Annotated in this window: 59 protein-coding genes (1 of these 59 cut by a window edge); 34 read left to right on the forward strand and 25 right to left on the reverse strand. The window is 62.8% G+C overall.

Going from position 1 to position 56,031, the window contains the following annotated elements; translation table 11 throughout:
- Positions 1-609: the 3' portion of an acyl-CoA dehydrogenase family protein gene (locus ACWW36_RS30025; RefSeq protein WP_456139528.1), read on the forward strand. The gene continues 471 nt to the left of window position 1, outside the view; only the last 609 of its 1,080 coding nucleotides appear in the window; its start codon lies beyond the left edge, outside the window; the stop codon is at positions 607-609.
- On the opposite strand, the gene ACWW36_RS30030 is transcribed toward ACWW36_RS30025, so the two are convergent.
- A complete protein-coding gene (locus tag ACWW36_RS30030) occupies positions 600-1,814 on the reverse strand; it encodes a cytochrome P450 (protein ID WP_456139529.1) in 1,215 nt (404 codons plus the stop codon). The genes ACWW36_RS30025 and ACWW36_RS30030 overlap by 10 nt on opposite strands.
- 132 nt (positions 1,815-1,946) lie before the next feature.
- Between ACWW36_RS30030 and ACWW36_RS30035 the strand changes: the two genes are divergently transcribed.
- From ACWW36_RS30035 to ACWW36_RS30045, 3 genes are read left to right on the forward strand one after another with little or no spacing between them, the layout of a single operon-like run.
- Positions 1,947-4,025 carry a CoA transferase gene (locus ACWW36_RS30035; protein ID WP_456139530.1) on the forward strand — a complete coding sequence of 693 codons (2,079 nt, stop codon included), beginning with the start codon at positions 1,947-1,949 and terminating at the stop codon, positions 4,023-4,025.
- A gap of 2 nt (positions 4,026-4,027) precedes the next feature.
- Positions 4,028-4,261 carry a hypothetical protein gene (locus ACWW36_RS30040; RefSeq protein ID WP_456139531.1) on the forward strand — a complete coding sequence of 78 codons (234 nt, stop codon included), beginning with the start codon at positions 4,028-4,030 and terminating at the stop codon, positions 4,259-4,261.
- Positions 4,258-5,376 carry a thiolase family protein gene (locus ACWW36_RS30045; RefSeq protein WP_456139532.1) on the forward strand — a complete coding sequence of 373 codons (1,119 nt, stop codon included), beginning with the start codon at positions 4,258-4,260 and terminating at the stop codon, positions 5,374-5,376. The genes ACWW36_RS30040 and ACWW36_RS30045 overlap by 4 nt, the downstream gene beginning before the upstream one ends.
- Positions 5,377-5,379: 3 nt before the next feature.
- On the opposite strand, the gene ACWW36_RS30050 is transcribed toward ACWW36_RS30045, so the two are convergent.
- Positions 5,380-6,588 (reverse strand): CaiB/BaiF CoA transferase family protein, encoded by a 1,209-nt coding sequence (locus tag ACWW36_RS30050; RefSeq protein WP_456142690.1) that lies wholly within the window; start codon positions 6,586-6,588, stop codon positions 5,380-5,382.
- A gap of 65 nt (positions 6,589-6,653) precedes the next feature.
- Between ACWW36_RS30050 and ACWW36_RS30055 the strand changes: the two genes are divergently transcribed.
- The 4 genes from ACWW36_RS30055 to ACWW36_RS30070 are packed head-to-tail and all read left to right on the forward strand — an operon-like array spanning position 6,654 to position 10,755.
- Positions 6,654-7,877 carry a CaiB/BaiF CoA transferase family protein gene (locus ACWW36_RS30055; protein WP_456139533.1) on the forward strand — a complete coding sequence of 408 codons (1,224 nt, stop codon included), beginning with the start codon at positions 6,654-6,656 and terminating at the stop codon, positions 7,875-7,877.
- A 5-nt stretch (positions 7,878-7,882) separates the two neighbouring features.
- Positions 7,883-9,103 carry a CoA transferase gene (locus tag ACWW36_RS30060; protein WP_456142691.1) on the forward strand — a complete coding sequence of 407 codons (1,221 nt, stop codon included), beginning with the start codon at positions 7,883-7,885 and terminating at the stop codon, positions 9,101-9,103.
- A complete protein-coding gene (locus tag ACWW36_RS30065; RefSeq protein WP_456139534.1) occupies positions 9,100-9,555 on the forward strand; it encodes a VOC family protein in 456 nt (151 codons plus the stop codon). The genes ACWW36_RS30060 and ACWW36_RS30065 overlap by 4 nt, the downstream gene beginning before the upstream one ends.
- A 3-nt stretch (positions 9,556-9,558) precedes the next feature.
- Positions 9,559-10,755, forward strand: a complete 1,197-nt coding sequence (locus ACWW36_RS30070) for a cytochrome P450 (protein WP_456139535.1) — start codon at positions 9,559-9,561, stop codon at positions 10,753-10,755.
- Here ACWW36_RS30070 and ACWW36_RS30075 read toward each other — a convergent pair.
- On the reverse strand, positions 10,748-11,548 hold the full coding sequence (locus tag ACWW36_RS30075; RefSeq protein WP_456139536.1) for an SDR family NAD(P)-dependent oxidoreductase: 801 nt from the start codon (positions 11,546-11,548) through the stop codon (positions 10,748-10,750). The two genes, ACWW36_RS30070 and ACWW36_RS30075, sit on opposite strands and share 8 nt — an antisense overlap.
- A gap of 80 nt (positions 11,549-11,628) precedes the next feature.
- Between ACWW36_RS30075 and ACWW36_RS30080 the strand changes: the two genes are divergently transcribed.
- From ACWW36_RS30080 to ACWW36_RS30090, 3 genes are read left to right on the forward strand one after another with little or no spacing between them, the layout of a single operon-like run.
- Entirely contained in the window at positions 11,629-11,823 is a 195-nt protein-coding gene (locus ACWW36_RS30080; RefSeq protein WP_456139537.1) for a ferredoxin, read from the forward strand.
- 9 nt (positions 11,824-11,832) lie between these two features.
- A complete protein-coding gene (locus ACWW36_RS30085) occupies positions 11,833-12,876 on the forward strand; it encodes an acyl-CoA dehydrogenase family protein (protein WP_456139538.1) in 1,044 nt (347 codons plus the stop codon).
- A gap of 3 nt (positions 12,877-12,879) precedes the next feature.
- Positions 12,880-14,022 carry an acyl-CoA dehydrogenase family protein gene (locus tag ACWW36_RS30090; protein ID WP_456139539.1) on the forward strand — a complete coding sequence of 381 codons (1,143 nt, stop codon included), beginning with the start codon at positions 12,880-12,882 and terminating at the stop codon, positions 14,020-14,022.
- Between the two features lies 1 nt (position 14,023).
- Here ACWW36_RS30090 and ACWW36_RS30095 read toward each other — a convergent pair whose 3' ends face one another.
- Positions 14,024-14,230, reverse strand: a complete 207-nt coding sequence (locus tag ACWW36_RS30095; RefSeq protein ID WP_456139540.1) for a hypothetical protein — start codon at positions 14,228-14,230, stop codon at positions 14,024-14,026.
- 120 nt (positions 14,231-14,350) lie between these two features.
- Between ACWW36_RS30095 and ACWW36_RS30100 the strand changes: the two genes are divergently transcribed.
- Positions 14,351-15,649: an amidohydrolase family protein gene (locus tag ACWW36_RS30100; protein WP_456139541.1), complete on the forward strand. Its 1,299-nt coding sequence runs from the start codon at positions 14,351-14,353 to the stop codon at positions 15,647-15,649.
- 8 nt (positions 15,650-15,657) lie between these two features.
- Here ACWW36_RS30100 and ACWW36_RS30105 read toward each other — a convergent pair whose 3' ends face one another.
- From ACWW36_RS30105 to ACWW36_RS30130, 6 genes are read right to left on the reverse strand one after another with little or no spacing between them, the layout of a single operon-like run.
- A complete protein-coding gene (locus tag ACWW36_RS30105; protein WP_456139542.1) occupies positions 15,658-17,145 on the reverse strand; it encodes an adenylate/guanylate cyclase domain-containing protein in 1,488 nt (495 codons plus the stop codon).
- The gene (locus tag ACWW36_RS30110) at positions 17,142-18,080 is read right to left on the reverse strand and encodes an SMP-30/gluconolactonase/LRE family protein (RefSeq protein WP_456139543.1); all 939 of its coding nucleotides are present in this window, start codon (positions 18,078-18,080) and stop codon (positions 17,142-17,144) included. The genes ACWW36_RS30105 and ACWW36_RS30110 overlap by 4 nt, the downstream gene beginning before the upstream one ends.
- A complete protein-coding gene (locus tag ACWW36_RS30115; RefSeq protein WP_456139544.1) occupies positions 18,077-18,598 on the reverse strand; it encodes a nuclear transport factor 2 family protein in 522 nt (173 codons plus the stop codon). Before ACWW36_RS30115 ends, ACWW36_RS30110 begins: the two co-directional genes overlap by 4 nt.
- A gap of 4 nt (positions 18,599-18,602) precedes the next feature.
- Positions 18,603-19,376: an SDR family NAD(P)-dependent oxidoreductase gene (locus ACWW36_RS30120; protein ID WP_456139545.1), complete on the reverse strand. Its 774-nt coding sequence runs from the start codon at positions 19,374-19,376 to the stop codon at positions 18,603-18,605.
- Positions 19,377-19,387: 11 nt separating this feature from the next.
- Positions 19,388-20,188, reverse strand: coding sequence for an enoyl-CoA hydratase/isomerase family protein (locus tag ACWW36_RS30125; protein WP_456139546.1), 801 nt, complete (start codon positions 20,186-20,188; stop codon positions 19,388-19,390).
- Entirely contained in the window at positions 20,185-21,381 is a 1,197-nt protein-coding gene (locus tag ACWW36_RS30130) for a cytochrome P450 (protein ID WP_456139547.1), read from the reverse strand. Before ACWW36_RS30130 ends, ACWW36_RS30125 begins: the two co-directional genes overlap by 4 nt.
- Positions 21,382-21,449: 68 nt before the next feature.
- Here ACWW36_RS30130 and ACWW36_RS30135 point away from each other — a divergent pair, with 68 nt between their 5' ends.
- Together ACWW36_RS30135 and ACWW36_RS30140 are read left to right on the forward strand one after the other, a co-directional pair.
- Positions 21,450-22,295, forward strand: a complete 846-nt coding sequence (locus ACWW36_RS30135) for an enoyl-CoA hydratase/isomerase family protein (protein ID WP_456139548.1) — start codon at positions 21,450-21,452, stop codon at positions 22,293-22,295.
- A 3-nt stretch (positions 22,296-22,298) separates the two neighbouring features.
- On the forward strand, positions 22,299-23,501 hold the full coding sequence (locus tag ACWW36_RS30140) for an acyl-CoA dehydrogenase family protein (protein ID WP_456139549.1): 1,203 nt from the start codon (positions 22,299-22,301) through the stop codon (positions 23,499-23,501).
- Here the strand turns inward: ACWW36_RS30140 and ACWW36_RS30145 are convergent.
- Together ACWW36_RS30145 and ACWW36_RS30150 are read right to left on the reverse strand one after the other, a co-directional pair.
- Positions 23,473-24,234, reverse strand: coding sequence for an enoyl-CoA hydratase/isomerase family protein (locus ACWW36_RS30145; RefSeq protein ID WP_456139550.1), 762 nt, complete (start codon positions 24,232-24,234; stop codon positions 23,473-23,475). The two genes, ACWW36_RS30140 and ACWW36_RS30145, sit on opposite strands and share 29 nt — an antisense overlap.
- 4 nt (positions 24,235-24,238) lie before the next feature.
- Positions 24,239-25,036, reverse strand: coding sequence for an enoyl-CoA hydratase/isomerase family protein (locus ACWW36_RS30150; RefSeq protein ID WP_456139551.1), 798 nt, complete (start codon positions 25,034-25,036; stop codon positions 24,239-24,241).
- Between the two features lie 534 nt (positions 25,037-25,570).
- Here ACWW36_RS30150 and ACWW36_RS30155 point away from each other — a divergent pair.
- The 9 genes from ACWW36_RS30155 to ACWW36_RS30195 all read left to right on the forward strand — a co-directional run bounded on the left by ACWW36_RS30155 (position 25,571) and on the right by ACWW36_RS30195 (position 33,134).
- Positions 25,571-26,179: a TetR/AcrR family transcriptional regulator gene (locus tag ACWW36_RS30155; protein WP_456139552.1), complete on the forward strand. Its 609-nt coding sequence runs from the start codon at positions 25,571-25,573 to the stop codon at positions 26,177-26,179.
- A gap of 165 nt (positions 26,180-26,344) precedes the next feature.
- Positions 26,345-27,874, forward strand: coding sequence for a VWA domain-containing protein (locus ACWW36_RS30160; protein ID WP_456139553.1), 1,530 nt, complete (start codon positions 26,345-26,347; stop codon positions 27,872-27,874).
- A 25-nt stretch (positions 27,875-27,899) separates the two neighbouring features.
- A complete protein-coding gene (locus ACWW36_RS30165) occupies positions 27,900-28,700 on the forward strand; it encodes an AAA family ATPase (protein WP_456139554.1) in 801 nt (266 codons plus the stop codon).
- A 19-nt stretch (positions 28,701-28,719) separates the two neighbouring features.
- Entirely contained in the window at positions 28,720-28,845 is a 126-nt protein-coding gene (locus tag ACWW36_RS30170; protein WP_456139555.1) for a hypothetical protein, read from the forward strand.
- 8 nt (positions 28,846-28,853) lie between these two features.
- Positions 28,854-29,594 carry a hypothetical protein gene (locus ACWW36_RS30175; RefSeq protein WP_456139556.1) on the forward strand — a complete coding sequence of 247 codons (741 nt, stop codon included), beginning with the start codon at positions 28,854-28,856 and terminating at the stop codon, positions 29,592-29,594.
- Positions 29,595-29,623: 29 nt separating this feature from the next.
- On the forward strand, positions 29,624-30,040 hold the full coding sequence (locus ACWW36_RS30180; protein WP_456139557.1) for a hypothetical protein: 417 nt from the start codon (positions 29,624-29,626) through the stop codon (positions 30,038-30,040).
- 89 nt (positions 30,041-30,129) lie between these two features.
- Positions 30,130-31,197 carry an LLM class flavin-dependent oxidoreductase gene (locus tag ACWW36_RS30185; RefSeq protein WP_456139558.1) on the forward strand — a complete coding sequence of 356 codons (1,068 nt, stop codon included), beginning with the start codon at positions 30,130-30,132 and terminating at the stop codon, positions 31,195-31,197.
- A gap of 9 nt (positions 31,198-31,206) precedes the next feature.
- On the forward strand, positions 31,207-32,025 hold the full coding sequence (locus tag ACWW36_RS30190; protein ID WP_456142692.1) for an emopamil-binding protein: 819 nt from the start codon (positions 31,207-31,209) through the stop codon (positions 32,023-32,025).
- Positions 32,022-33,134, forward strand: coding sequence for an NAD(P)H-dependent amine dehydrogenase family protein (locus ACWW36_RS30195; protein ID WP_456139559.1), 1,113 nt, complete (start codon positions 32,022-32,024; stop codon positions 33,132-33,134). Before ACWW36_RS30190 ends, ACWW36_RS30195 begins: the two co-directional genes overlap by 4 nt.
- Here the strand turns inward: ACWW36_RS30195 and ACWW36_RS30200 are convergent.
- The 9 genes from ACWW36_RS30200 to ACWW36_RS30240 form a co-directional block, all read right to left on the reverse strand.
- On the reverse strand, positions 33,131-34,105 hold the full coding sequence (locus ACWW36_RS30200; RefSeq protein ID WP_456142693.1) for an NAD(P)H-dependent flavin oxidoreductase: 975 nt from the start codon (positions 34,103-34,105) through the stop codon (positions 33,131-33,133). The two genes, ACWW36_RS30195 and ACWW36_RS30200, sit on opposite strands and share 4 nt — an antisense overlap.
- Before the next feature lie 15 nt (positions 34,106-34,120).
- On the reverse strand, positions 34,121-34,966 hold the full coding sequence (locus tag ACWW36_RS30205) for an enoyl-CoA hydratase/isomerase family protein (protein ID WP_456139560.1): 846 nt from the start codon (positions 34,964-34,966) through the stop codon (positions 34,121-34,123).
- The gene (locus ACWW36_RS30210) at positions 34,963-35,190 is read right to left on the reverse strand and encodes a biotin/lipoyl-containing protein (protein ID WP_456139561.1); all 228 of its coding nucleotides are present in this window, start codon (positions 35,188-35,190) and stop codon (positions 34,963-34,965) included. The genes ACWW36_RS30205 and ACWW36_RS30210 overlap by 4 nt, the downstream gene beginning before the upstream one ends.
- Positions 35,187-37,208: an alpha-ketoacid dehydrogenase subunit alpha/beta gene (locus ACWW36_RS30215; protein ID WP_456139562.1), complete on the reverse strand. Its 2,022-nt coding sequence runs from the start codon at positions 37,206-37,208 to the stop codon at positions 35,187-35,189. The genes ACWW36_RS30210 and ACWW36_RS30215 overlap by 4 nt, the downstream gene beginning before the upstream one ends.
- Before the next feature lie 67 nt (positions 37,209-37,275).
- On the reverse strand, positions 37,276-37,668 hold the full coding sequence (locus ACWW36_RS30220) for a nuclear transport factor 2 family protein (RefSeq protein ID WP_456139563.1): 393 nt from the start codon (positions 37,666-37,668) through the stop codon (positions 37,276-37,278).
- Entirely contained in the window at positions 37,665-38,060 is a 396-nt protein-coding gene (locus tag ACWW36_RS30225; protein WP_456139564.1) for a Zn-ribbon domain-containing OB-fold protein, read from the reverse strand. Before ACWW36_RS30225 ends, ACWW36_RS30220 begins: the two co-directional genes overlap by 4 nt.
- On the reverse strand, positions 38,057-39,229 hold the full coding sequence (locus ACWW36_RS30230; RefSeq protein WP_456139565.1) for an acetyl-CoA acetyltransferase: 1,173 nt from the start codon (positions 39,227-39,229) through the stop codon (positions 38,057-38,059). Before ACWW36_RS30230 ends, ACWW36_RS30225 begins: the two co-directional genes overlap by 4 nt.
- On the reverse strand, positions 39,226-40,719 hold the full coding sequence (locus ACWW36_RS30235; protein WP_456139566.1) for a class I adenylate-forming enzyme family protein: 1,494 nt from the start codon (positions 40,717-40,719) through the stop codon (positions 39,226-39,228). Before ACWW36_RS30235 ends, ACWW36_RS30230 begins: the two co-directional genes overlap by 4 nt.
- The gene (locus ACWW36_RS30240; protein WP_456139567.1) at positions 40,716-41,789 is read right to left on the reverse strand and encodes an LLM class flavin-dependent oxidoreductase; all 1,074 of its coding nucleotides are present in this window, start codon (positions 41,787-41,789) and stop codon (positions 40,716-40,718) included. The genes ACWW36_RS30235 and ACWW36_RS30240 overlap by 4 nt, the downstream gene beginning before the upstream one ends.
- Positions 41,790-41,886: 97 nt before the next feature.
- On the opposite strand from ACWW36_RS30240, the gene ACWW36_RS30245 reads away from it, so the two are divergent.
- From ACWW36_RS30245 to ACWW36_RS30275, 7 genes are all read left to right on the forward strand, one after another.
- Complete coding sequence (locus ACWW36_RS30245; RefSeq protein WP_456139568.1) at positions 41,887-42,726, forward strand: MaoC/PaaZ C-terminal domain-containing protein; 840 nt, start codon at positions 41,887-41,889, stop codon at positions 42,724-42,726.
- 2 nt (positions 42,727-42,728) lie between these two features.
- Complete coding sequence (locus ACWW36_RS30250) at positions 42,729-43,352, forward strand: TetR/AcrR family transcriptional regulator (RefSeq protein ID WP_456139569.1); 624 nt, start codon at positions 42,729-42,731, stop codon at positions 43,350-43,352.
- Positions 43,342-44,091: an SDR family NAD(P)-dependent oxidoreductase gene (locus ACWW36_RS30255; protein WP_456139570.1), complete on the forward strand. Its 750-nt coding sequence runs from the start codon at positions 43,342-43,344 to the stop codon at positions 44,089-44,091. The genes ACWW36_RS30250 and ACWW36_RS30255 overlap by 11 nt, the downstream gene beginning before the upstream one ends.
- A gap of 76 nt (positions 44,092-44,167) precedes the next feature.
- Positions 44,168-44,935, forward strand: coding sequence for an enoyl-CoA hydratase-related protein (locus tag ACWW36_RS30260; protein ID WP_456139571.1), 768 nt, complete (start codon positions 44,168-44,170; stop codon positions 44,933-44,935).
- Positions 44,932-46,572 carry a class I adenylate-forming enzyme family protein gene (locus ACWW36_RS30265; protein WP_456139572.1) on the forward strand — a complete coding sequence of 547 codons (1,641 nt, stop codon included), beginning with the start codon at positions 44,932-44,934 and terminating at the stop codon, positions 46,570-46,572. The genes ACWW36_RS30260 and ACWW36_RS30265 overlap by 4 nt, the downstream gene beginning before the upstream one ends.
- Positions 46,569-47,228: a nuclear transport factor 2 family protein gene (locus tag ACWW36_RS30270; protein ID WP_456139573.1), complete on the forward strand. Its 660-nt coding sequence runs from the start codon at positions 46,569-46,571 to the stop codon at positions 47,226-47,228. The genes ACWW36_RS30265 and ACWW36_RS30270 overlap by 4 nt, the downstream gene beginning before the upstream one ends.
- Position 47,229: 1 nt before the next feature.
- Positions 47,230-48,357 (forward strand): acyl-CoA dehydrogenase family protein, encoded by a 1,128-nt coding sequence (locus ACWW36_RS30275; RefSeq protein ID WP_456139574.1) that lies wholly within the window; start codon positions 47,230-47,232, stop codon positions 48,355-48,357.
- On the opposite strand, the gene ACWW36_RS30280 is transcribed toward ACWW36_RS30275, so the two are convergent.
- Entirely contained in the window at positions 48,354-49,163 is an 810-nt protein-coding gene (locus ACWW36_RS30280; RefSeq protein ID WP_456139575.1) for an SDR family NAD(P)-dependent oxidoreductase, read from the reverse strand. The genes ACWW36_RS30275 and ACWW36_RS30280 overlap by 4 nt on opposite strands.
- 204 nt (positions 49,164-49,367) lie before the next feature.
- On the opposite strand from ACWW36_RS30280, the gene ACWW36_RS30285 reads away from it, so the two are divergent.
- From ACWW36_RS30285 to ACWW36_RS30295, 3 genes are all read left to right on the forward strand, one after another.
- On the forward strand, positions 49,368-49,979 hold the full coding sequence (locus ACWW36_RS30285; RefSeq protein WP_353380346.1) for a TetR/AcrR family transcriptional regulator: 612 nt from the start codon (positions 49,368-49,370) through the stop codon (positions 49,977-49,979).
- A gap of 82 nt (positions 49,980-50,061) precedes the next feature.
- Positions 50,062-50,820, forward strand: coding sequence for an SDR family oxidoreductase (locus ACWW36_RS30290; RefSeq protein ID WP_456139576.1), 759 nt, complete (start codon positions 50,062-50,064; stop codon positions 50,818-50,820).
- Entirely contained in the window at positions 50,817-52,097 is a 1,281-nt protein-coding gene (locus ACWW36_RS30295; RefSeq protein ID WP_456139577.1) for a DUF427 domain-containing protein, read from the forward strand. The genes ACWW36_RS30290 and ACWW36_RS30295 overlap by 4 nt, the downstream gene beginning before the upstream one ends.
- A gap of 98 nt (positions 52,098-52,195) precedes the next feature.
- Here ACWW36_RS30295 and ACWW36_RS30300 read toward each other — a convergent pair whose 3' ends face one another.
- The 3 genes from ACWW36_RS30300 to ACWW36_RS30310 are packed head-to-tail and all read right to left on the reverse strand — an operon-like array spanning position 52,196 to position 54,691.
- The gene (locus ACWW36_RS30300; protein WP_456139578.1) at positions 52,196-53,014 is read right to left on the reverse strand and encodes an SDR family NAD(P)-dependent oxidoreductase; all 819 of its coding nucleotides are present in this window, start codon (positions 53,012-53,014) and stop codon (positions 52,196-52,198) included.
- Between the two features lie 43 nt (positions 53,015-53,057).
- The gene (locus ACWW36_RS30305; RefSeq protein ID WP_456139579.1) at positions 53,058-53,474 is read right to left on the reverse strand and encodes a nuclear transport factor 2 family protein; all 417 of its coding nucleotides are present in this window, start codon (positions 53,472-53,474) and stop codon (positions 53,058-53,060) included.
- The gene (locus ACWW36_RS30310; RefSeq protein WP_456139580.1) at positions 53,471-54,691 is read right to left on the reverse strand and encodes a cytochrome P450; all 1,221 of its coding nucleotides are present in this window, start codon (positions 54,689-54,691) and stop codon (positions 53,471-53,473) included. Before ACWW36_RS30310 ends, ACWW36_RS30305 begins: the two co-directional genes overlap by 4 nt.
- 112 nt (positions 54,692-54,803) lie before the next feature.
- Between ACWW36_RS30310 and ACWW36_RS30315 the strand changes: the two genes are divergently transcribed.
- The gene (locus ACWW36_RS30315) at positions 54,804-55,661 is read left to right on the forward strand and encodes a mycofactocin-coupled SDR family oxidoreductase (protein ID WP_456139581.1); all 858 of its coding nucleotides are present in this window, start codon (positions 54,804-54,806) and stop codon (positions 55,659-55,661) included.
- Positions 55,662-56,031 lie beyond the last annotated feature (370 nt).

The raw sequence follows: 56,031 nt of genomic DNA on the forward strand, positions 1-56,031 counted from the left end.
CGACAGTCACTTCTGGGTGTGGTGGATCCGAACGGAACGGGCGTCAAACGGGAGCCGCTGAAGCCTCTCGATCACGGCCCTGCGGCGCTGATCACCCTTGACGGGGCACCGATCCAAGTGATCACCGACGGCGCCGAAGCTGTGCGCCACCATCGCGATGCCCTACTGCGGTTGCGCGTCGGACTCGTCGCCGAACTGGTCGGCGTCGCGGCAGCCGCCAATGACGCAGCGACCGAGTATGCAAAGGTTCGCGTCGCGTTCGGCCGACCGATCGGCTCGTTCCAGGCGATCAAGCACAGGCTGGTCGATCAGCGTTCGGTGATCGAAGTCGGTCGCGCGCTCGTCAATCGGGCCGCCGATGCGTGCGATCAGCACCAACCCGACGCAACGGCGTTGGTGTCGCTCGCCGCTTTCTGGGCCATCGACTCGCTGCGCGCCGTTCCAGAGGGGGCGACACAGGTGTTCGGCGGCATCGCCTACACCTGGGAGCATGAGGCTCATGTGCATCTACGCCGCGCCGCAACCCTCTCCGCGTCGCTGGGGTCACGTACAGAACACCGCACGGCGATCACCGACTGGCTGGCTGCCAGGAGCGGCGTTCAGCGATAGTCCAGTGTGACGTCGAGTCGATCGAAGGTGTTCACCAGCGACGATTCCCGCTTGATCCGCTGACCGGTGACATGAACTCCCTTGGCCCGTCGAAGCACCTCGGCAAGCACGAACCGGGCCTCGCGTCGCGCGAGGGCCGCCCCCATGCAGAAATGTTCTCCCACGCCGAAACCCACGTGTCCAGCCGCGTCGGAGCGGGTGATATCGAAGTCCTCGGCCGTGGGTCCCCAATGATCGACGTCACGGTTGGCCGACGCATACGCCATCAGAAGGCCCTGACCTTCAAGGACTTTCTTTCCCCGCACCTCGACATCCTGGGCGGCCTGCCGGGCCATGCTCATCACCGGTGTCCACCAACGCAATGTCTCCTCGACGGTGTTGTCGGACAGCGAAGAGTCGGCGAACAACGCGTCGGCCTGAGCGGGATGCAGATCCAAACACTCGATGAGACCTGCCAGCAGGCTCTGAGTGGTCTCGCTTCCGGCGGCGAGCAGCGTCATCGCGTAGACCATGATCTGCACCTCGTTGAACGGTTCATCGTCGATGCGAACCTGCGTCAGCATCGTCAGGAGGTCGTCCCGGGGACTCTCGGCCCGTTCGGCAGTAAGACCCAATAGGTAGGGCGCGATCTGGTCGAAGATCACCTGGTAGTCGTCGTCGGTCGCGAGCCCGCTACCCGCCTTGGCGATGGTAGTGGCCCACGACGCGACCTTGGACCAATCCGCCTCCGCCACACCCAGGAAGTACGAAAAGATGTACACCGGAATCGGTTCGGCGATGTGCTCGATCCAGTCGAACTCACCGTCGGGAAGGTCGTCGAATGCCTGGGCGACGACCTGCTTGACGCGGTCTTCCATCTTTGCGACCGCCGCCGGTGTGAACCGAACGCCTATCGCTTTGCGGTGTGCGCGGTGTTCAGGCGGATCCATGAACATGATTCCGCGACTTCCGAATCCCTGGGGGTCGACACCCTGTCGGTGCGCAATCAGATCCATCATGATCGCGATTCGCTCCGACGTGAACTTCTCCGGCCGCGCCGAGATCGTCTTGATGTCGTCGTACTTGGTGACGACCCAGAACTTGCCTTCCTCGTACCAGTGCAGCGGATCTGTCTCCCGCAACTCACGAAATGTCGCGTTGGGATCGCCGAGATAAAACCCTGGGTCGTCGAATCGGGCTCCGGAAATGCCGGTGATCGTCGCCATAGCATGAACAATAGAACAAAACCTGTGAAGCTGTGAACCGGGTTCCCGAATGCGACGTCGATGACCCAGTGTGGACTCAATGAGACGAATACTGTTCAATTGTTCAACACACTGTGAACAGGAGCGCATGCAGTGAGCCAGAATCCTTCCACGACGGATTTCCTCGCTGACGTGCGCGTGCTGCAACTCGGCGACGGAATCGCCGGCTCGGCCGCCGCTGCACTGCTGGCGAGCCTGGGCGCAGACGTTGCCAAGATCTCAGACGAGAAGGTGCGCCGGGCGGGTCCGGTTCTGACGGGGCCGCACGGCATAACGCCTGCCGTCGACTTCGTCCTTGACCATCGCAAGCGCATGCTCGATCCGGGTGCCGATCCTGTGCAGCACGCGCGCGCAGCCGACATCGTCATCGTCGACGGCGCTGCGGTTCCATCGGTGGATGGCCCCACTGTGGTTGTCACTGTGTCCCCTTTCGGCTCTGACGAGCCGGGTACCGGACACCCGGGCGGTGAGCTGGTCGCCCAGGCCAGCGGTGGACTCCTGGCCACAATCGAGGACGGCGACGGTCGGCCGGTTCCTGCGCCCGGCTACGTGGCCCTCAAGTCCGCCGGTGCTGTCGCCGCGCTGGCAGCGCTCCACGGACTGGACCGGCGAAACGACACACTCTTACCGGTTCACGTCGACGTGTCCGTGCAGGAAGCAGTGATCTACACCGCCGCACTCCCAGAATGCGCGCACATCATGTACCGCTGCCCAGGCCGCGCAGGCAGCGGTCGATACCTAGCGCCCTCGGGAGTGTTCGCATGCCGAGACGGGCTGGTGCGTATCACGGCCGTGGAGAACCACCAGTGGAAAGGCCTATTGGTCGCACTCGGGAACCCGGCATGGGCGGTGGGCCTTGATCATCGCCCCGCCCGCATCGAGCACGCCGAACTGATCAACGCCAAAGTCACCGAGTGGACCACCGGTCGCGCAAAAGGTGATTGCGCTGCCCTGCTGCAAGCCAACGGTGTTCCGTCGACGCCAGTCAATCTCCCCGGTGAACTCTTGCGCTCGCCGCAACTGGCTCATCGAAGCGCATTGACCAAGACACCGATGGGTGATCGCGACGTCGCGGTCCTCGGAACACCGTGGCGGACAGAGCTAGGCAAAGCCGGTCAACGCCGACGCGGCGGCCTGCAGGGGCTGCGCATCGCTGAGCTCACTCACGTACTTGCGGGTCCGATCATCGGTTCCCTGTTGGGTGCGATGGGCGCGACGGTGGTGCGGCTAGAGGATCCCGAACGGCTCGACATCTACCGGCGCAGTGGCCCGTTCGCCGACGGAGTATCAGGTGTCGAACGCGGCGCGTACTACGCGGTGGCCAACCACTCCAAACGAAGTGTTCTGATCGATCCCGGCGGCGCAGTCGAAGACGTGGCCGCGGCCTTGTCGCAAGCCGATGTGTTGATCGAGAACGTCGGGTCGTCCCGGTTGGACCGGCTACACGTGTCACCCGCGGAACTCGCCGAATCGGGGCGACTTGCGGTGCGGGTGTCGGGCTTCGGGTCGGACGGTCCGCTGGCTGGATATCGCGTGTACGCCAACAACGTTCAGGCGTACGGCGGCCTGGCCGGCTTGACCACCGGAACCGACGGCGAGCCGGCTCGCCTGGGTACCGTGCTCGCAGATCCGCTGTCGTCTGTGGTGGCCGCGGTCGTCATCGCGGCGTGGGCGCTTGGCCCGCACAGCGACACAGGTGCTGTCGTGGACGTCTCTATGTCCGAGGTTGTTGCATCGACGATTTCGGAGTATGTCGCCGCGGCTTCGGTCGAGCACGCTGCTCCCGACCCGACGGTGCGTCGCCTGGTGTACCGCAGCGCCGACTCGCGCTGGGTCGCGGTCGAGTTGTTCGGCGACGAATCGCGACCGTACAGCGATGGTGAGCTCGCGGCTCGGATCGCAGCGGCCGACGCCGAGGACGTCGCGGCAGAACTCGCGGGTGCCGGCGTACGGGCCGCTGTCGTACGAAGCGCCGGGGAACTGGTAACCGACGACCGTCTGGCAGCGCGTGGATTCTTTCCCGAGATAACCCACCCCGACCCGGATCTCGGCACGGCTCGACTGGTGGGCCTACCGTGGCGGTTTGCCGGTGAGGGGCCGGTGTCGCTCGCACCACCGCCCGCGCTGGGCAGCACGAGCACCAGCGCCCTGTACGAGAGGACGGCTGTCTGACAATGTCAAGATCTGAAACCCCGGCGACCGTATGGTCGTCGACCTTCGTACCGTCGAAGTCACCCTTCCCTGAGTTCGGCCAGGATGGCTATGCCGTGGCGTGGGTGGACACCGAGGACGGACGGTTCCAGGTTCTTGTCGACGGTGCCCGGCCTGTGCCGGGAACCGTTGGTCGACTCGTCTCAGCGACATTGGGTGAAGACACCATCGAGATGTTCGTCGCGGATCCGGCATGACGGGCGTACACATCACCGGAGTAGGCCTCACCGAGTTCGGCAAGCACAGCGATACGCCCCTGGCCGACCTCGGCGTCGCCGCGGCCGAGAAGGCGCTGGCTGACGCGGGCATCGGCTACGACGCCGTCGGCGAAGTGTTCACCTCGTCCGCACTGGCGGGGCCGCAGACCGGCCTCGCGGTCGCACACCGGCTGGGCCGCACAGGAATTCCGGTAACCGCGACGGAGAGCGCGTCGGCTGGCGGAATGGTCGCACTGCGACATGCTGTGTGGGCGGTCGCGTCCGGCCGCTGCAGCACGGCGCTGGCGATCGGTTACGAGAAGACCACCGCGTTGGAGCCGGGCGGAGTGGTCCCTGCGGCCATCGGTTTTTGGGACCGCTTCCCGCCACAGTTGCATTACGCCATCGAGGCAGCGCACTGGCTGTATGAAACCCAGTGCGGGCCGGAGGTCATCGCCGCGGTTGCGGCCAAGTCATACAACCAGGCCCGGCTCAATCCGCTTGCCGCGCGGCGCAACCCAGAACAGGTCACGGTTGACGACGTCCTCGGCGCCAGGGTCGTCGCCGAGCCACTGACCAAGATGATGTGCCACGCATCGGTCGACGGCGGGGCGGCGGTCGTGGTCTCCGCCGACACGGCACCGCGTTCGGTGTCAGTGCTATCCATCGAGCAGACCAGCTGGCCGAACGATCCAGGGTGGCCGTTGGTGGGACCCGTTGTGGGCCCGCCCTCTCAGATAACGCTAACCGCCCAGCGCGCGTATGCCGACGCGGGAGTGGGGCCGCAAGACGTCGGTGTGGTTTCGTTGCACGATATGTGTGCCAGCGAAGAGATCACCGCGTTGATCGCGATGGGCCTTACGGACGCGGACGGAGTCGTGAAACTTGCCGAGTCTGGTGGACTGGCATCGGACGGTTCGCTGCCCACCAACACCGACGGCGGATGCATTGCGCGTGGCCACCCCATTGGTGCAACGGGTTTGGCGCAGACCGCCGAGGTCGTCACCCAACTTCGTGGAGAAGCTGTTTCGCGTCAGGTCGCCGATCCGAGGACCGGTGTCGTCCAGGCAGTGGGTGGCGGCGGCTCCTGCGTCGTGGCGCTCCTGCGCGGGTGACGATCAGGCGATCGCACCGCTTTCCTTCAGCGCCATGATCCGGTCCCAGTCGCCGCCCAGTTCGAGAATCAGTTCCTCGGTGTTGGCCGCGAATTCAGGCATCGGGCTCAGGTGCAGTGGCGTCTCGTCGAACAGCACCGGACTCGCGACGAGTTCGAAGCTCTCGCTTTCCGTTTCGATGCCGACGATGCCGCCGTTGGCGCGGACCTGTGGGTCAGCGGCCACCTCGACCGTGTTCTGCACGACCGACCATTGACCATCGAAGCCGTCCAACGCTTTTCGCCAATGCTCCAAGGGGTGAGCTGCGATCGCCTGGCGCAAGACCTCGGTAGCCGCAGGTGCATTGCGAGCGAGCAACTCGTGGCTTGCGAAACGTTCGTCGGCAGCGAGGTCACCCACACCGATGCGCCGGCAGAACTCACCGAAGAAGCGAAAGCCCTGCAGCATCGACACGCCCAGAAATCGTCGGTCACTCGTGCCGTAGAAACCGACCAACGGATTGTTGGGGGCAACGTTCGCTCCTGCAGGGTTCGCCACCCAGGGTTGTCCGCTGACCAGCGCCGCGTTGATCGCCACTCCCGACGCCCACACGCCGACGCCTAGCAGTGAGATGTCGACGATCCGGGCGTGCCCAGTGCGTTCTCGCTCGAACAGCGCCGCCGATATGCCGCCGGCAATCGTCATCCCCCCGATCGAATCGCCGTATGCCGGACCAGGTTGCGGTACAACGCCTTCGAGGTCGCTCGGTGTTGACCCCAAGGCGCCTGCTGCGCGACTCCAAAAACCGGTCATGTCGTAGCCACCCGTACCGGCCTCGGCCCCGAGGGGGCCGTAGGCGCTGCCGCGGGCATAGATGATGTTTGGATTGACCGCTCGCACATCGTCGACGTCGATCCGGAGCTTCTCACGGGCGTCAGGCAGAAAGTTGGTCAGGAACACATCGCTGGTGCGAACGATATCCATCAACAGTTCGTGGCCATCCGGGGTCGACATGTCCAGCGCCACCGACCGTTTACCGCGGTTGGCGTGTTCCATCACCGGATTGCGGTTGCCCTCGATCGTGATGTGACCGAGATTGCGCAGGCCGCGCTGGGAGTCGCCCGTCCGCGGGTGTTCGACCTTGATGACGTCGGCACCCCAGTCGGCCAGCACGGCGCCCGCAGCCGGGACGAATGTCCACTGCGCCACTTCCAGCACGCGGACGCCCTTCATCGGTTCGGGTTGCGTCACGAACTGAACAATAGAACACTTTCTGTCTAGCTGCTATTGTCGGATCCGTGACCGGCGCGTTGTCTCACCTTCGGGTGTGCGATCTGAGTGGTCAGCTCGCAGGCGCGGGGGCCACCAAGATCCTGGCTGCATTCGGCGCCGAGGTGATCAGGGTCGAAGATCCCACGACCCAGGGGCTGTGGGACGCGTTGCGCGGGGTCGGCCCCTACGTCGACGATCGTCGCGGGGTCAACTTCGGCGCCGGATTCAACAACCACAACGTCGGCAAGTACGGCGTGACAATCAATCTGCGCACCCCGGAAGGCAGAGACCTGCTGCGCGAGCTGATCTCCATCTCCGACGTCGTCTGCGAGAATTTCGCGGCCGGGGTCATGGAGAACCGAGGCTTCGGTTATGCCGAGCTGCAACGGATCAAGCGCGACATCATCTACGTCTCCAACTGCGGGTTCGGCCATACCGGTCCCTATCGAGACTTCAAGACCTGGGGCCCCATTGTCCAGGCCGTGAGCGGGCTCACGTTTACAGCTGGACTCCCGGACACCGAGCCGTCCGGTTGGGGCTTTTCCTATATGGACCACGGCTCGGCGTTCTACATGACGACTGCGATCTTGGCCGCGCTACACCACCGAGACAAGACGGGTGAAGGCCAACACGTCGATCTGGCGACGGTATCGGCCGGCATCGCGATGCTGCCGGCGGAAATACTCGATTGGACTGTCAATGGTCGCTCTACGGCAGCCGGCGGCAACCGAGCCGACTTCGGTGAGATGGCGCCCCACGGTATATACCCCTGTCTTGGCGACGACCGCTGGATCGCGATCGCATGCCGGGACGAGCGAGAGCTCACCCTGCTCGCGAAGGTGCTCAACGAACCCGAACTGGCGTCGGATCGGTTCTCCACCCTCGGGCAGCGCTTGCAGGCCGTCGACGAGCTCGACCAGATGATCAGCGATCTTGCGGTGACGCGGGACGCTGCGGCCCTCGCCGAGGACCTGAATGCCGCAGGCGTTCCCGCAAGCGTGGTCAAGAGCCCCGCTGAACGCATCGACGGCGATCCGGACCTCGCCGCCATGGACCTGTTCCCTACGGTGACGCATCCCGACATCGGCGATGTCCGCGTCGAGGGAATCCCGATGCGGTTCTCCGCGACCCCATGGCAGATCACTTCGGCTGCGCCGCGCGTAGGGCAACACAACCGTGAAGTCCTCAAGGACTTACTCGGCCACTCCGACGCCGAACTCGACGACTGGACACGGCGAGGTGTCATCTGAGCGCACTGCAAGATCTACGCGTCATCGAGATCGCCGACCAGTTCACCCCGGTCGGTGGCCGAGTGTTGGCCGAGCTGGGCGCCGACGTCATCGTGGTCGAGCCGCCGTCTGGCTCACCACATCGGTCCAGGCCGCCGTTCGTCGATGACGAGCCCGGTATCAACCGCAGCCTGCGCTGGTGGGCGGGCAACGTCGGGAAACGCTCGGTCACAATCGATCTGACGACTGAAGCAGGTGCGCGCACCCTAGAAGACCTAATTGCGACGGCCGATATCGTCATTGCAGGCAGCGACCAGTGCGAGGGCACACACATCGACTATCAGAGTTGCGCGGCCCGTGATAGACGTCTGATCTGGGTATCAGTGAGCCCGTTCGGTTTGCGCAGCGCCCGCGCCGATCAACCGGTAACGGACCTCACAATGCTGGCTGGCGGAGGCCCGGTGTGGAACTGTGGATACGACGATCGCACGCTTCCGCCGATCCGCGGCGCCGGCGATCAGTCGGCCAATATCGCCGGAATGTACTGCGCCATCGGGACGCTCGTGGCGCTCGCACATCGTGACCACACCGAGCAGGGCCAACTGGTAGATGTCAATGTCACCGCCGCCTGCAACGTGACATGCGAACAGACGACATATCACTGGCTGGTGAACCGGGACGTCTGTCTGCGTCAGACCGGCCGGCACGCGTATCCGACCCGCAGCTCGAAAGTTCAGGTACTCTGCGCCGACGGTCATTACGCAACGACCGGTGTGCTTCCCCGCAAGCCGGAGGAGTTCGCGCGCCTATCAGCCTGGCTTGGCGAACTCGGCCTCACTGAAGAGCTGCCGGAGGCGGTGTTCCTTGATCTCGCTGCCGAGCGCGACGAACCGGTCGATCTCGCGTTGATTGGAACAGATGACGAGACCACGGCGATGCTGAGCGCGGCCCGCGAGGCAATTCGGCTCATCGGTTCACGGCTTCCCGCCAAGGACTTCTTCCTGATCAGTCAGCGCCGCGGGTTTCCCTGTGGCGCTGTGCTTTCGCCTGACGAGGCCTTCGAGGACGAGCACACCGTCGCGAGGGGCTTCCAGGTGCCAGTGGCGCATCCCGAATTAGGCAGGACGGTGACCTACCCGGGCACGCCGTATGTGTTCAGCGCGACCCCGACTGTGACGCCGGCCCGGCCGCCGCTGCTCGGCGAACACAACGGCCTGATTGCCGAGCTCGTTCAGCAGCGGCCATGAACGACGGGCATCGCCTCACCCACGTCGGCTTGTGCGTTCGAGACATCGGCCGTTCAACGGAGTTCTACTGTGCTGCACTCGGTTTCACCGAAGTTGGGCGCATGAAGGTGGACGACGATGCCAGCGCGCGGCTGCTGGATGTTCCTGACCTTGTGCTGGACCTCGTCTACCTGCAGCGCGATGGATTCCGCCTCGAGCTGCTCGGATACGCCAGACCTGGAACCATCGGAGAACCGGCGCCAGAGCCGATGAACCGACTCGGCTTCACCCATTTGTCTTTTCGCGTCGATGACGTCGACAGCATGATTGCGATGATCGTCGAACGCGGTGGCCGATTGCTCGCAGACCGCACCGTCAGGTTCGACGGCGGGAACCGCGGCCTGATGGCAACGGATCCAGACGGCAATCTGCTCGAGTTCATCGAACGCATTCCACGGCTGACAGGCAGTTGAGAAATGGTCCCAGCGACAAACGAGTTGATGTATTCGCCGTTCTCAAAGGCGATCTTCGACGATCCGTACCCGGTGTACCGCAGGCTACGTGACGAAGCGCCGGTCTATCGCGATCCAGAAGACCGGTGGTGGGTGCTGTCCCGGTTCGACGATGTCGCCGGAGCCTTGCGGGATTGGCCGACGTACTCGTCCAAACTGGGTCCCGCTCCGGAAAACCCGGACGACGACGGGCGCAAGTATTCCGTCATCTCGATGGACCCACCACGCCACGACCGAATCCGCGGCGTGCTCAAGGGGTTCTTCACACCCAAGGCGGTCGCCGCCATGGAGGACGCCCTGCAAGCCGTCGTCAACCATCACTTGGACCGTTTGCGGCCAGGAACCACGGTTGATGCGATGGAGGCGTTTGCGTTCTCGGTACCCACCGACGTCATCGGAGACCTGCTCGGCGTTCCGCAGGCCGACCGCGAGCAGCTAAGGGTCTGGTGGGAGGCGTTTCTCACTCGCCACGAGGGCGAGGTCGCGATGCCGCCAAGCGCCATTCAGGCCAACCGCAAGATCAGTGCTTACATCGGCGATCTCATTGAAGAACGGCGCTCGAACCCCGGCGAAGATCTCATCAGCATCGTTCTGAGCGCAACGTTCGACGACCCCGAGGCCGGCGGTGAGCGGTCACTGACGCCCCATGAGGTTTTGATGTTCGCCAACTTGCTGTCGGCTGCGGGGTCGGAAACCACGCAGAAGTTGATTTCCAATGGCCTGGTCGCGCTGCACGACCATCCTGACCAGTGGCAGCGAATCGTCAACGACCACAGCCTGATTCCTGCGGCTGTCAACGAAGCACTGCGATACGACACACCCAGCCACTGGGTTGCACGCACGCTGACTCGGCCCGTCGAGAAACATGGAGTGACGATGAACGTCGGCGACTGGGTGCTGCTGCTGCTCGGCAGCGCCAATCGCGACGAGCGTCGCTACGACGACCCCGACCGGTTCATTATCAACCGTCCGCGAGGGACGGACGTTTACTTCGGCTGGGGCATTCACATTTGCCTCGGTCAATGGTTAGCCCGCCGGGAAGCGCAACTCGTATTCGAGTACGTCGCGAAGAAGTTCCCGAACTACACCGTCGGTACGCATGAACGCGTGCTGACAGCCACCGTTCGCGGCTACACCAGTGTGGAGATGACGCTCAAGTAGCGTTGAAGACGCCCGGCGACTGCGAGTAGTCCACCGTGGACAGCTCGGTCATCCCGCCGTCGATGTGGAGCACCGTGCCGGTGACGAAAGACGCATCGTCGCTCGCCAAGAAGGCAACTGCAGGCGCGATTTCGGAATCCGGATCGGCTCCGCGTTTCATCGGCGACGCCGCGGCAGTGCGAGTGTAGTTGTCCCACTCGGTGCCGATCATGTCGCGCTGGACATCGGTTAGCGCGAATGGGCACACCGCGTTCACCCGGATGCCATGGCGCGCCCACTCATTCGCGGCGACCTTGGTCAAGGCATGAACCGCCCCCTTGGCCGCGGAATAGGGCCCGGTGTAGGCCATACCGCCGAGCGCGGAACCCGATACGAAGTTGATCACCGACGCCTTACCGGTTTCCTTCAAATATCCGAACGCGCTCTGCATGAACCGAAACGTCGCCTTTGGACCCGTCGCCTCTGATAGCTCCCAGTCCTTATCCGTCACCAGTTCTAGAGCTTTCGGCATGGCGAAGTACTGCGCCGCATTGACCAGGACGTCCAGCCGCCCATCGATCGCGGCCGCCGCGGTGGCCGCCTCGATGTCGTCGCGCTTGGCCACGTTGGCCCTCACGAACTCGGCGGTACCGCCCGCGGATTCGATCAGCCCGACGCACTCGCGACCCTTGTCCTCGTTGAGGTCGACGATCGTCACCCGGGCACCCTCGGCAGCGAGCCGGCGGGCAATCGCGCGCCCCAACCCCTGTGCGCCGCCGGTGACCAGGGCGTTTCGATTATCCAACCGGGACAAGTCGAGCCTCCTAGATTGAACAGTTGAACATTATTCGTTCTATCATCCAAGATGGTATCGGAACGTAAAGGAGAGGGCCGATGCGCGTCGAAGTGGATCGCGATCTATGCGAGTCCAACGCGGTATGTGTGGGTATCGCACCTGACATCTTCGATCTCGGAGACGACGATCTGGCTCGCGTCTTGGTCGACGAGGTACCGCAGGGCCGCGTGGACGAGGTCCGCGAGGCGGTCGGACTGTGTCCGAAGATCGCACTGAAGCTGCACGAAGACTGACCGCTTCCGATGAACATTGGCCTAACCGATGAGCAGAAGTTGCTGCAGGACACCGCATCCGGACTCGCGGAACATCTGGCGACCACGGATCCGAGCGACATTCCGAGCGACGACACAATGGCGGACCACTGGCGCCAGCTCGTCGAGCTCGGTGTCCCCACGTTGCGCTCCCCCAGCCTCTGCGGCCTGGATGCGAGTGGCGTAGAGACGGTCGTCGTCATCGAACAGCTGGCCCGGACACTTTGCGCGGTCCCGGTTGTCGGCCAGGCAGTCTTCGCCACCGAGTTGATGGAAGCTGCGGGAGCGCACAAGGAGCTGGAACTCATTGCCGAGGGCAGCTTGCGCATCGCCCCGATCCTTACTGTTGACTTGCAGCGATTTGGGGCGACGGAAGCCGGCGGAGTCGCCTTTGATGCCGCAGGCGCTACCCACGCCCTCCTCGCGATCGAGTCGGGCGGCGTCCATCGGCTGGCCTGCGCACCGCTCGAAGACACCACCGAGGAGGGATTGGACCTCACTCGTATCCTGCGGCGGACGCCGGCCGATGTTGCGGCGTCGGCGACGACCACAGGAGAACCGATCGATGCGGAACGCTGGCATCGAGTAGAGGCTCTCGCGTTGACTGCCACAGCGGCGGACCTGGTGGGTGTCATGCAGGGCGCATTGGATGAGGCCGTGCAGTACGCAGGGGATCGCGTCCAATTCGGCGTCAAAATCGGTTCGTTTCAAGCGGTTCAGCACATGCTTGCCGATGCCCTCGTACGCGTCGAAGGCGCCCGGAGTTGCTTGTGGCACGCCGCCTGGGCGATCGACCATCTGCCGGTCGATGAGGCCCGACTGGCGGCGATGACTGCGAAAGCCTACGCCGCCGCCGCGGGCCGAGATGTCGTCGAGACGGCGGTCCAGGTGTTCGGCGGAATCGCGATCACGTGGGAACACGTATCCCACCTACGGGTCCGCCGAACCCTGTTGAATCGACGCCTGTTCGGTGACGAGGCCACGCAGTACGAAGCAATCGCGCAAATGCGGTTGGAGAACGAGGAGTTGGCCTAGCCGATGGACTTCAACGACACCGGCGAGGAAGCCGCATTCCGCGCGCGCTTACGTCAATGGCTGCACGACCACAGCGCCGATGCCGCCATACCTGATGATCCCGCCGCCCGAGCCGACGCCCAGAATGCCTGGCACCAAACGCTGCACGAAGCCGGGTACATCGGGTTGTCGTTCCCTGTCGAGTACGGCGGCCATGGCCTGCCGCCGACATATGAAGCGATCCTCAACGATGAACTCGGGCGCGCAGGTGCCCCGCCGATCGAAGGGGTCGGCCACCTTAGTAACGCGTTGCGGCTCTTTGGGTCCGATCTACAGCGCGCCGAACTGCTGCCCGGACTGATGTCAGGCGCGGTCCGGTGGTGCCAGGGGTTCAGCGAGCCGGAAGCGGGCTCGGACCTGGCTAGCCTGAAAACGCGAGCCGACTTGATCGACCTCGACGGTCGGCAAGTCTTCCGCGTCAATGGGCGCAAGATCTGGACTAGCTTCGCGGCAGTCGCGGATTGGTGTTTCCTGCTGTGCCGTACCGAACCCGACGCGCCGAAGCACGAAGGAATCTCCGTTCTGCTTGTGCCGATGTCGACGCCAGGTATCGACGTTCGACCAATCGTCAACGCCGCGCGCAACCGCGAATTCACCGAGGTGACCTTCGACGACGTCGACGTACCCGCTGAAAACCTGCTTGGTGAGCGAGGTCAGGGCTGGTCGATCGCCACCCAGTTGCTCGCATACGAACGCGGGCCGAGCGACATCAACTGGATCAGCCGACTGTCGAGGCAACTGCGAAGCCTCGAGAGAGATGTCCGACTCGGCCGGCTCGAAAACTCTCCGGTGACCCGGGTTCGTCTCGGACAGGCCTATGCCGAACTCCGCGCATTGCAGGTGAAAGTGCAGCGTTCACTGAGCGATCGACAGCGCGGCGCCCTTCCCGGCCCGGAGGGATCGGTCGACAAGCTGCTGATGGCGCGCACCGACCAGGTCTTCGGCCACACCATGATGGACCTCTCCGACAGCGAGCCGCTGCTCACGGAGGGGCTGGAGTGGGATATCTATGTCTGGTCCCGGGCCGCTGGGATTTACGGCGGCACCGCGCAGATTCAGCGCAACATCGTTGCCCAGCGAGTGCTCGGGCTGCCGCGAACCAAGTAGGTCAGCCCGGGCCACCGCTCCCGCTCATCTGCGCATGGGCCTCTTCGAGGGCTGCGAGTCGTCGCAGCATGACCTCGTCGGCGTCGCCGGCAACCAGCTTTGCCTGGATCTCCTTGATCTCGACGGCGAGGCGTTCGGCGGCTTCCGCGCGGGTCAACAAGTCCTGATCGGCCCAGTCATCGTGCGGAATGCGGTCCTTCGGGTCCATCGGCGACTCCTCGCGCTCAACCGTCAGTTGAGATCAGGCTAGCTCCGACGGTATAGTCAACTGATCAGATAGTGTCTAATTGTTCCATAGATTTTCAGCCGGAAGGACCGGGTACGAGCGATGCCGCTACAACCGTCGATGAAGCTGCTCTCGGTCGATGACCACCTCATCGAGCCTCCGCACGTCTGGTCGGACCGACTTCCCAAGAAGTATCTGCACGACGGCCCGCGCATCGTCGAGTTCCCGCGCGAGGGCAAGCCCCCGATGCACCAGTGGGTCTACGAGGGTCGCAGCTATCCCAACATCGGACTCAACGCCGTCGCAGGCAAATCCCCCGAGGAGTTCGGCGTCGACCCCGTCCGCTACGACGACATGATTCCCGGGTGCTACGACCCGAAGGCCCGTCTGATCGACATGGACATCGACGGCGTCCATGCGATGTTGTGCTTTCCGTCATTCCCCCGGTTCTGCGGCACGGTTTTCCTCGAGGGCACCGACAAGGATCTCGCGTTGCTCTGCGTCCAGGCATGGAACGACTTCTCGCTCGACGAATGGTGCGCCGCCGATCCAGCCCGGTTCATCCCGATGATGATCAGCCCGCTATGGGACACGGACTTGATGGTCGCTGAGATCGAACGCAATGCCGCAAAGGGGTGTCGCGCCGTCGGTCTGCCCGACAACCCCATGAACCTCGGGCTGCCCAGCTTCCACACTTCCCATTGGGACCCGGTTTGGTCCGCCCTCGAGGAAACCAACATGACGGCGGTCATGCACTTCGGTTCCGGCGGCATGCCGCCATCCACCGCAGCCGAGGCGCCGTTCGCGGTGATGGTCACGCTGATGGGCACGACTTCGATGGCGGCCGCTGTCGAGTTGGTGTTCTCGCCGGTGTTCCACAAGCACCCGAACCTCAAGGTCGCGTTCTCCGAAGGCGGGATCGGATGGATGCCGTACCTTGTCGAGCGCGCGGACTATGTGTGGCGCAAGCACAAGTACTACCAGAACATCCATCCGACCGTCGCGCCATCAGAACTGTTCCGCCGCAACATCACCGGCTGCTTCATCGAGGACGAAGTCGGGGTTGCGATGCGCCATCAGATCGGCATCGACAACATCACCTGGGAGTGCGATTACCCGCATTCCGACTCCTTCTGGCCGAAGAGTCGCGCCCGCGCCGAGGAGATGCTGTCGAAAGTGCCCGACGAGGACGCGCACAAGATCGTGGAACTCAACACGCGGCGTTGGTACGCGTTTCCCGAGGAAGGCTTCAAAGCGTCAACCGCCGATAGCGGATGGCGGCCCAATGACGGGAACCCGCCCGAGTACGACTATGACGCCGTGATGTCCGATCACGGTGGAGTCGGGTACGGAGCCTTCATCCAGAACCTCGCCGATCAGATGGCCAACAAAGAGAACTGAGCGCCAGGCTAACTCGGCGTGGCGATCTCGGTCGCCGTCTCACGACCACGCAAGACTTGGGTGTCGACGACGTGCCATCGCCGGGCCTCTGACTGCGACGCGCGCTGCAACGCAGTGGCGGAGGCCACCACGCCGCCCGATTGCTTGGCGACATCGGTAAGCCGCGCTGCCTCGTTGACCGGATCGCCGATCACCGTGTACTCGTAGCGACTGTGGCCGCCGACGTTGCCCGCCGCGGCGATGCCTGCCGACACGCCGATGCCGAACTTGATTTCGGCGCCAGACGGGTTCAGCCGACAGTTGAGCTCCCTCGCGGCGGCCAACGCGTGGTCGGCGTCATCGCCAGTGGATACCGGGGCGCCGAAGATAGCCAGCGCGGCATCACCCTCGAACTTGTTGATCAGACCGCCGTGACTCTCAATCACTTCCACGACAACGGCAAAGAAGTCATTGAGGATCAAGACAACGTCTTCGGGCGGAAGCGCGGCGGCCAGCTGTGTTGAGCCGACCATATCGATGAACAGCACTGCTATTTCGCACTTCTCGCCACCCATCGCAATGTGCGCGTTCTCCTCGGCGAGTCGGGCGACGTCACGGCCAACATGACGCCCGAATAGGTCGCGGAGTCGCTCGCGTTCACGTAAGCCGCCCGCCATGGTGTTGAATCCGGCCTGCAATAGCCCGAGCTCCGATGCATCGAACACGGGAACAGATACGTCGTACTCACCGCGCTCGACACGGCGCATACCGCTCCTGACCTCGTCGATGGGATCCGCTGTGGTCGCCCCGATTAAAGCTGCCACAGCAAGACCGCTGGCAACTGTAAGCGCTCCAAGCGCCAATACCACCCAAGCCAATCGGTCTCGGGGATAGTCGACCGCCAGTGCGCTGGCGGCAACCAGCATCAGCCCCATCATCGGAATGCCGGTACCCACGACCCACGCACCGACCGCGCGTGCGCGAAGGCCGGGTCCACGCGGCCTCGTCGGTGGGTTACTGGTCAGCAATTCCGCGACAGCCTCTCGCAGGGCGCGCGCACACAACCAGTACGACAACGGTGCGGTCACCGCTGCCCCGAGGAGCACGGAGACGCCCAACGTTGCGGCTAACCAGGGTGTGCCGAGATTGATCACCACCAACAGGAGAGCCGCCGCGGTCCACACCGTCGCGTGGATCACCGCCATCCGTACCGGAACGACGAGGAGCGTGCGCCGACCTTTCGCCTCATCGGCGTCCGCAGGAAGGGTCAACCAGAAGTAGCCCCAGACGACGCCCAGCGGAATGGCGACTCCCGTGTAGATGACACAAACGATCACGTTCAGCATCAGCACGTGCCGCTCGCCTAGAGCAGCACCGGTGGGCAGTGCCCAGAATGTCAACACCGCAATCGTCGTGGCTCCCAGGACCGTCGGGATGATCGCGCCCGAAACCAGCAGTGCCCGGGCCGCCCATCCGACGGGAAACTGCCTGCGGCGCAGCACCGACCAGCGGCTCACGGTGACGCGATCCCGGCGACGTCCAGCCAGTTCTCGACCTTGATCAAGCGGCCCGAGGATGCCAGCGTCATGTAAAGAGTGGCGCTGTCTGCGCTCAGCGTCATGTTCGTCGTCATGGGGTCATCGGCGGATATCGCACCAAGTAGGTCGCCGCCCGGTGAGAAGACGGTGACACCGCCGATGCCGAGTGTCGCCACCAGGATCCGCCCTTCGGAGTCCACGCAGAGCCCGTCCGCGCCACCAATATTCAATGGTCCACCACTTGGCACTGTGGCCAATCCCCGTGCGCGATTCACGATTCCGGGACCACCCAATTCGAATTCCCAGATTCTCCGCGTTCGCGTTTCGGCCACGTAGAGAATGTCGCCACCCGGCGCAAGTGCCACCCCGTTGGGCATTTCCAGCGGATAGACGATCTCGCGCAGTTCCCCGTCCGGGGTGCCGTACAACAGACCTGTGACGCTGCGAGTGCGCCCGTGCGCTGTTCCACCGTCAGTGACATAGAAGCCACCGTGACCATCGACACAGATGTCGCTCGGGCGGACGAGCGGACGGGTGGCGCCATCACGGGCAACGAATTCCGTTGTGAGGGTTGAGACTGCGCCCTTCACGTCGACAATCTGTAGTTGGGGCGTTATCGGATGCTCTGGCGGACCGACCGGGCGGAAGAGCCTTGCGCATCCGTCGAACTCATAAGGCCACGGTCCAATGCCAAATGTGGAGCCGCCGTTTTGGCAGACGACGAGATCTCCGCTCGAAAGGCGCCCGATTCCGTTGGGGCCTCCGCCGGTGTCGGCGTAGGTGTGTGTCGAACCGTCCGGGCCAACGCGGGTGATGCGGCCGGCGGCAATCTCGGACACAAGAACCAAGCCGTCCTCGCAGACAATGGGGCTCTCCGGGAATTGGAGGCCGTCGGCGAGGCAACGCAAGGTCATGACCTTGTCTCCCACCAGTCACGGAACATGGGATCGGCCAAGGGGATATCCCCTACGCCGACCTGGCTTTCCGGCCAGTTCGCCGCGGGCTGGCGAAGTGGCGACTCGCGGTGGCCGACGCCGTACCACAGCCGATGTCTTCGGTGGAGAAACAGCCACCGTCCGTCGTGACGTTCGTAGCGATCGTCGTACTTGATGAGCTGCTCGATGAAACCGTCGGCCTGTGTCTGGGCGTAGCAATGTGCCCACACCTGACCGCTGGCCCGTTCTGAACCCTCGAGCTCGATGATGTGGTTAGCGACGAGGATGACCGCGAACACGCTGCCGTCGAGGCTGTGAGTCATCATCTGTCGCAGTCCGTTCGGTCCGTCGCCGTATTCCCCGAACCTGGCGTACGGCGAGAACAGGTCAGCCATCGCATCGATGTCACGCGACTCGATCGCGGCGGCGTAATGGTAAGGAAGCTGACGGATCTCGTCGCGCGCGAGCAACACCGCGACCTGGTCTCGTTGACTCATCGGTTCAGCCTCCCGTCACGTTGATGTCCTGCCCGGTGATCGCCGAAGCTGCGTCGGACGCCAACCAGACCGAAACCTCGGCGACTTCGTCGGGCTGGACCAATCTGCCCAACTTGTTCATTCCGACAAGGGAACGCCGTATGTCGGCTGGGCTGACGTCGTCTGCAGTCGCACGCCTCGCCACGTAGTTGTCAAACAGCTCGCCCGCCACACTGCCGATCACAAGTGTGTTGACTCGAATCCCATCGGATCCGACCTCCAGCGCTAGCGTCTGCCCAAGAGCCGTCAAACCGAGTTTGGCCGCGGCATAATGGGCTTTGAGCGGTTGCACGGTGCGGGCCGCTGCTGAAGACAAGAACTGGATGTTGCCCGCTTTGGCCGGAATCATTGCCTGGCGCAGCGCCTCTCGCGACAGCACCATCGGCGCGACGAGGTTAGTCGCGAGCACATCGTTCCAATTCTCGGTGCTTGCCTCCGAGACGAGCTGATCCGCGCCTGGAACCGCGGCATTGTTGACCAAAACGTCGAGGCGTCCCCACCGCGACACCGTCGCCGCGACGGCATCCGCGCATTGGACTTCGTCCCGGATATCGGCGACGAGAACCAGCGACTCTCCACCCTCTTGTGCGATAGCGTCGGCGGTCACGTTGAGCTCGTCCGGACGACGGGCGACAAGCGCCACCTTCGCGCCGCAACTCGAGTACCGCCGGGCCAAGACCCGGCCGACGCCGCCGCTGGCCCCGGTAATCAGCGCGACGCGGCCGGCCAGATTGCTCATTGCTCGGTGTCCTAGCGACCGCGAAACTGTGGGTCGCGCTTCTCCAGGAACGCCGCAACACCTTCCGCGACGTCGTCGGTTCCCGCGACCTGATCCACCAGAAGTGCCTCAGCGTTGAACGCGGACGCACGATCAACATCGAGAGCTTGGTTGAGCATTACCTTGGCGGCTGAGATCCCCCGCGTCGCGCCCTGTGCGAGGCGATTGGCCCACTCGGTTACCTCTGCCGTGAGCTGACTCCCGTCAACGACCTTGTTCACCAGGCCGATTCGATGTGCTTCTTCGGCGCTTAGCTCCTCACCGAACAACAAGAGTTGCTTGGCGATGTTGAACGGCACCTTTCGCGCCAACAGATACGCCGCACCTCCATCGGGCGCCAAGCCGCGACGAACGAAAAGCTCTATTAGTCGGGCACTTTCGGCAGCCACAATGAGGTCGCATGCCAAGACCATGCTTGCGCCTACTCCAGCCGCGACACCATTGAGGCCGCAGATCACAGGTTTCTCGCAATCCAGCAGTGCCGTCACCACGGCCTGCGAGCCGTTGCGAAGAATCCGCGCCGCGTCACCGGCGATCCGTTCCTGACTCGGCCGCATCTCGGGGTCGCGCAGGTTCGGTCCGGTGCAGAAGTGCTTGTTGCCTGCCGCGGTGAACACAACCGCACGGATCTCGGAATCCGCAGAAGCCCGGGCAAGATTGTCGATGATGTCTCGCTGCATCGCCCGGGTGACGGAATTGCCGACATCGGGGCGGTCCAGCACCAACCAACGCACCCCGTCTTCGGTGCGCGCGGTCAATCCGGTGGTGCTCACCAGCTGATCGGAACGCTCGACGGCCCACGCACCGAATTCGTGTGGACGAACTCCACGGCGCTCTCGTCGACATCCCATGTCGGGAATCGAGCGAGCGTCTCTTCGATCGCGACCCGGGCCTCGAGCCGAGCCAAGGCGGCACCGAGGCAGAAATGCGAGCCATGGCCGAAGCTGACGTGACGTATGCCGGTTCGATTGACGTCGAAGACGTCTGCGTTCGGATACTGACGCTCGTCACGACCGGCGGAGCCGGTCAGTAGCGCAACCTTCGATCCGGCGGGAATGACCGTGTCGTGGTACTTCGCATCCTGCAACGCGAACCGGCCCTGTACCGGAGACGGCGCGTCATAACGAAGCAACTCCTCGATCGCTCCACCGATGACGCTCGGATCGGCGACCAGCTTGGCTCGCTCTTGCGGGTTTCTGGCCAGCGTCAAACCTGCCCAGCCGAGCAATCGCGCCACCGTCTCGTTACCCGCGACGTTGATCATCGCGATGAACACCAACAGCTCGCCGTCATCGAGGCGGCGGGTTTCCCGCCCTGGCTGCACCAGGTCTGAATCCATCAGGTCGCTGACGATGTCGTCGGTTCGTTCCGATCGGCGACCGGCGATCTGATCCCGGTAGTAGGCGAAAAGCTTTTCGGCGGACTCTGCTCCGAGCTGGTTTCGCTCGGGATTGCCCTCGTCTCTGTGCAATTGAGCGTCCGACCAGATCCGTAAGCTGTCATGATCCTTTTCGGGGAAACCAAGTAGCGAACTGATCACCATCACGGGCAGCTTCATCGAGAAGTCTCGCACGTAGTCGAACCCGCCGGCACCGACGAACTCGTCGAGATATCCGCGGCACAGCTGTCGCACACGGTCTTCCAGCTTCGCGACAGTACTTCGGAAGAAGGTGCGGTTCACCATCTTTCGCATCGCTGTGTGATCGGGCGGATCCATCATGATCATTGCCTTCGGCGGATCCCACGGATCGTCTGTGATCGCATCCAATGTGATGCCATGCTCCGAAGAGAACGTCTCGGTGTCGAGTGAAGCGTCCAGGACGTCGTCGAACCGGCTCAACGCATAGAAGTCGTATTGCTGATTGTGGTAGACCGGCGCTTCGTCGCGCAGCCGTCGCCACACCCCGTAGGGATCCGCGTGAAGGGCGCGGTCGAAGGGATCCCAGCGCAGTTCCGTTGTCGCCATTCGCAGAGTCCTTTCCTCGGATGAGCGACCGTTGAACAATGGTACACTCTGCGTAATTCTGTTTAGTAATGGCTCGACCCTTCCTGAGGAGGACACCCCCGTTGGAAACGCGAACTCTGGATCACGTCATCTACGAGAAGGATGGCCCGATCGCACGGATCATTCTGAATAATCCGGAGCGCGCGAACGCCCAGACCTCGCAAATGGTCCACAGTGTGAACGAGGCTCTCGACGATGCGCAGTACGACTACGACATCAAGGTCGTGATCATCAAGGCCAACGGGAAGGGGTTCTGCTCCGGCCATGTGCCGGACGGTAGCTACCCGGAGTTCAAGGCCGAGCTCGAGGCCTCGGGCAAGGTATGGCGTTCGGCTGCACAACTGTTCCTGTGGCCGGTGTTGAAGCTGTGGGAATTCCCGAAACCCGTCATCGCACAGGTGCACGGCTATGCCATCGGCGGTGGCACCACGTGGGCACTGATCCCAGAAATCACCGTCTGCTCTGACGATGCGTGGTTCCAGATGCCGCTGGTCCCGGGGTTCGGTCTGCCCGGGGCGGAAACGATGTTCGAGCCGTGGGTGTTCATGAACTACAAACGGGCCGCCGAGTACCTCTATACGGCCCAGAAGATCTCTGCCGAACAGGCACTCGAGTTCGGTCTGGTCAACCGCGTAGTGCCGGCCGACGAACTCGAGTCCACTGTCGAGGAGCTGGCCACAAAGATTGCCAAGGCGCCGCTGATCACCTTGCAGGCCACTAAAGCAGGCATTCTGCGGGCCTGGGAGAACATGGGATTCCGCACTCATCAGCAGGCCAGCAATGACCTGCAGGCCGTGGTAACTGGGTCCAGGGAGTTTCAGGACTATATGAAGGAACTCATGAAGAAGGCTGCCAAACCCGCCGATCGGGTTTGAGTCGTGCCGCTCAGGCCGATAGTTCGGTTCGGCGGCGGCGAGCACGTCGAGGAGTTGCGCGGGCGAGTCCGCAACTGGCTGTCCGACAATCTGCTCGCTGAGTTTCGTCGCACGGCAGCCAACCCTGACTATCTGCCGCGCGACGCTCACGAGCGCGCAGTCGAGTTCTGTCGGAAGCTGCACGCGCAGGGTTGGTTCGTGCCCCACTGGCCGGCAAGGTACGAAGGCGGCGGGCTCGGCGTCGTAGAACAGGTGGTCATCAGGGAAGAGCTCGCCTACGCGGGTGCGCCGCTGGTGAACACCAACGGCGTAAACATGTTGGCGCCGGTTCTCTTCCGGTTCGGCACGCCCGAGCAGCAAGACGAGCATCTGCCCGCCATCGCACGCTCGGAGCGGATGTGGGCGCAGGGTTACTCCGAACCCGAGGCGGGCTCGGACCTCGCCGCACTGAGGATGACCGCGCGCCGCGATGGCGATCAATACGTCCTGGACGGCCAGAAAACCTGGACGAGCAACGGCGTGCTCGCCGACTGGATCTTTGTGCTCGCCAGAACGTCACCAGTCGCCGAAAAGCGTCAGGCCGGCATCTCGTTCTTCCTCGTGGATCTGTCCACCCCGGGCATCACCCGTCGCCCTATCAGGTCGATGACTGGTTATCCGACGTTCGCCGAGGAGTTCTTCGATGGGGTGCGAGTGCCCGCGGCGAACATGGTCGGCGCGGAAGGTGAAGGCTGGAAGGTGGCCAAGGCCCTGTTGGACGCCGAACGGTCCAACGTCACCCGCGCCGCACAGGCACAGCGATATCTCGACGAACTCGTTGACTGGTGCCATGCGCAGCGTGGTTCTGACCATGACCCTCTGACGGATCCGACGAACCGGATTGCGTTGGCACGCGCGGTTGAGCGTGTCGAAGTGGGGCGGGCACTGTCGTATCGGGTCGCGCACCTGCAGGCCGCTGGCTCGCTGGACCCGGCGCTGCCCTCACTGTCCAAGCTGTACCACTCCGAGCTGACTGCAGAGCTTCGTCAGATGGGCGCCCAAATCCTAGGGCCCGCAGGAGAATTAATGCCTGACGACCCCGAAGCACTTCTGGACGGTCACTTCTCAGAAGGCCTGCTGCTGTCGCTCCTACATACGATCGGCGGGGGGACAAGCGAGATTCAGCGCGACCTGATTTCTACCATCGGTCTCGGGCTTCCGCGCTAACGGAGCGCTGCTGGGCCACGGTGGCCATCGCCAGCTCGAGCGGGTGGAAGGCTGCCAGCTGTGCCGCCTCTGCAGAGTTGATGAGCCGCTTGGTCATTTCGATCGCTCCGGCGTCGGCTTCAGCCAGCTCGCCCGCAACAGCGACTGCGCGGTCGATGGCCGACCCGGGCTCAGTGATATCGGTGACCAACCCTACTTGCTGGGCGTCGGGTGCCGTGAGCCGGTGCCCTCGTAGGAGCAGCGATGCGGCGCGATGCTTGCCCAGCTGCTGAGTCAGCCGCCACGCCAAACCTCCGTCAGGAACCACCGCTCGAGCGACGAATGGAGCGCTGAAGAATGCGTTTGAAGCGGCGATGACGAGATCGCACGACAGGGCAAGGCTCCACCCGAGACCGACGGCGGCGCCTTCGACAGCGGCGACCGTCGGCACGGGTATGGCTTTGAGCTGCTCCATCACTTGCTGCGCGAGCTCGACGCGACCTGCCGGTCCCATTGGTCCGTCACCGTGAGCCGGACCTGTCTTCAAATCACCGCCGGCACTGAAGAATCCGCTTGCTCCGGCGAGAACAATGCCACGAACGCCGGCGTCGGCCGCCACGTCAGCCAACAGGCCGGACAATTCAGTCCACGATTCGTATCGCAGTGCGTTGCGTTGTGCCGGACGATTCAGTAGCAGTAGCGCGATGGCGCCCTTGTCGTCACGTAAGACCAGAGGCGGGCCGGTGTCGTCCATCGAGTTACCGGTTGAGGAACTTATCGATCGCGGCTCGGTGCTCCGGAGTTGTGAAACATTCCGTCTCCGCCGAGATCCCATAGTCGAGGATCGCAGTTACCGCACGCTCGGCATGCAGATTCAGGGTCCGCTTGGTGTCTTGTACTGCGCGGGCGGGAAGATCCGCGAGCCGGTGCGCTAGTGCAAGCCCTTCCTGCTTGATCGATTCGTGGGGTACCACTCGATTGGCGAGGCCGAGCTCGACTGCCTTGTCTGCGGGGATGCGCTCGCCGAGAAGGAGGTACTCCTTGGCCTTCATCAGACTCATCATCAGCGGCCACAGGACTGATCCCCCGTCACCGGCGACGAGTCCGCTCGCGACATGCGTATCAGCGAAGAACGCGCGGTCCGACATCAGCGTGATGTCGCACAGAACCGCAATGCTGCAACCGAATCCGACCGCAGGTCCGTTCACTGCGGCGACGATCGGCAGCGGAAAGTCGATCATGTCGCGCACGATGCGTCGAGCGTCGCGCATGCCTTCCCGTCGCGTGACCGGATTGTTGACATGCGTCTCCAGCCACTCCACCAGGTTTCCACCAGCCGAGAAATAGTCCCCGCTGCCCGTGATGAGCACAGCGCGGGCGTCGGGATCCTCTCCGAGTACCGTCCACAGCCGCGCGAACGCGCCGTGCATCGCGTTGTTGACCGCGTTGGCATCGCCGGGGTTGTTCAGCGTCACGATCCGTACCGGACCGTCGTTCGCGACGAGGATTTCGTCACAACCGGTCAGTTCGGCTGTGCCCTCCTGCAAGATGCTCATTGGGATGGATGATAGAACAGATTGTGTTCATCTGTCACGCCGTGGTATGACGCTCCGTGGCGGTTGGGTGTCGTTAATGGCATGGGTACGGTGTCGCGGAGCTTGCGTTGTTGTCACACATGCCGTTGGTGATGTGAGCCGGGTACGGCGCCCATGGACCCTTGTCGGCACCCGTTCCGGCTGGCACAGTCGACCGTCGCCGAAACCGGTCCCCTAGCCATGTGCCAGCGCAATCACATAGCTTGCCGCGATCGCGCCGATGAAGAACAGCCAGCAGAACACGGTAAGCGCGATCACGGCCTGCCGTCTTTGCCGGACGGCGACAGGGCCTCGCGCGGGCAGGCCCAGCTTCGTCGACCATCCGCATCCTCCTCGCATTCGGCCGTGACGACACCGCGCGGGTGACGCGAAGGAGCGGTTTGACAAATGTCAATAGTTGACACAAATCGAAGGCAATCGTCGCTGTAACATACTTGTACACAATAAGAACAGAATATTGACATTTGTCAGTACTCGCGGTTACGGTTGCCAGCGATGGTGCACACTATCGAGCGGGCGAAGGGTCGCCGGTCGGATCGACCGACGACCCGTGAACGCGTATTTGAGGCCGCTGTACGGGAATTCAGCCGAACCGGGATGGCCGATGCAGACATCGGCGCGATTGCGTCAGCCGCCGGTGTCTCTCGCGGCACCTTCTACTTCCATTTCCCCACCAAAGAGCACGCCCTGGCCGAGTTGACCCGCCGCGAAGAGGCGTTGATGGCGGATGAACTAAACGATGCCCTGGCATCGACCGTCGAGTTGAAAGCCGCTCTGGCCGAGGTGATCCGACGTGTCGTAGCCGAAGAAGCACGACTTGGCCAGGTACTCTTTCACGACGTTCTGAGCCTGTACTTCTCGGTGACACAGCCCGAGCTCCGCGAATCCGCCACCCACCCCGTCGCGCTCATCGTGATCGAGCAAATCGAGAAGGCGCGCGATCGCGGTGAAATCTACTCCGACGTCGAACCAGGATACAGCGGAGTGTTCTTCCTCATCGGCCTCTATGGGTTGCTGCTGACCAATCAAGACCCCGCACCCGCACGCACCGTGGCGCTGGAGAAGTACCTCGCCAGCTTCCACCGGGGATTGGAGGTGCGGTGATGTTGCAGCCGTCGTCACTACGCACAAGGAGGTCTCGACGTGATCGAGGACATCATCCGCTTCGTCGTCGCATGGGGCGGCTGCGCGCTGATCATCTGGTTTTGGTACTGGGTGATGGGCAAGATCGGCACGTTCTGACGGCACCGGCGATGCCGGAGTCATGCCATGGCTGACACCACGATGCCTGCGCTCAAGGCAGAGCAGAGTTGTTCGCTTGTAGCCGTGGCGCTTTCGAACAAGAGGCGTACCGGTGCGCGACTGGTGTCCGGCGAGCGACGCGCATTTGGAATGAATGCCAGCCGCACGATCGTCAATGTTCCGTTTCCGCCGCCAGAACCTGGTTGGACGTTGCGTACCTTGTCTTGTGGCGTAGGTCTGCAGTGCGCTCCGTCGAAAGACCTCATCGCGAACCGGTCACTTCACCAGCTGACTGGACGAGAACAGCGCGCGCTGACGATTGTCGAGGGCCGCGCAGCATTGGGGTGGCTGGCCACACACTGGCCGGGCACGCTTCCCGAGCTTCGGCGGCACCTTCCGGGTCTGGAACCCATCGTGAACGAACTCGATGCGGACGCGCTGTTAGACCAGGCACTCGCGCTCGCCGACACCGGTGAGCCGCTGCCGTCGTGGCCGCTGCTTGGGCGGCTCCCGAGCCCAGTGGTGAACCGCCGCGGGATGGCTGACACTGCGCGAAGGATGTGGGGCCGGATGCCGTGGACGTCGCTCCGCCAGGATGCCTACCGGATCTACTCGGTGCCCGTCGGCGGTGAGGGCGGAGTCAAGAACCCAAATCTGCCGCCTCCAAGTCGACCCGAAGACGAAGAAATCGAGATCTCGCCCAATCAGCGAGCCGGTGTGCCCTACCCGGAGTGGAACTTCTGGTCTGGGAAATTCCTACCCGATCACGTGGCGGTGCTCGAACGCAAACACACTCCGTCGCTAGCCCGACCCAACCGGCCGCCAGCAGACCTAAGACGGTATTTCGAAATTCGCACGCAACGGGTGATGAGAAACGGTCTAGACGACGGCTGCGATCTGGACATCGACCGATACGTTGAGCACCACATCGATATCTGGACCCGTCATGCCACAGAGGGTCGCGTGTTCCGAGACCTCATCCCGACACACCGCGATGTCACGACATGCCTTCTGCTCGACGGCAGTTCATCACTCGGAGCTCAGCAAGGCCACATCTTCCGACTCGAGTTGCAGTGCGCTGACGCGCTCTCGCAGGCGATGACACAGGCACGGGAACGTCACGGCATTTACGTCTTCACAGGCAACACTCGTCATCGTGTCGAGGTCCGCTGCCTCAAGGACTTCGACGACCGCCATTTTGTAGCGCCGAGCACCCAGGGCCTAGACGCCGCAGGCTATACACGGCTCGGTGCACCGATGCGTCACTTGACAACCCGTCTGCTTCAACAGCCGACGCCACGTCGATTGTTGATTGTGATCGGTGATGGCCTGATCTCCGATGAGGGATACGAGGGCCGCTACGCCTGGGCGGATGTAAACCACGCCGTCGAGGAGGCCGAAGACGCCGGCGTCTTCGTCTATTACATCGGGGTCGGGCCAACACGCGTCGACCCACTTCCCGACGTGTTCGGTCCGCGTCGCTCGCGAAGGATCCACCGGATCGAGGAACTGCCACAAGTGTTGGGACACGTCCACCGCCAACTTGTTGCGGCTTAGTCATTCATCCCTGTCAGGAGGTTGTGTGTCACGCGAGTATCTCTCGGCCAGCGGCAACGAGGTGAAGCTTTTCGAGCAGGCCTACGAACGTCGCCTTCCGGTGATGATCACTGGGCCGACGGGGTGCGGCAAAACGCGCTTCGTCGAATACATGGCCGGGCTATTGGGTCGACCGGTGGTCACCGTGAGCTGTCACGACGACCTAACCAGCTCGGATCTGGTCGGCAGATTTGTCGTGACTGGCGGCGACGTAGTTTGGACTGATGGACCGCTGACCCGCGCGGTGCGCACTGGAGCAATCTGCTACCTCGACGAAGTGGTGGAGGCCCGCCACGACTCGCTCGCGATTCTCCACTCGCTCACCGACCATCGACGCACGCTTCACTTGGACCGCGCGAACCAGTCGGTCGAAGCCCCCGATTCATTCATGCTGGTGTGTTCCTACAACCCTGCCTACCGGAGTTCACTAAAAGAACTCAAGCCGTCGTTCAGGCAGCGGTTCGTAACCCTGACAATGGACTACCTGTCCGCGGACCGTGAGGCCGAGGTCTTGATGAACGAAGCGGGCATCACCCGTGATGTAGCCGACCGACTCATTCGGTGCGCCAACAGCATTCGTAGCGCAGACGACGTCTTCCACTTCGAGCCACCATCGACTCGTGTTCTAGTTACAGCGGCTCACCTCATCGCGACCGGAGCCGATGAAATGGAAGCCGTCTCCGCAGCGGTACTGGCTCCTTTGAGCTCAGACGGCGCACTCTCCCAAGGGTTGCAAGAAGTGGCAGCGGCCAGCCTGGTCGGCCCGCTTGAAACCGCGTCACGATAACACCGGAAGGAGCAAGATCATGGCAGTCAACGAGCAAGACAGAGACCGACGCCGGGCACTGTTCTGGTTCCAGATCGTTATCTACGGATTCTTGCTGGGTAACTTCGCGATTCAGCTTTACATGAGCTTCACCCGGGATTGGTGAGGGTTGTCATGAACTTCCCGAAGCTCAGGACAAAGCCGCTCGACTCAGTGCCATCGCTTCCCGACCAAGTGGCCTCTGGCCACGTCAGCTACGAAGACCACATGGCCGAGTCAAAGCGGGTTCAGCGCAAGGCCGACATCTATCTGATGATCGGCGGCTTCTTCATGGGCACGTTGGTGCTCGGCATCATCGGGTTTCCGATCTTCTTCTACGGCTTGATGATTCTGCGCCGAGCAGGCCGAGAAGGGCTGTCGGTACGACCGCTAATGGTTACCCTGATCGGCTTCCTCGTCTTTATCGACGCAGCGTTGAACAGCTTCGGCTGGGCTCTGGACCTGGTGGCCAATCACACTCTCATCAACCGGACGATTACCGTTGCCTGGGGCAACTTCTTTGACGCGGGATATTTCTGGCACTACAACCAGCTGTGGATCGGCGGGTCTGGAGCACCGGGCGAGAAGTCATGGGAGATCGCTTGTGTGCTAGTCGTCTTCCCGATGCGCATGGCTGCGGCTATCGCCTTTCTCCAGATGAAGCGATGGGGTCATCAGTGGCTGATCGTCACGTGCTGGTTCGGAGTAGTCATCTGGGTTGGCTACGTGGCCAACATGACGATCTACGCCGACTTGCGCTACACCAACGTCGGCTTCCCAGTGATCGCCTGGTGGATCTACGACATCTTCTACATCACGCCCTTCTTGGCGATCCCGTACCTGCACACCGTCAACCGCGAGATTTTCTCGGATTGACATACGAGTCTGAGACGAGGCGAACACCGATGAGCAAAACAGAAGCCGAAGTGAGCCCGGCCGAACAGCAAGAGGTGCTGCCCGAGGGCACAACTGCCTACTTCAAGCGCTTGCACACCTGGCTGCGGCGAGCGATTTACGTGTGCCTGTTCGGATTGGTAGTCGAGGGCACACTATTCGTACCGTTCCTCGTGGTTTGGTACGGCTGGCCGACGCTGTCGATGCACCAGATATGTGACGAGCTGCAGAAGGTCATGTATTCAGACGACACGCGCACCTGCAAGTTCCCCTATCCACTACTTGGTCCCGCAGAAGCAGCAGGCGAGAAGACATCACAGGACACCTGGGGGGTCCAGCCCAAGCCGCACTATCCCCGACTTGGCTTCCGCGACCTGGTCACGATCCACGACCAGCGCGTCGCGCGGGAAAGTCAGGGCGCCAGGTGACGGTCGAAACTGCGGTCAACATATCTGGTGACCGGCACCTGCCATGGGAAGTAACCGCAGCTGAAGCGAACACGATTCTGCAGAGCGGGGTGGTCGACTACATCGAGGTGTCGGACCAGCCGGTCGGGTTCTTGCCGCCGAGTCTGTGGACCGAGGCGAATGTCCCTGCAGCAGCGATCATCAACGAACCCAATTCGCTCGACGCCGGCATCGTCACCGCGACGGCGGCAGCCACGAGTGCTCCGGGTATTGGACTCACAATTGGAACTGATTGCATCCGCACTCCACCCGCAGAGTTCGTTCAGACCATGTGGTCTTTGGCCAAGCTGACCAAGGGCAAGGCGCTATTTCACATCGGCGCGGGCGAGGTCAAGCAATGTATGCCGTATGGGCACAAGCGTTCTCAGGGGCTCGCTCGTATGGAGGATCTATCTCGGATCTTCCGCTTGATGTGGGAGTCGGAGGGACCAATCGATTTCGAGGGACATCACACCACACTCAAGGGCGCCTACCTGGGGGCGGCGAGGACATATCGTCCGGAAATGTGGGCTTTGGGTGGTGGGCCCAGATTGATGGACCTGGCGACAAGCTACCTGGACGGAGTGGCGGTGGCCGTGCCCAATGTGTGGTCGACACCCGAACAGGCGGCTGCTGAGATCGCCAGTCTCCGCGAGAAGCTTGAACGCAAGGGACGTGATCCCTCCAAGTTCCGGTTCGGCATGTGGAGCATGGTCTTGCTGCACGAGGATGCACATGTCATCGAGCGTGCGCTCGATAATGCCGTGATCCGTTGGCAGTCAGCGATCTTCGGTCGGGTCGATCCCCAGGATTGGCGAAAGGAAGGGATCGAGCCAGCGGTCCCAGATGGTTGGACCTACCACCTGAAACTAAAGCCTCTTTCGGTGCACCCGTCGTTTGTGAAATCGACCCTGGCGCATACCACTCGTGAAATGGCTCGGCGCAGTTTCATTCACGGCACAGCCAAGGACGTCGCCGCCAAATTGCAGGGCTGGATCGACGCAGGTGTCGACTGGGTCATGCCCGTCGATTACATGCGCTTCGTCAGCTCCCTCGAGGAGGCCGCGGTCGCCCTCACTCGTACGTTCGAAGTGTGTGAACACATCAAGTTACGGACATCTCCACGGGTGTCAGCGTAGGTGCGCTTCATGATTGTAAAACCCATCGCTAGCCACACACTCAATCTTGCCCGGCCGTTCGCCCCGCACCGGCTGAAGGTCTACGTGGGTGGCTTGATGGTCCTCATGCTGTTTACCCTCATCCCTACGATCGGATGCGAAGTCGGTTTCATCAAACCGACTTTCACTGTTGACCTGATTGGGAACATCGTACTTGCTTTCCCGTCGTGGCTACTGCCGCTCGTCGTGCTATGGGACGCCCCCGGCGAAAGTCGCACACCCCTGCAAAAGGGCGCCGAACTAATCCTCATCTGGTTACCGTTCACCGCCTTCAGCCAACTCGTGTACGAGTTGCCCTTCCTCGTTGGCAACATCTTCGGTACTTGGACTGACACAAGCGATCCGGGATGGAAGTGGCTCTGGTGGCAGTTCTCGCTTGCAGACACCAGATGGTGGGGTAACAACGCTTACATGTTCGCGCTCGAGCTCGTCGCCGTCCCCATCGGCGCGATGCTTCTGCTGATCTGGATTCGCCTGCTTCGCCCGACAACGTCCACCGAGGCGCGGATCCGCGGACTGTGGTTCGCGTACTCGGGCATCGCCATCCTGCTGGCCACGACGAGCATCTACTTCGTGTCAGAAGTCCGCACGGGGTTCGCCGACACCGGACAAGGTTGGTACGGCCTGGCATTCAAGTTCATCGTCATCAACCTGCCGTTCCTGATGGTGCCTCCGTTCGTCCTTTACGCCATCTATCGACAAGTCGATTTCCTCACGCGTCGCGCGAGGGTGCGCGAGGATATCGCGACGGCCGTACCGTCTTCGGATCGAGCCCTGGACGCAGGATGACGCGGAAGCACAACGCGTACCGCGTGAAGCGGCTAGTCGTGTGGGGCACCGGCAACATGGGTTCCGCAGCCATTAGATCTTGCATGGCGTTTCCCGGGCTCGAGTTAGTCGGCGTCATCACCTCAGCGGCAGAGAAGGCCGGTCGGGATGCTGCAGCACTGGCAGGGCTCCACCGCACGTCCGGTGTTGTAGCCACCACCGACATCGCTTCCGCGCTGGCTGAGTGTGATGCGGTTGCCTATATGGCTTCAGGCGATGTTCGACCGGATGAGGCGGCCGCAGACATCGAACGGTGTCTGCGTGAGGGCGCCCACGTCGTCACCCCATCGCTATACGCGTTGTATGACCCTGCGTCCGCTCCGGCCGACCTACGCAACCGGTTCACCGCCGCGGCCCAGACCGGCGGGGTAAGCATATTCGCAACTGGCGTCGACCCCGGCTGGGTCACCGACGCGCTGCCCATCGCGGCGGCGGGATTGTGCACGAAGATCCGGTCGATTCACTGCCAGGAGATCTTCGGCTACAGCACGTATGACCAACCGTTTGTCGTTCGCGAACTGTGCGGGTTCGGGCAATCGATGGACACGCTGCCGTTGATGTTGCTGCCGTCGGTGGCGTCCATGGCGTGGGGCGGCAACATTCGGCTGCTGGGCCGCGCACTGGGTTTGGAAATCGATTCGGTGACCGAGACGGCCGAACGCCGTGCCCTGGCTGAGTCGATAGATAACGCCATGGGTCATTTCGAACAGGGTACGCAGGGCGCGTTTTGGCTCAAGATCGCTGGAACCGCCGGCGGGCGCGAGCGGATCGTCGTCGACCACATCACCCGCATCGACCCGAATTGCGCGCCGGATTGGCCACAGCCGGACCAAGGTGTCGGTGACCACAGGGTGATCATTGACGGCGATCCCCGGCTTGAAATCGTCGTGCGTGCGGATGTGTCCGGAGGCGCCTTGGCTGACGGCGCTAACACAACGGCCGTCAACCGGTTGCTCGGCGCCATTGACTGGCTTGTAGCTCAGAAGCCCGGAATCTACGACGGGAGTGAAGTGCCGCTAAGGGCCGCGCTGCCCACAGTGGTCGCGGCCGAGCGCTGGTGCGACGACTAACCAGTCAGCGCACCGGCCAGTCGCTCGGTGATGATCTGCTCGGCCTCGGTCACGATGCGCGATACGAGATCACCGGCCGTCGGGATGTCGTCGATCAAACCCATCGCGGTACCGATCCACCAGATGCCCGCGTCGAGATCGCCGGTCTGGTAGACCTTCACGCCACGCTTGCCGGCAACCAAATGAGCGATGTCCTCGAATTGGCCGCCTTCATTGAGGATTTCGACGACCTCGCGCGACACTGTATTGCTCGCGACCCGGCCAGTGTTGCGCAATGTGCGGAAGATCAGCTCGGTGTCGAGCTCGCTGCCGGCCACGATCGCCTCCTTCACCTTCTGGTGAATCGGCGACTCCACCGTGCACATGAACCGCGAGCCCATGTTGATTCCGTCGGCGCCCAAAGCCAACGCTGCCACCAGACCGCGGGCATCGGCGAACCCGCCGGACGCGATCATCGGAATCTCGATTTCCTTTGCGGCCGCTGGAATCAGGACCAGGCCGGGAATGTCGTCCTCGCCGGGATGTCCGGCGCATTCGAACCCGTCGATGCTGATGCCGTCCACGCCCAGACTCTGCGCCTTCACGGCATGGCGGACCGACGTGCACTTGTGCAGCACCTTGATCCCGTTGTCGTGGAACATCGGCAGGTGCGGAGCGGGGTTCGAGCCGGCCGTCTCGACGATCTTGATGCCCGCGTCGACAATCACCCGGCGGTATTCGTCGTAAGGCGGTGGGTCGATGGTCGGCAGGATCGTCAAGTTCACGCCGAACGGCTTGTCGGTGAGGTCGCGGGCGCGCGCGATCTCATTGGCCAGGTCCGCCGGGGTCGGTTGCGTCAGCGCGGTGATGAGCCCCAGTCCGCCTGCCTCAGAAACAGCCGCCGCCAATTCCGCACGGCCCACCCATTGCATTCCACCCTGCACAATGGGGTGCTCGATGCCGAACGATTCGGTGAACCTCGTTGTTATCAAAGCAGTCAATTCCCTTCAGGAGCCAGACGGCATCCATGACGGCCGACGGGTATGGACGAATGCGTCTCGATCTGAGTTGACCGACCAACGCGGCGAACGCTTCTCGAGGAAGGCCGAGAACGCCTCGATCTGTTCGGACGTTCCGATCGACGACCAGTAACCGGTGACATCGACAGCGGGCAAAGCGCGTGCCATCTCACGCTTCATCGCCGCCCGTGCAGCCGGCCCGGTCTTGCGCACCCGATCCAGCAGCGCTTGCGTTTCAAGAGCAAGGGCCTCGTGGGGGACGATCTTGCCGACCAGTCCGAGCCGCTCGGCTTCGACAGCGTCGACCCAATCATTCCCATAGATCATGTGGTTGGCGCGCAACGTGCCGATGCGTTGCGGGATTCGTGCCGCAACAAACGCCTCGTACACGCCGCGGGTCAGATCGGGGACGCGCAGCCGGGCCCGATCCGAGGCGATCACCAGATCGGCGAACAGCGTCATCACCAGGCCCCCGCCCATCGCGATGCCGTTGACCGCGCACACGACGATTTTCGGGATTTTGCCGAGCACTTCAAACGGAGTGGCGTCGTACGCTTCCGTGAACGCGTCCCAGGAACGATAGGGATTGCTCACCGAGTTCATGTCGCCGCCGGCACAGAAGACGTCGTCGGATCCGGTGATCACAAGGAACTGCAGACCTGGTTCATCCGCGACGATCATCGCTGCGCGCTTGATGCCGTGATAGCCGTCAGCGGTCACCGCGTTGCGCTTCTCCGGCCGGTTGATGGTGACTGTGAATGTGTCGCCGACGATTTCACCGATCAACTCGGGTGCATCGAGATCGACTCTCAAGGAGTCGGGCAATCCGGTCACGAGATCACCGCGATAAGTTCGCCGACGTCGTAGGTGCCCCCCACCTCGACCTTCCACGTCACCACACCGGATGCCGGTGCCTCGATATCCATTTCGACCTTGTCGGTGGCGATCGCGTACAGCGGGTCACCCTCGACCGCGGACTGGCCCTCGGCTACATAGAACTCCGTCACCTCAGCTTCGGTGATGGCGTCTCCTGGTTTGGGCATCCGAATCTCTGTCACACGATTCTCCTGATTGCCTCGATGAGCTGGGCCGCACCCGGCCGGCACGCGGCCTCCAAGGTCGCGGCGCGAGGCACCGGCGTGTAGGTCCCTGCCACCCGTTGGATTGGCGCCGCCAGGATTCCAAACAGCTCGGTGCCGACGGCGGCCGCGATCTCGGCGCCAGACCCACAGAAGCCAACTGATTCATGAGCGACGACAAGGCGCTTGGTTTTGCGGACTGAGTTCAGAACGGTTTCCAGATCGAGCGGCACGAGTGTCCGGAGGTCGACAACCTCAACTGAAACTCCTTCGCTGTCGAGTTCTTTCGCCGCTTCGAGTGCTGCGTGCACCATCACGCCGTAGGTGCAAATGGTCACGTCGCTGCCCGGCCGTTTCACATCGGCCTGCCCAAGCGGGATGACGTAATCGGCCACGGGGACCGGCCCCTTGCCGCCACCGTAGTAGAGCTTCATGGATTCGACGAACAGACATGGGTCGTCTTCGCGCAGGCATGCATTGAGCAGCCCTGCCGCATCGGCCGCGGTGCTCGGCCACACCACCTTGATTCCCGGGGTGTGCATCGCCCACGCCTCAAACGCCTGCGAATGTTGAGGCCCCGCAGCCATTCCCACCATCGTCCGAATCACAAGAGGAGCACCCTTGCGACCGCCGGTCATGTAACGAACCTTCGCCGCGTGGTTGGCGATCTGATCCATTGCCACGCCGAGGAAGTCCATGAACATCAACTCGGCCACGGGACGCAATCCGGCCAGCGAGGCGCCGATTGCGGCGCCGATGATCGACGACTCTGCAATTGGAGTGTCCAATACCCGATTCTCGCCGTACTTCGCCGAAAGACCCGCAGTGACCTTGAACATCCCTCCGCCCGACGGGTCACCGATGTCCTCACCCAGCAGGATGATCGAGTCGTTGGATGCCATCGCCCGGTCGAGAGTGCGATGGATAGCCTGCACGAGGCCAAGATCCTCGGTTTCGCCATCGGGCATAGCCGCGTAGGTCTGTCCAGGTTCGGAAAGCTCGGTTCCGTTGCCGGAAAAGACATCACGGGTCAGTTCCGCAACTTGCGGCGGCGCCGCGTCGCGGGCCTCGGAGAACGCGTCCTCGATCTCTGCCGACACTTCGGCGTCGATCCGGTCGAGTTCTGCCTCGGATGTGATTCCTTCGTCGACCAAACGGCGCCGATAGCGCGCGAACGGCGGATCGGCGCGTTTGGCGGCAAGCTCGTCGGCATCGGCATAGCCCATCCCGTCACCGAAGTAGTGGCCCTGCAGTCGATAGGCGACTGCTTCGACAAACGACGGACCGCCGCCCGACCGCGCGCGTTCGGCGGCCTCCGACACCGCGGCGTACACCTCTTGCGGGTCCGTGCCGTCAATCGTCACACCGGGCATCGCGTAGCCGCTCGCGCGATCGGAAAGTTTCGTCGTGCGCGTATACCTCGACATCGCAGTGCACTCGGCCCACGCGTTGTTCTGGCAGAAGAACACCACCGGAAGCGACCACAGGGCCGCCATATTCATTGCTTCATGGACGTAGCCGATGCTGGTCGCACCGTCGCCGAAGCTGACCAGAACAACCTGCCCGGTGTTGCGGATCGACGCAGCCAGCGCGATGCCGTTTGCAATAAGAGGACCTGCACCGACGATACCCGTGGTCCATGCGATTCCATGCTCGGGATCGAAGATGCCCATGGCGCCGGCCTTACCCCGCGACAGGCCGGTCTCACGACCGAGGATCTCGCCGAAGTACCCGCCCAGGTCGATACCCTTGGCGACGACGTCGCCCAGCCCTCGGTAGGTGGTTACGAGTTGATCAGCGTCAGACAGCGCCAGGGCCGCACCTGCCGACATCGCCTCCTGACCGTCCACCGGCCAGTAACTCATCGCGATCTCACCCGACGACAAGCCTTTTCGGACTCGTTGATCAGCGTGGTGAACCCTGCTCATCAGGCGGTACAACTCGATGGCGCGATCGCTGGTCGATGACTGCGCCTCGGTGTCCAACTGGGTGGCCATTAGATCTCCTTGCCCCTGCACTTCGGCTGCGGCGATTCTACAACATGACGAATTTTGTTCTATCGTTCTATCGGCCTACGGTCTCCAACTGAGTCGCGAACAGCGTGCGATCGAAGTAGCAGCGCTCGAGGACCAACCCCGGCCCCTCGAAACCGAACATGTTGGCGCTGAGCATGTCGAATTCGGAACCCGGGCAGGTCGTCCTGGTCTCCACGATCAAACCGTCCCGGCCGTGGTAGATGCCCTCCGCGGTGTAACGCATCCACGGCAAGTCATCCCATTGCCGCAAGATCATCTCCCGTACCGCTTCGTCGCCGTCGTAAACCATTGCGCTCGAGACGATTTCGTATCGCGGACGAGTGAACGTCGCCATCACGGCTTCCAGATCGCGATCGTTCTCGCCCGCAATGTGGCGAAGCACGATCTCCTCACGGATTCGTCGCAGTTCGTCGGGGCTCATAAGCGCTCGAAGGTCGGGAGGTTTCTTCCGTCGCCGAGCGGTAACCATGCAACAGATACCAAGTCCCCTACGGCGGGTGGCGGACCGAACACATTCGACATGACCCGAGCGCCCTCTTCCAGGTCAACCAGGATTACCGAGTACGGCACTCGGTCGGCGAACGCTGGGTGCGCGGCGCGATGATGCACGCTCACGGCGTAGACAGCTCCCTGTCCGGACAGCTGCTCCCACCTCAAGGAGAAGGCGCCGCAGTGCGGGCACACGTGGCGCGGGTACCAAACGAGCCGGTGACACGACTCGCAGCGCTGCATCACCAGCTGATGCTTCTCGGTCGCCGCCCAAAACGGCGCGGACACCGCACTGGGCTCGGGCACCGGAAACGTCTCGCTCATAAGGTTGCCTCCGTTCCGAGAATTACCGTCGACGTCGCCGAGAGCACGCCTCCGGTTCCGTGCGCCAGGGCTGTCTGAGCATTTGGCACCTGTCGTTCGCCGCAGTCGCCGCGCAATTGCCGGGTGGCCTCGACGAGCAGGAAGGCCCCGAACGCACCGGGATGCGTGTACGCGAGTCCACCCCCGGTGGTCTGGCCGGGAAGGTCACCGCCCGGCGCAAGCACTCCGTCCGCAACGAACGACCCGCCTTCGCCCTTTTTGCAGAAGCCGAGGTCTTCCAACGCGAGCAGCACGGTGATGGTGAAGGAGTCGTACAACTGCACGACGTCGATCTGGCTCGCCGTCACGCCAGCACCTTCGAATGCGGCAGGTCCCGACATGGCGCCAGGCGTGATAGTGAGGTCGGGCATCTGCGTGATCATCGCGTGCGATGCCGCCGACGCCGCCCCCAACACATACGCAGGCGGACGCGCGAGATCGCGGGCCCGCTCGGCGCTGGTGACGACAACCGCGGCGGCGCCATCGGTGACGAGACAGCATTCAAGCTTGTGGACCGGCTCGGCGAGGAAGCCCGAGCCAAGCACGTCGTCGACGGTGATCGGGTCGCGCAGGTGCGCACGCGGATTGCGCGAGGCCCACCTCCTGGTGTCGACCGCGATCTGCGCGAGTTGCTCGGCGGTGGTGCCATAGGTCGCCATGTGTCGATTGGCGGCAAGTGCATAGGCACTGATCGGCAGCATCACGCCGAACGGCGTTTCCCATTCCAGCCGCTCGGGTGTGGCGAAGACACCGAGTCCTTTTTCGCCGCGCTTCCGAGAGGCACGTGGCGTGGAGGCGTAGACGATGACCACGGTTTCTGCGAGACCCGCGGCGATGGCCGCCGCGGCATGTTCGAGGTACAACCCGTAACTCGCACCACCGGTTTGCGTGGCATCGGTGAATCTCGGTGTGATACCCAGATATTCGGCGAGCTCGACGGAGTGCATCAAGGTGCCGCCGGTACATGTGCACAGACCGTCGACATCACTGAGAGCCAGGCCGGCATCCGATAGCGCGGCGGTGATGACGCGCGCCTCGAGCTCCCGCAGCGGTACATCGATCACGCCCGAAGGTGACACTTCGTCGGCGACACCGACTACTGCGGCGGCACCTCGGATGTTGTGATTCACTTCCGCTCCTGTTCGAACAGTTGGCGCAGTTGGGGTTGACTGACCTTCAGCGACGGGGTTCTCGGCAGCTCGTCGACGATCAACAGCTTCGCGGGCACTTGGTATCGGGTGAGGCGTCCGCGCGCATAGTCGAGCAGCTCGCCGGGGTCAACGTGCGCCCCGTCGGCCAGCTCTACCGCCCCGACGGGGACCGAGCCGAGCCGTTCGTCGGGAATTCCCGTGACACCCGCATCACGCACCGCGGGATGGCCGCGAAGCACCGACACGATGTCGGACGGTGTCACCTTGAACCCGCCGCGAATGATCACATCGTCGGTGCGGCCGTCGACGAACAAGAATCCGTCGGCATCGACTCGGCCGAGATCGGTGGTCCGTACCCACTCGCCACCGCGCGTCCGAACCTCGATCAGGCCCTGAGCACCCGTGGGCACCTCAGCACCGTTCTCGGCGGACACGATTCGTATCTCTCGGCCGCTCTGGGGGCGACCGACACTGCCCCGCTTGGCCTTTGCCCACTCCCGGTGAAGCGCGAGATTCCATCCCGCGACTCCGCCGGCGAACTCGGTGGCGCCGTACGACGGAAGCACGGCCACCCCATACCGTTCTTCGAACGCCTCCTGTACCGACACCGGAAGGGGAGCCGTCCCAGAGGTGACCACCTCCACGCTGGAGAACACCTCCGTTGGCACGGCGGCGTCTAAGACCATCGTCAGCGCCGATGGGACCAGACTCACTGCTCTCGGCCGGTGACGGACAACGAGGTCGACGAACTCGGGCACCTGAAACCGCTCGAGGAGCGCGATCTTGCGGCCTTCGCAGATGTTCAGCAGCGTGCGGAACAAACCCGACATGTGCACCAATGGCGAACTGACGATTGCGACACCGGAACGCAGGCGCAGATCCGCAGGTTTGCTAGAGCCGTAATGGGCGCCCGCGGCGGCGACAGTGTGCTCAAATGCATCATACGACAGGGGAATTCGTTTCGGTGGCCCAGTGGTGCCACTGGTCAGCATCTCGACCGCGACGCCGTCGGGTTCCTGCCGGAATGGACCAGGACCCACTCGTTCCAGACCGCGAACGGTCGCGACAGCGTCCGGGATCGCACGTACTTCGAGGCCCAGCGAACCGGTGGCCGCGGCTGCAATGCCAGGTCTACGCCAGTCGGCGTCAACGCCGATCACTGCGGGCAGCATCAACTCCGAGATATCTGCGGCAAGTCCCGATTCCCCCCGGGATGGGTTGATTGTGACGACGCAGCTGTCGGCCAACAGCACACCGAGCATCGCCGCGACCATCGCTGGATGGTTTCGTAGCACCAGCCCGACAGGCGATCCCGCACCCAAACCCGCTGTTATCAAATGGCTCTCGACACCAAAGGCGATATCGGAGATCGCCTGCCAATCGGTCCAGGCACCCTGGTACTCGATTGCGGGAGCCATCGGATCGAGCGCCAGGATCGCACGGACGCGGTCGGCAATTGGACGACTCAAGCGGGGGCTGCCGCAAGCTCGGTCGCCGCCGGGATCACCTCTTGGGCGAACAGTTTCATCGACTCGTAGACCTTGCCGCGGTCCATAGCGCCACCACGAGACATCCGCAGCATGATGTTGCGCCACCCCATGTCGATGACGGTACGCATCTTCTCGATGATCCTGTCCGGATCACCCATCAACGTCAGATGCGAGTTCAGCACCTGCTCGTAACTCTGCTTGTCGTGCTTCTCGAACCAGTCGGAGTACGCCTTGTAGTCCGCCGGGATGTCGCCACCACGTTCGAAGGGGTTCGAGTATTGCCGGTGCGTCTGGATCGACAGCTCGACGCTGTCGCGCGGATACGTTCGGGCGAAGCCATCGTCGGGGTGGCAGAACGCATTCAGCAGGGCCCAGACGTTTCCGGTCGCGGCCGCGAGCCCCTTTCTCGCCTGGGTCTCCAGGTAGATGTCAAGTGCCCCCTGCAGGTCCGGGTCAACCTGATAGGGATTGCCGATGATGGCACCAAATCCCTTGTCGGCCAGCCACTCGAAGCTCGACGGCGTCTTCATCACCGTGCCCCACACCGGAATCGGAATCTGCACCGGCCGCGGGTGGATGGTCACGTCCTCGAGTTGCCAATACTTGCCCTCGTACGAGACGTTCTCCTGCGACAACAGGAGATTGACGATCTCGACGCACTCCTGGTAACGAGCGGTTGCCTCGTCCATCGGGATGCCGAAGCCCTTGAACTCGTGGGCCTGATAACCCCTGCCGAAACCGGCATCGAAGCGTCCTCCACTCAGGTTGTCCACCATGGCAATTCGCTCCGCAAGGTGAATCGGGTCATGGAAGGGCGCGACCATGCATGCGGTGCCGATCCGGACACGCTCGGTCTGTGCGGCAATCGCGGCAGCGACCAGAGGCAGGTCGGCGAGGGTGCCGTAAGGCGAGAAGTGGTGTTCCGCGAGCCAGATCTCGTCGTATCCGAGTTCCTCAGCCCACCGAGCCTCCTCCAGGACGTTGGCAAAGACGTCTTTGTGGCTGAGGTGATTGGGCTTGTCGCCGAGGATGAATACGCCGAACCGCATGCCTGCGACCTCCGTCTCAGAATATAGTTGCAGTTACTGCCACTATATTGCACGATTGAACAGATATCGTCAATCCGTTCCATCGCTTGGAGGCCTCGTGACCGCGCCCGTGACCCTCTCCGACGCCATGGTCGGCACCATCCTCGCTCCGACGATCTACCGGTGGTCAGAGACGGACGTCATCCTCTATGCGCTGGGAGTCGGGGCGCGTCCGCCCGAAGAACTACCGCTCCTCGATGAGCACCGTGGGCCCGCGGTCCTCCCCACCTTCGCGCTGATAGCCAATTGGTGGGCCGTAAAGGATCTGCGCGCGACACTCAACCTCGGGTCATTTCCGATCGTGCATTCCGCACAATCACTGCGACTCGAACGGCCGTTGAGCGCCAGCGGCGAAGTCAGCGTCACCGCTGAGGTGACGGCAATCTGGGACAAGGGCAAGCATGCGGCCATCGAAGTGACATCTGTCGGCGTTGACGACGACGGTCCCCTGTTCAGCGCCTCCGCGCAGACAATGGTCCTCGGCGGGGGTGGCTTCGGCGGAACACGTGGCCCGGCTGGCGCCGAGGATCCGCAGGGTGCCCCCGACGCGGTATACGAGGATGAACTACGGCCGGAGCAGGCCGCCATCTACCGGCTCAGCGGTGACCGTAATCCGTTGCACATCGACCCCGCTGCTGCACGCAAGTTCGGCTTCGATGACGTCTTTCTGCACGGCCTGTGCACACTTGGCTTCGCCGCCCGGGCCCTGATCAACGTCGTTGGCGACGGCGATCCGCAGACGCTGACGTCGATCAGCTGCCGGTTCGCGAAACCGGTCATGCTCGATTCGGAGCTGTGCACGGAGATATGGCGCGATGGCAACGAAGTCCGCTTTCGGACCCTGCAGGGCGATGTCGTTTCGCTCAGTTCGGGCACGGCCACGTTGGCAGGATGCTGAGCATGGATCAACGGCGCGCGCGAGGCCAGCGCAACCGCGAGGCACTGATCACGGCTGCGATCGAGCTGTTCAGCGCCAACGGATACGAACAGACGACCGTCGAGCAGATCTCGGAGATCGCTGGCGTGGCACCGCGGACGTTCTTCCACCACTTCGCGACCAAGGACGACATCCTCTTTCACGGGTATGCCGATCGCCTCGAGGAAGCCACCCGAAGATTCCGCGCATCCCGTTCCGGCTCGTTGTGGGATGCACTCGCCGAAGCATCCGAAGCGGTCGCCACGGCGATCAGCGAGACGCCGGACATCTTTCTGGTCCGGGCCACGATGTACGGCAGCCTGCCTGCGCTGCGGGCCACGATGCTGCGCATCAACGACGACTGGATCGATCAGATGACGATAGAAGTGGCACGGTGGTTGGGTGCAGACGCCGACCTTGATGTGCGGCCTCGCCTAGCTGCCACGGTGATCAACGGTGCAAATCGTGCCGCAATCGATCTGTGGGTCGCCGGCGGAGGGAAAGGTGATCTCGTCGCGATGATGTCGGAGGCCGTTCGGTTGATGCGTCCGTCGATCAACCGCATCGAGCGGGAGACCAAGCAGGGGCGGAGCCGTCGTGTCGGATGACGTGCGGCCGGTTGCGGTCGTCACAGGTGGAGCGCGCGGAATCGGTGAGGCCATCGTGGAGGCACTGATCGAAGCCGGTCATAGAACCGCCGTTGTGGATGTGAACGCCAAGGCGATCGCGCGCGCCCAAGACTCCGATGCGGCGCGCGCGGGACTGCTTGTGCCACTGCAGCTGTCGGTAACGGACCGCCCCTCCGTCGAGCGTGCGACGCAAGAGCTGGCCGCCGAGCACGGCCCGATCCAAGCGCTTGTCAACAACGCGGGAATGACCTTGCCTGCAACCTTCCTCGACCAAACGGACGAGGACTGGGACCGCATCGTCGACGTCAACCTCAAAGGCACTTTCGTGATGTCGCAAGTGGTCGCCAGGCAGATGGTCGAGGCGAAGGCCGGTGCGATTGTGAACGTCAGCTCGGTGTCGGCCCACGGCGTTCGCACGGGCCCGCCCGCGTACGCGGCGGCGAAGGCGGGCGTCGAGGGCCTCGGCCGGCTGATGGCCGTGCAGTTGGGCCCATACGGCATCAGGGTCAACACCGTGGTGGTCGGCACCACTGCTACGCCATGGCTTCTGTCGCGGAAGTCCGCCGAAGAGCTCGAACAGGTGCGCTCATCAACGCTGACGGGACAAATCGGAAAGCCGGAGGACGTGGCCAGCATGGTCGCGTTTCTTTGCTCATCAGGGGCGAAACATCTGACCGGCCAGCTCATCTCAGTCTCCGGCGGACAGTGGATGCCGTGAGGCGATCCTACAGAACGATGAGACATTTTCTGCTACTCTGTTTAGCGCCAGGCGCGCCTCGAGGCCAGGGGATTCAGTGGATCTGAAGAGAATTCTGTTCGACGTCAGCGATCACGTCGCGACGATCACGATCAATCGGCCCGAGCGGCTCAATGCAACCGACGACCTCGCTCGCACGGAACTCGGATTGGCATGGGCCCGGGTGCGCGACGATACGGATATCCGCGTGGCGATCATCACCGGAGCCGGGGATCGAGCGTTCTGCGCCGGACAGGACATCAGGGCCACGGCCGAGGGCGGTATCCGCAACAAAATTCCCGGATCTCGGCTGCACCACAACGTGTGGAAACCGGTCATCTGCGCGCTGAACGGCATGGTAGTCGGCGGCGCGTTGCACCAGGTCGCCGATGCCGACCTGATCATCGCCGCCGAACACGCCGAGCTGATCGACACCCATCTGCAGGTCGGCAACGTGTTTGCGCTGGAGCCCGCGGTGCTACTGCGTCGGATGCCTTTGTCGATGGTGATGCAGCTGGCGCTGATGACGAAGGACGGTCGCATCACCGCGCAGCGTGGCCACGAGATCGGGCTCATCAACGAGGTGGTGCCGGCCGACAGGCTCCAGGAGCGTGCTCGCGAGATCGCGTTGGCGATCGCGAAGCTGTCGCCTGCCACCGTTCAGGCGTCCATCAAAGCGATGTGGTCCAGCCTCGACGTCGGGCTGCACGCTGCTCACGATGTCGCATACCGCTACGTCCTCCAGCACCAAATGACGCATCCCGACTACCGGGAGGGAATGGTCGCGTTCGCCGAAAAGCGTGAACCCCGCTGGGTGGTCGAATGACGTTGGCGGCCATGAAATTCCATTACGATTCGCTTCCATACGAAGCGGCGATGCCAGCGATGCTGGCAACCGTTGCCGCAGCGCACGGCTCAAGCGACTTCGTCGTCTCAATGGGCGCTGACGGCACGGTAGACCGAATAACCTACGCGGAGGCGGAGACCCGTTCTGCCGACCTGGCGGCCCGCCTCCTCGCCGCGGGTGTCACCAAGGGAGTGCGTGTCGGAATACTGGCACCGAACGGCCCCGACTTCGCAGCCGCCTTTCTGGCGATCACCCGCATGGGTGCGGTCGCCGTGCCGATCAACACGTTCTTCCAACCTGCCGAGTTGCACTGGGTACTCCGCGATGCCGATGTCCAAACGCTGCTGGCCGTCGACATGCTGCTCGGCAAGGACGTACTGGAGCGGATCGAAGCCGCGGCCGGCCGCTGGGACAATGCCGACGGGCCCTTGCGAGTCGACCGGCTCCCCCAGTTACGTAACGTCCTCCCACTTGGCACCACCGGTCGTCGCTGGCCAAGCATGTGGCCGGACCCGGTTTCGACAGACTTCCTCCGAGCGTGTGAGGCGACCGTCCGGGCAGCCGACGATCTGCTCGTCATCTACACCTCTGGAAGCACGTCAAACCCCAAAGGCATCATCCACACTCACGGCACAGCGATCACCCACGCCCGCTTCATCGCGACCGCGCACGGTTGGGATGACACCGACCGCATCTACGTACCAATGGTGTTCTTCTGGGTCGCAGGCCTGGTCTTCGGCTTCCTGGGCCCAATGCAGGTCGGGGCGACGATCCTGACCGAGCACAAGTTCGATGCGGGTGACGTTCTGCGTCTACTCGAGAGCGAAAAAGCTACCTACACAACGGGTTTTCCGCATATCGGACCTGCTCTGGTGAACCACCCGGATTTCGACGCCACCGATTTGTCCAGTCTGCGGGAGGGCTATCAGCAGGTGCTACTCGCACCGGAGCGGCGCACCGCCGACCCCTCGCTGCGAGTAGCGCAATTGGGAATGACCGAGACCTGTAGTTCGCACACATGGTGGCCACCGCACGAACAGGTCCCCGAGGCCAAACGTGGATCGCTGGGGGTCGCTGCGCCGGGCTACGAGCACAAGGTCATTGACGATGCTGGCAATGAGGTCCCCAATGGCGTGACAGGCGAGATCTGCGTGCGCGGAACAGCATTGCTCCGCGGGATGATTGGTAAACAGTGGCACGAGGTGGTAGACCGCGACGGCTGGCTGCACACGAAGGATGCCGGTTATCGCGACGACGACGGCCACCTGTACTTCGCGGGACGCACCGACGAGATGATCAAGACATCAGGTACGAACGTCGCCCCCATGGAAGTGGAGGCGGCGCTGGGGCGCATCGACGCTGTGCGCATCGCCTACGTAGTCGGAATCCCTGACCCGGACAAGGGCGCGATCGTCAGCGCCGCCGTGGTGCTCAATGAAGGCCGGACTGCGACGGCGGACGATCTTGTGACCGCATGCCGTAGCCAAATTGCTGCGTATAAGGTGCCGAAAAGGTGGGCGATACTGGCAGATGCGGAAAGCTTGCCGTACACCACCACCAACAAGATCGATAAGGTGCGACTGACTGCACTGATGTCCGCGGGAGAACTCTCGTGACGTCGCTCGCCGACCTCGAGGCGCGCATCGAACGCCTCGAAGCACTCGACGAGATCCGTCAGCTTGCCGCGAAATACGCCGTCGCGCTGGACATGCGCGACCTCGACGCGCTGGTGAATCTTTTCGTCGAAGACGTGGGCGTGCCAGGCAAGCGCCGCGGCCGTGCGGCCTTGCGTTCCTGGTACGACGTCGAGATGCGCCACGATCTGTTGGGCAGCGCACACGGCGTCCTCGGCCATGTCATCGATATCCACGACACCGATAATGCCACCGGCCTCGTCTATTCACGCAATGATCTTGAGACGGAGTCGGTCTGGGTGATCGAGATGCTTGCCTATCTCGACAGTTACCAACGCCGGGACGGTCGCTGGTACTTCGTCAAGCGGATCCCCTTGTTCTGGTACGAAAGCGATATCACCGACCCACCTGTGGGCGGGCAGAAGATGAGATGGCCTGGCACCCCTCGACATGACGGGGGCTTGCACGATGCGTTTCCGTCATGGCAGGAGTTCTGGAACGCCGGACCTGGCCGCCTCGAGGCCCCAGTTACCGCGCCCGCCCCGGTTGGCGGGTGGCTACGCGCGCTCCGCCGAGATGCTGCAGATCCCCGGGTAGATCCCACCGGACGCGACGTCGAGGACCCGAGGAACCGTTGAGATGACGAGTTCCGCTGAGGGTTTCGCGGCAACAGAGGAGCAACAGGAGTTGCGCCGGTCGGTCCGGGCGTTCCTTGAACTCAAGTCACCTGAGAGTGAAGTACGCCGCGTGATGGAGTCCCCAGAAGGCTATGACCCCGGCGTGTGGCGGCAGATGGCTGATCAACTTGGGTTTCAGGGTTTGGCCATTCCGGAAGAACTTGGCGGAACTGGCTTTAGCTTCGCGGAACTGGGCGTCGTTATCGAGGAAACCGGGCGAGCGCTCCTGCCGGGGCCATTCTTCGGCTCGGCCGTGTTGGCGGGCAGCGTCCTGATGTGCTGCGACGACGACGGCGCAAAGTGGAGGTATCTCCCGCGCGTTGCGTCAGGTGAAACCGTCGCAACGCTGGCGTTGACCGAGCAATCCGGCCGATGGGATGCCGAAGGCGTTCAGACCGAAGCGCGCCGAAAGGGATCATCGTGGATCCTCAACGGCACCAAGACTTTTGTGCTCGACGGGCACATCGCGGACCTGGTGTTGGTCGCGGGGCGGACCGACGCAGGCATCTCGCTGTTCGCCGTCGACCAGACCGACAGCTTGACCCGCCGTGAGTTGTCGATGCTCGATCCGACGCGGCGGCAGGCACGTATCGACTTCTCCGATACCCCTGCCGAACTAATCGGCTTCGAGGGACAGGCATGGCCCGCGCTATCGCACGCACTGGATATCGCGGCGGCCGGACTTGCCGTCGAGCAGGTCGGGGGCGCACAGCGATGTCTAGAACTTGCCGTCGAGTACGCAAAGACTCGCCGGCAGTTCGGTAAGCCAATCGGATCGTTCCAAGCGATCCGGCACAAGTGTGCTGACTTGATGTTGAACATCGAATGCGCGCGCGGGGCAGCCCAATACGCGGTACAGGCCGCGGCTAGCGGGGCGGCCGAACTACCGGCCGCTGCGTCTCTGGCGAAGGCTTACTGCTCAGAGGCTTACGCCCGAGCTGCGGCGGCGAACATCCAGATTCACGGCGGAATCGGATTCACGTGGGAGCATCCCGCACACATGTATTTCAAGCGCGCCAAATCATCCGGACTTCTACTGGGCGACGCCACGTACCATCGCCGACTGCTCGCTGATCGCGTCGGGATCTAGAAGTCCGTACCACCGTCGATGTTGATCACCGCGCCGGTCATATAGGCGGCCCGGTCACTGAGCATGAATGCGATCAGTTCGCCTGCCTCGTGCGGTCGCCCACCGCGGTCAAGAGCCACACGCATGTTCCACGCCGGGTTGCTTGCGAGGTGCGTGTAGATCGCGTCCTGCAGCGCCACGCCGTATTCCTCTGCCCGCCGCGCGCGAATGAAATCATTGACTTCGGTATCGAACAAGCCAGGACATACGGTGTTCACCCGGATCCCCTCCGGCCCATGGGTTTTGGCCAGAATCTTGGACAGCGTCAACACAGCCGCCTTGAGCGCGTTGTACGGAGGAATGAGGATCTTCGGCGCGCGGACCGAATACGCGGCCGTAGTCACCACCGTTCCTCCGCCATTGCGCCGAAGATGCGGAATGATCGCGCGGCAAGACCGCACCGTCGCCATGAGAATCATTTGGTAATACCAGTCCCACGAGTCGTCACCGTGTTCCAGGAACGGACCCTGCTGTTTCATCGGCCCTGCGGTGACCGCCAAGCCGCGCAAAGGCCCTAGGTTGTCCGCGGCCGTCTCAACGGCGCGCTCCACGCCGTCACCGCTCGCTGCCGCGTCAACAGTGATGCCGACGGCACTCACATCGTTCGCGTCAGCCAATTGCTTGGCCTTCGCGGCGGCACGCTCACCGTCACGCGCCAGCAGCGCAACATTCGCGCCATCGCGCGCAAGCTGCTCGGCCGCGGCGAACCCCATGCCGGTGGTTCCACCGACGATGACGAAGTTACGTCCGGCCACCCCGAGGTCCATGCCGAGTCCTTCCTTGCCAGCGCATCCTGCGGGACGACACTAAGGTGGCAGGGTAAACAGTTGAACGCTGCATGTCACTATGACCACCCCGATCCCCGCTGGCTGTCGTGGGTTGCCACGTGCGGTGCGCCGGAACACCGGAACAGTAGGTGTCGCGTAGCATAGAAGGCTTGGAGCAGGCAGATTTCCGGGACGAGGAGCGACATGTCGACTGAGCGGGTCACGGCCGAGCTCGATGGGCAGGAAGAGTCCGACCGCCGAGACCAAATCCTCGAGGCGGCGAACTTGTGCTTCACTCAACTCGGAATCCAGCGCACTAGCGTGCAGGATGTCGCCCGCATGGCCAATGTGTCGCGCGGCACGGTGTATCGGTACTTCGAAGACCGGACAATCCTCATCGAAGCTGCTATCGAGTTCGGCGCCCAGAAGTTCTATCAGGAAGTCGCCGCGGCAATGGCGAAGAAGTCGACACTGGCGGAGAAGGTCGGCGCAATGGCCGAAACCCACGCCAAGATCCTGATCGACCATCGAACCCGCAACCGGCTGATGGCCGATGACGCCGAGTTGATGCGGCACATGATTTCGGACGGTGACTCGGCTGTCAGGCGCACCACCGAGTTTCTAGTGCCCTACGTGAGGGAGGCCCAGGACCGTGGTGAAGTCGGGGCCGGAGTCGACGTCACCGCCGCCAGCGAATGGCTCGCACGGATCATCTACTCGTTCTCGACCGTAAATCAGGCCCAAACCTTCGACATGTCCAAGCCCGCCACGGTGCGCCGCTACGTCGAGAAGTTCGCGATCAACGGCTTGCGCTGAGGTGCGGCCAGCTATGGTCAGTTAGACACATTCTGTAATACTGTTCTCTACAACAACGTCGGAGAACGAGGCAGAGGGTTCCATGGGTGAGCGATCGCTGGCCGGCAAAAGGGTGGTCGTGGTCGGCGCTTCGGCCGGTATCGGACGCGCATTCGCCGTCAGAGCAGGCAAGGAGGGCGCCAAGCTGGTGCTGGCTGCGCGACGAGCCGACAAGCTGGACGAGGTGGTCGCCGAGGCCGGCGTCGGCACGACTGTGGCCGTGGACGTCCGCAATCCGGCCGATTGCAACCGTCTCGGGAAGGTTGCCGGGGAGACACTCGGACAGGTCGACATTCTCTTGATCTCGTCGGGATACGCACCGCTGAAGATGATCACCGACACCGACGCCCAGGACTGGCGTGATGTGTTCGACACGAACGTGGTCGGCGTTCACGAGATCATCCGCGCCCATCTGCACTTGCTCATTCCGTCGGCGATCGTCGCGGCGCTGTCGTCGGATTCGGTCCGCTATCCACACACTGCACTCGGTGCCTACTCGTCGAGCAAGGCTGCGATGGAGCGATGCCTCGTGTCGTGGCGCATGGAAAAACCAGGGTATCGCTTCAGCTGCGTGGAAATCAGTGGCACGGTGCCGACAGACTTCACCTCGGCATTCGATCCCGACCTGCTCGGCACCGCGTTGACCGAATGGCTTGCCCGCGGTCTCGTCCAGGAGAGCCGTATGACCCCGGAAGCCGTAGCCGATGTTCTGGCCGGAATGTTCGCGAGCGCCATCGACCACCCCGACGTGGGTCTGGAATCCATTGTCATCAAATCGCCGACAGGACCGATGCGGGCATGACGACCCAGGTCGAATCGGCGTGGCCGTCACACCCCGACTACAAGATCGAGATCGAGCCCTGTCCCCATACCGCGCAGGTGTGGTTGAACGACCTCCTCGTCGCCGAGAGTGCAAGTTGTCTCGTGGTCACCGAAACCGATCACGTTGACCGGCTGTACTTCCCGGAGGCGGACGTGCAATGGAATCTGTTCACTGCGACCGAACACGCCACGGTGTGCCCCTTCAAAGGCGAAGCGCGCTATTGGAGTCTCTCCCATGGCGACCATTTGATCGAGAATGTGGTCTGGGGCTATCCGAATCCGCTGCCGGAGGTGGCGGGCATCACCGGCCACGTTTCGTTTTACGACAAGGACCTGCGCGTCGTTGTCGTGGAAAGTTGGCCGGACGGATCCACGGTGCCGGCGAAGTTTCCACTCTGGGGTGACGCCACCGAGCTGGTACGGCTCATCGATGTCGAACCGATCGGCGCGGGTCGATTTTGTGGGCCTGCACACGGGCCGACGCATCGCGATGTGGTCGAAGGCGGCCAGCTGCTCGCCGAAGCCATCGTGGCCGCATCCAAAACTGTTCCAGAGCAACGGGTCACGTCGGCATCGATGGTTTTCATCAAGGCGGCTTCTTTCACGGCACCGGTAGATCTGAACGTCGAGTTGTTGCGAAAAGGGCGGACCTTCTCCACCGCTGAAGTACGCGCGACCCAGGACGGCACACTGCGCGGGGCAGCGATCCTACTGTGTGATTCCGGCGCCTCAGACGTGATCGGCCACGTTGTCGCGATGCCCGACGTCGCGGGGCCGTCCGAAGCAGTGCCGTTCGAGGGATTCGGCATGCCTGGACGCGAAATCCGTGTTGTCGATGCAGCCTACGATCAAGATCCCAACCGTGTCGGCCCGCCGGAGATCAACGCTTGGATGCGGTTTCGTGACGCCCCCGAACAGCGCTACCTCCATTCTGCCCTCCTTGCGCAATCGACCACGCATTGGACCATTGCGGCGGGAATGCTGCCGCACGCCGGATTCGGTGAAGCGTTGGCACACCGCACGCTGTCAACCGGAATCATGAAGGCCACGGTCGCCTTTCATGAAGATGTCGATGTCACAGACTGGTTGTTGTATGCGAATCGTGCCTTCTGGGCTGGGCGCGGTCTAGTGCAGGGTGACGGTCATGTGTTCACACGAGACGGGCGACTTGCGGCTTCGTATGTCATCCAAGCCATGGTGCGAGAGTTTGCGCGCGATCCGGCGTCTATGGGCCACGACAGCCGCACGGCGATGTGACATGGCAATCGACATTTCGTACCGCGACGTGCCACGCGGACCTGGAGACGCTCTCGCGCCGCTATGCCGCCGCTCTGGATCGTCGTGATGACAATGTCTCACTGAGCAACTGACGCCACATGCCCAAGTACGTATTGGCCGCCATTCGGGTGGTGATACCAGCCACCGGCAGCAGCGGTTCCTCCGTCCACGTGCAGCGTTTGCCCCGTGACGTAAGAGCTCAGGTCGCTCGCGAGAAACACCGCGGCACCGGCCATCTCGTCAACATGTCCAGCACGACCGAGGGGCACCATCAGCTTCGCATTCTCCTCTCCTGCGGGCGCCATCCTCGACAGACTTTCGGTCAGCGTGAAGTCGGGAGCCAGCCCATTGACCCGAATATCGTGCGGGGCGAGCTCTAGCGCAGCCGTCTTGGTGAAGTTGACGACCCCGGCCTTGGCTGCGGCGTACGCGGCGAATCCAGGGGCCGCCCGCACCCCTTCGATGGTGCTCACATTGATGACGCTGCCGCCGACGCCCCCGCTGACCATTGCCCTGGCTATCCGCTGTGTGCACAGCAAGACCTGCGTCAAGTTGATTCGAATCAGCGCGTCCCATCCATTAGGTGAAGTGTCGAGCAAGCCGGACCAGAACACTCCGCCGGCGTTGTTTACCAGAATGGTTGGTGGACCGAGCTTTTCGATAGTCATCGCGACAGCAGAATCGACCTGATCGACGTCACGAACATCAGTTACGCAGGGCAATCCACCGATGTCATCAGCCGCCGATCTCGCGGACGCCTCGTCTTTCTCCCAAACTGCGACTCGAGCCCCGAACTCGGCGAACGCAGCCGCGATGGCACGTCCGATGCCGGCTCCACCACCGGTGACGACCGCTACTCGGCCATCAAGCGATACCGCGTCCCGGCGTACTACCATCCGCTGTCCCTTCGAGTCCACGCGGCGCCCAGCCGAACTCGGCTCATGCGAAGTCCATTATCAAGTGAGTAAGCCTGAGTGCGGCGATCTTCCACTGCCCGTCGATGCGCACCCATCGGTCGTGGTAGTGACCGTAGGCGGTCAATGAAGTGCCGTTATCCCAGACGACTCTCTCCTGCACTGGCCAAATCGCCTGTGCTTGATCACCGTCAACCTCGACCTCGGGCATGTGCACTTGATGGACCGTCTTGGCGCCCGCTACCGAAGACTGCACAGCCGCTATGACATTGGCGCGACCGACGATAGGCGGCACATCTGGATTGCCGTCGCTGAGATCAAACTCCATATCGTTCGTGAGTAGTTCCGCCAATGCCGTCCAGTCCTTGGTATCCAACGCGCGGCAGTAACGCGCCTTCGCCTGACATAGCTCAAGGATCTGAGCAGGCGCCTCGTTAGTCATTTGACCTCGAGTTGCAGGCGTTCGAGCCGCCTGACCAGGATGCTCGGCAGCCACCGCCCTGCCTCGGCAATACGGATCCAATTGGTGCCGTCTAGCAACATGCTGAGGACGATTTGGGCTTCCATCCGAGCGAGCGCGGCACCTACGCAGAAGTGAGCGCCCTTGCCGAATGTAAGGTGCCCCTTCGCCTTTGGACGGTCGAGCCGAAATTCGTTGGGTGCCCCGAACTGCGCCGGATCTCGGTTGGCCGCGCCCCACAACAACAGCAGACGATCGCCCGCTGACAGGTCGACACCACCGAGTTCTGTGTCCGTGACCACATGCCGGTAGTGAGCGCGGAACGGCGGTTCGTAGCGCAGGGACTCCTCGATGAATGCTCTCAACAGGCTCTTGTCATCGCGCAACCGCGTCTGGACGTTCGGTTGAGTTGCGAGAAGCCATACCGCGCTGCCGAGCAGTGACGCGGTCGATTCACCGCCCGCGCTGAACAGGGTCAGCATCATGACGCGAGCGGTGGTGTCGTCGAGATCCCCGGATGCGCAAGCTGACGCCAAATCGCCGAGCAAGTTGTCCTTCGGGTCTGCGGCGGCCCGCTCAAAATGCTCGCCGATGTAGGCACTCAGTTCCATCGCCGCAGCGCCTGCGGCGGCGAGTCCGTCTGAATCGATCAGTCCGTCGAGCAGCTCCGTGGTGGCGTAGCCCGCAGTGATCAGCATGTCAACGTCGTCACCAGGTAACCCAATGATCTTGGCCACCACCATCATCGGCAGCCGGTTGGCCATCGCGCCCATCCACTCGATGCGACCGTTGCGAAGACTGTCGACCCACAACAGGCCGGCGGTATCCGCGACGAAATGCTCTGCGGCGCGAATGCGCCTTGCCGCGAGCTGGGGAACCAGCATTTTGCGGTGCGCAGCGTGAAGCGGATCATCCGCAGTAGCCAAGACCTGGGTGGGGCCGCCTAGCCCATCAAGTTCGAATGCGCCAACCCCATTCTCAGGCGTGTAAGTCATCGTGGCCGTGAGGTTCGATGAGAAGACCTCGGGCCGGTTGATCACATCGTGGATCGCGTCCCACTCACAGACTGCATAGAAACCAGAATCGCCGACCCTGTGCACGGGTCCGCGTTCGCGCATCCGGTCATAGAGCGGATACGGATCCTGAATGTTGCTGTCGGCGAAAAGGTCGACGCTCGCCTGGTCCTGACCGACTGTCACAAGCTGCCGCCGGTCCAGCGACTACACGCTAGCTGCACATGTGACAGATTAACACTCAGTGTTCTATTATCCAACGGCGACGGTAGGTTGTCCGATCGCATTGGAGGCTTAGATGAACCGTCTCACGGGCAAGGTAGCCGTGATCACCGGCGCGGCACGGGGCCAGGGTCGCAGCCATGCAATCCACATGGCCGACGAGGGCGCCGACATCATCGCCCTGGACATCTGCGCGGACATTCCCTCCAACGAATACCCGTTGGCGACGCCAGCTGACCTCGACGAGACAGCTAGCCTGGTCGAAAAAGCCGGCCGTCGAGTCGTCACGGCCGCAGTCGATGTCCGCGACCGCTCGACTTTGAAAACGGTGCTCGATGATGCAGTCAGTGAGCTTGGCGGCTTAGACGTCGTCGTCGCGAATGCGGGAATATGCCCGCAAGGCAACCATATTCCGTACCGTGGGTTCATCGACGCTTTCGATGTGGACTTCGTGGGCGTCGTCAACACCATCCATCTCGGCCTCGAGCATCTCACGCAGGGCGGATCCGTGATCGTGACGGGATCGATTGCGGGCCTTGTCGAACAGAAGGATCTCGCGACCGGCGGAGGGCCGCAGGGCCCCGGCGGAGCGGGCTACGGCATGGCAAAGAAGATGATCCGCGACTATACGAAGGCGCTTGCACTCACGATGGCGCCCCACAACATTCGGATCAACACAATCCACCCCACCAACGTGAATACCGACATGCTGCACAACCTGCCGATGTATCGGACGTTCCGGCCGGACCTATCCGATCCATCGCGCGAAGACGCCGAGCTGGTCTTCCCAATCCTGCAGGCGATGCCGATCCCTTATGTTGAGACGGCGGACATCTCGCATGCGGTCGTCTACCTCGCGTCGGACGAGTCTCGGTACGTCACAGGGCAGCAACTATTCATCGATGGCGGTGCGGGCCTGAAGATGGGCATGTGAGCACAGCAAGCCCTGTGGGAGGTTGACTGACAGTCGTTATTGACGACCGGCAGCGAACCGGCCTCAACTTGTCGCACCTGCTCTGTACCGTCGACGAGCCAGATTCTGAAGTCCCGGAATGGCAAAACGTAACGCGCAGCTTGTGCCACGACCTGTCGCTGACGGGGGGTTTGCGTATGTCGGGGTGACTCAGCTGGAGTTATCGAACTCCCCAAGTTCGTCAGGAAGTGCATTTGGGCGAGATCGGTGCTGGCGCGTTATGGCCGGCGACGCTGACGGTGGTTTCTACCGTTCGAGATGACGCGACAGATGAGAATGTGACATCGAGGTTGAGAACCTACAACTTCTGACGCTGACCCGTCGCCACGAC

The organism is Mycobacterium sp. MMS18-G62 (assembly GCF_053877835.1).

Excerpts from the sequence above, each read along its gene's own strand:
- ACWW36_RS30085 (WP_456139538.1), top strand. The coding sequence starts at position 11,833 with ATGAACATTGGCCTAACCGATGAGCAGAAGTTGCTGCAGGACACCGCA.
- ACWW36_RS30220 (WP_456139563.1), bottom strand. The coding sequence starts at position 37,668 with ATGAGCCCCGACGAACTGCGACGAATCCGTGAGGAGATCGTGCTTCGC.
- ACWW36_RS30120 (WP_456139545.1), bottom strand. The coding sequence starts at position 19,376 with ATGAGCAATCTGGCCGGCCGCGTCGCGCTGATTACCGGGGCCAGCGGC.
- ACWW36_RS30215 (WP_456139562.1), bottom strand. The coding sequence starts at position 37,208 with ATGGCCACCCAGTTGGACACCGAGGCGCAGTCATCGACCAGCGATCGC.
- ACWW36_RS30285 (WP_353380346.1), top strand. The coding sequence starts at position 49,368 with ATGTCGACTGAGCGGGTCACGGCCGAGCTCGATGGGCAGGAAGAGTCC.
- ACWW36_RS30305 (WP_456139579.1), bottom strand. The coding sequence starts at position 53,474 with ATGACTAACGAGGCGCCTGCTCAGATCCTTGAGCTATGTCAGGCGAAG.
- ACWW36_RS30135 (WP_456139548.1), top strand. The coding sequence starts at position 21,450 with ATGGCTCGACCCTTCCTGAGGAGGACACCCCCGTTGGAAACGCGAACT.
- ACWW36_RS30080 (WP_456139537.1), top strand. The coding sequence starts at position 11,629 with ATGCGCGTCGAAGTGGATCGCGATCTATGCGAGTCCAACGCGGTATGT.
- ACWW36_RS30045 (WP_456139532.1), top strand. The coding sequence starts at position 4,258 with ATGACGGGCGTACACATCACCGGAGTAGGCCTCACCGAGTTCGGCAAG.
- ACWW36_RS30225 (WP_456139564.1), bottom strand. The coding sequence starts at position 38,060 with ATGAGCGAGACGTTTCCGGTGCCCGAGCCCAGTGCGGTGTCCGCGCCG.
- ACWW36_RS30265 (WP_456139572.1), top strand. The coding sequence starts at position 44,932 with ATGACGTTGGCGGCCATGAAATTCCATTACGATTCGCTTCCATACGAA.
- ACWW36_RS30090 (WP_456139539.1), top strand. The coding sequence starts at position 12,880 with ATGGACTTCAACGACACCGGCGAGGAAGCCGCATTCCGCGCGCGCTTA.
- ACWW36_RS30095 (WP_456139540.1), bottom strand. The coding sequence starts at position 14,230 with ATGGACCCGAAGGACCGCATTCCGCACGATGACTGGGCCGATCAGGAC.
- ACWW36_RS30170 (WP_456139555.1), top strand. The coding sequence starts at position 28,720 with ATGGCAGTCAACGAGCAAGACAGAGACCGACGCCGGGCACTGTTCTGG.
- ACWW36_RS30295 (WP_456139577.1), top strand. The coding sequence starts at position 50,817 with ATGACGACCCAGGTCGAATCGGCGTGGCCGTCACACCCCGACTACAAG.
- ACWW36_RS30040 (WP_456139531.1), top strand. The coding sequence starts at position 4,028 with ATGTCAAGATCTGAAACCCCGGCGACCGTATGGTCGTCGACCTTCGTA.
- ACWW36_RS30240 (WP_456139567.1), bottom strand. The coding sequence starts at position 41,789 with ATGCGGTTCGGCGTATTCATCCTCGGCGACAAGCCCAATCACCTCAGC.
- ACWW36_RS30160 (WP_456139553.1), top strand. The coding sequence starts at position 26,345 with ATGGCTGACACCACGATGCCTGCGCTCAAGGCAGAGCAGAGTTGTTCG.
- ACWW36_RS30130 (WP_456139547.1), bottom strand. The coding sequence starts at position 21,381 with ATGGCGACAACGGAACTGCGCTGGGATCCCTTCGACCGCGCCCTTCAC.
- ACWW36_RS30065 (WP_456139534.1), top strand. The coding sequence starts at position 9,100 with ATGAACGACGGGCATCGCCTCACCCACGTCGGCTTGTGCGTTCGAGAC.
- ACWW36_RS30175 (WP_456139556.1), top strand. The coding sequence starts at position 28,854 with ATGAACTTCCCGAAGCTCAGGACAAAGCCGCTCGACTCAGTGCCATCG.
- ACWW36_RS30150 (WP_456139551.1), bottom strand. The coding sequence starts at position 25,036 with ATGAGCATCTTGCAGGAGGGCACAGCCGAACTGACCGGTTGTGACGAA.
- ACWW36_RS30100 (WP_456139541.1), top strand. The coding sequence starts at position 14,351 with ATGCCGCTACAACCGTCGATGAAGCTGCTCTCGGTCGATGACCACCTC.
- ACWW36_RS30195 (WP_456139559.1), top strand. The coding sequence starts at position 32,022 with ATGACGCGGAAGCACAACGCGTACCGCGTGAAGCGGCTAGTCGTGTGG.
- ACWW36_RS30290 (WP_456139576.1), top strand. The coding sequence starts at position 50,062 with ATGGGTGAGCGATCGCTGGCCGGCAAAAGGGTGGTCGTGGTCGGCGCT.
- ACWW36_RS30050 (WP_456142690.1), bottom strand. The coding sequence starts at position 6,588 with ATGAAGGGCGTCCGCGTGCTGGAAGTGGCGCAGTGGACATTCGTCCCG.
- ACWW36_RS30030 (WP_456139529.1), bottom strand. The coding sequence starts at position 1,814 with ATGGCGACGATCACCGGCATTTCCGGAGCCCGATTCGACGACCCAGGG.
- ACWW36_RS30180 (WP_456139557.1), top strand. The coding sequence starts at position 29,624 with ATGAGCAAAACAGAAGCCGAAGTGAGCCCGGCCGAACAGCAAGAGGTG.
- ACWW36_RS30155 (WP_456139552.1), top strand. The coding sequence starts at position 25,571 with ATGGTGCACACTATCGAGCGGGCGAAGGGTCGCCGGTCGGATCGACCG.
- ACWW36_RS30145 (WP_456139550.1), bottom strand. The coding sequence starts at position 24,234 with ATGGACGACACCGGCCCGCCTCTGGTCTTACGTGACGACAAGGGCGCC.
- ACWW36_RS30250 (WP_456139569.1), top strand. The coding sequence starts at position 42,729 with ATGGATCAACGGCGCGCGCGAGGCCAGCGCAACCGCGAGGCACTGATC.
- ACWW36_RS30070 (WP_456139535.1), top strand. The coding sequence starts at position 9,559 with ATGGTCCCAGCGACAAACGAGTTGATGTATTCGCCGTTCTCAAAGGCG.
- ACWW36_RS30190 (WP_456142692.1), top strand. The coding sequence starts at position 31,207 with ATGATTGTAAAACCCATCGCTAGCCACACACTCAATCTTGCCCGGCCG.
- ACWW36_RS30300 (WP_456139578.1), bottom strand. The coding sequence starts at position 53,014 with ATGGTAGTACGCCGGGACGCGGTATCGCTTGATGGCCGAGTAGCGGTC.
- ACWW36_RS30115 (WP_456139544.1), bottom strand. The coding sequence starts at position 18,598 with ATGAGTCAACGAGACCAGGTCGCGGTGTTGCTCGCGCGCGACGAGATC.
- ACWW36_RS30315 (WP_456139581.1), top strand. The coding sequence starts at position 54,804 with ATGAACCGTCTCACGGGCAAGGTAGCCGTGATCACCGGCGCGGCACGG.
- ACWW36_RS30275 (WP_456139574.1), top strand. The coding sequence starts at position 47,230 with ATGACGAGTTCCGCTGAGGGTTTCGCGGCAACAGAGGAGCAACAGGAG.
- ACWW36_RS30280 (WP_456139575.1), bottom strand. The coding sequence starts at position 49,163 with ATGGACCTCGGGGTGGCCGGACGTAACTTCGTCATCGTCGGTGGAACC.
- ACWW36_RS30110 (WP_456139543.1), bottom strand. The coding sequence starts at position 18,080 with ATGACCTTGCGTTGCCTCGCCGACGGCCTCCAATTCCCGGAGAGCCCC.